Consider the following 57,671-nt stretch of genomic DNA (forward strand, 5'->3'; position numbering starts at 1 on the left):
CGCGTCGGCCACCGCGAGTTCGTCGCCGGCACGCTCTACGACGTGCTCACCGGCACGATCACCCCGCCGTCCGACCGACCGGTGGTCTTCTCCCCGTTCGGCCTCGGCGTGCTCGACATGGCCGTCGCCAAGCACGTCTACGACCGCGTCCTCGCGGCCGGGCAGCTGCACACCGTCCCGGACTTCTTCCACGAGCTCAAGCGCTACGGCTGAGCCCTCCCCACCGTGCCCCAGAGGCCCGCCCGCGCTCCCGGCGCCGGCGGGCCTCCGGCCTTTCCCGCCGCCCCGCCCCCTCCGCTGACGGCCAACTGACGGCACGCTGACCGAACGGCCCCACGGCCCCCCGACGCCTTGTCCGCGCCATGGACGGCCGCCCAGAATCACCCGCATGAGATCCTTTGCCAACCTGGCCGAATTCACCGGGGCGACCGGGGAGCACCTCGGCTACAGCGAATGGCTCGACGTCACCCAGCACAGCGTCGACCAGTTCGCCGACGCCACCGGCGACCTCCAGTGGATCCACGTGGACCCGGAGCGCGCCGCCACCGGCCCGTTCGGCGGGACCATCGTCCACGGCTACATGACGCTCGGCCTGCTGCCCGCGATGATGCGCGCGATCTTCGAGATCCACAACGTCAAACTGGGCGTCAACTTCGGCCTGGACAAGGTCCGCTTCCCCCGCCCGATCCCGGTCGGCGCCCGGGTCCGAGGCGGCGCCAAGGTCACCAGCGTCCGCGAGACCCCGATGGGCCACCTGGCCGCGGTCCGGATGACGGTGGAGGTCGAGGGCCAGCAGCACGCGGCCTGCGTGGCGGACACCCTGTCCCTCTTCGTCGCCGCCCCCGACACCGCCGAGGGCGGCTCGGACGGCTTCTGAGCCCGCCCGCCGACGTCACCGCCGCCGCCAGGTAGAAGAACCTCCCCCTCCGGTCGTGCAAGAGGGGGGTTATTACTACCGATTCCGGCACGCCGTCCCCGCCAGAATGGTCACACGGCCACCACGGCCGGGGCACAGCGAACGGCACAGAGAGGAGCGGGTCATGGACCGCACGATGAAGCTCGGGGGAAGCCCCTCGGCGGTCGAGATCAGGGGATTCTCCGTCCCCGCCGGATTCACCGGGCTGCGGCGGGCACTGGCCCTCTGCTGGATGTCCGTCGCGGCCTTCGGGCGCTCGCTCGGGGTCACCGGCGCGATCTCCCTCGTCGGCCCCGGCCTCGGCCTGGTGCCGCGGGCCATGGAGCGCGTCCGGGCGCTGGCCGCCCGCCAGCGCGGCCTGTCCGAACGCTGGTCCGGCGTGCAGATCCCCGGCCCGCCCAGCGGCCTGCCGGCCGCCCCCGAGGGCGCCTCGGGGGCCGTCGCCCGCTACCGCTGGATCATGAGCGACCCGCAGACCAAGCGGGAGTTCACCTGGGTGCTCACCGACCCGATCGCCGGCGGCTTCCTCGCCTTCATGCCGATCGCCGTCCTGCTCAGCGGCTTCTGGGGCATCTTCCTGGCCTTCTTCGGCGTCCCGCTGTCGACCCAGTGGGACGGCCTCTGGTACCAGTTCATCCCGATCGACGGCCAGGCCACCGCGGTGCTGGCCGGCGTCCTCGGCGTCCTGCAACTGCCGCTGGCCCTGTGGATGGCCCCCCGCGCCGTCCGCAAGCACGCCCTGTACACCCACTCCATGCTCGCCCCCAGCGAGCAGGAACTGATGGCCAGCCGGATCCAGCACCTCACCACCACCCGCAGCACCGCCGTCGACACCCAGATGGCCGAGATCCGGCGGATCGAACGCGACCTGCACGACGGCGCCCAGGCCCGCCTGGTCGCGATGGGCATGACCCTGGACGCCGCCGAACACCTGCTGGAGACCAACCCCGAGGCCGTCCGGGCCCTGCTCATCGAGGCCCGCCAGTCCTCCTCCAAGGCCCTGGAGGAGATCCGCAACCTGGTCCGCGGCATCCACCCGCCGGTCCTCGCCGACCGCGGACTCGCCGACGCGGTACGGGCGCTGGCCATGGTCTGCCCGGTCCCCACCGAGGTCGTCGTGGACCTCCCCGGCCGCCCCGAGATGCCCGTCGAGTCCGCCGCCTACTTCGCGATCTCGGAGATCCTCACCAACGTCGCCAAGCACTCCGGCGCCGACCGGGCCTGGATCGACATCCGTTACGATCACGGCATGCTGCGCATCACCGTGACCGACAGCGGCCGCGGCGGCGCCGACGCCACCCGGGGCACCGGCCTGCGCGGCATCGAGCGACGACTCAGCACGTTCGACGGGGTCCTGGCCGTGAACAGCCCCGTCAACGGCCCGACCATGGTGACGATGGAGCTTCCGTGCGTATTGTCCTCGCCGAAGACCACTTCCTCCTGAGGGACGGCCTGATCCGCCTCCTCCAGGCCTACGGACACGAGGTGGTGGCCGCCGTCGACAACGGCGCCGACCTCCTCGCAGCCCTCACCGAGCAGCAGCCGGACGTCGCGGTCGTCGACGTCCGGCTTCCGCCGAACTTCACCGACGAGGGCCTGCGCGCCGTCCTCACCGCCCGCCGCACCATGCCCGACCTCCCGGTCCTGCTCCTCTCCCAGTACGTCGAACCGCTCTACGCCCGCGAACTCCTCGCCAGCGGCGGCCGCGGCGTCGGCTACATGCTCAAGGACCGCGTCACCAACGGCTCCCAGTTCCTCGACTCGATCCGCCGCGTCGCCGACGGCGGCACCGCGATGGACCCCGACGTCATCTCCCAGCTCCTCGTCCGCAAGGAACGCGACGAGAACGTCGGCAGCCTCACCGACCGCGAACGCGAAGTCCTCGAATGGCTCGCCCAGGGCCGCTCCAACGCCGGCATCGCCCAGGGCCTCTTCATCACCGAGAAGGCCGTCGCCAAGCACATCAGCAACATCTTCACCAAGCTCGGCCTCCTCCCCACCGACGGCGACAACCGCCGCGTCCTCGCCGTCCTCGCCTACCTCGACCAGTAACCCGCCCCACCCCGCCCACGCAAAAGCCCCAGGTCACGGCGAGTGAGTCCTGGGGCTTCTACAGAGCCGCCTGCGGGATTCGAACCCGCGACCTACGCATTACGAGATCATCGGCGGTCGTGATGCGCGGTGCCGAGCCATGCCGTCTCGTGATGTTTCAGCTGATCAGAGCGCGTACGGCAGGTTGGCCCGTGCCGCCCGGTGCCGCGCCGTCCATAGGCGTCCGTCCACCGACCGTCCACCAGGGACAGCCGTGAGCGGCTCGACGGCGGTTTGAACCGCCTTGTCTCTTCTTTACAAGAGCCCACGCTGTGACACCCGCTGGCGCCCACAGCCGGAGCTTCCCTGCCGCACAGCGCTCACCAGCACGGCGCTGCGTCGGAGCGGCCCAGCTAGGCTCAGTCGGACTCGGCGTTACCGTCCTGCAGAGCAAAGGCCAGCGCTGCCAGAGTGGCGCCCTCCGACGTCTGCCAGCGGGCCGTCCCCTGGTTGGAGACCGGCCGCTCTTCCCACCTCGCCTGCCCCCACATCAGCGTGACCAGCCCGGAAGGCGAGTACCGCCGACCGTCTGCCTCCCAGAGCAGCGGCTTCGTCCGGTCGTTGACCCAAGTGACCCGGGAACGCCGATCATCCTCCGCCAACCAGTCGGCCAGGGCCTCCTGCTCGATGGAGTTCATCGACACGAAGCGCAGCGGTGTCCCTTCCTTGATCGCCTGGTGATCGACCAACGTGGGCACGGCATTGGGCCGTCGCCGCTTACGCGCCTGAGTCTGCTTGCCGTATCGGTCGACCAGTCCGGCCGTATCCCCGCCCGTAGCCCCGAGTCCGGCAACCTTCGCGGCGAGCTCGCGGCACTTGTCGGGATCGCTGAGGAGTCCCTGCACCCGGGACGTGTAACCCTTTTCGAGGACGTCGACCAGTGCGGCGAGCTGCGCTCCGACGGTCGCCGGCACCTGGGGCAGAAAGTCGCCCTCCCAATCGAGGTCCGGGTCGTCAATCCGATCCGTCCCCAACTGGCGGAACACCAAGTGGCACATCAGGTACGTGCCGTGCTCGAGGACGGCGGCCGGGAGCTTCTCGTACGTGGGCCGCAGCCGGTGCAGCTCATTACGGATCAGCCGCATCGTCACGACAGAGCGCCATACTTGGAAGGCGCTCGGCTGCGGGCGGAAGAGGATGTCGTAGGTCTCCTTGCTGCCCCGCTCCCACAGCGTGCTCGGTGAACTGGCCGCCCTGCCCGCGTACTCGGCGTTCGGGTGGGCGCAGGCGAGAGCGGTGGCTGCCTCATCCAACGAGCATCCCGTCTCGGGTGAAGGACTCAGTTCGCCGCGCTTCACCGAGTACGACTTGCCCAGTTCGGCCCGGAGATCGGCGCGAATCTCCGCCTGAACCGGGTCCAGGGCCGCGAAGTCACGTGGCCCCACCTGGTTCTGCCGGTTGGTGGCCCGGGTGGTGCGCGAGGAGAAATCAGTCGCACCACCGGTCGCGATCACCCGGACACCTACGCGCGCTGTCGCCGGATCATCGGAGGACTCGAGCGCTCGTTGGACCGCCCTGACCGTCTGAGCACCGTTGACGACGCTCGCCCCGGTGAGCCGAAGAACCACCGGTCCGCCGTGGGGATTTCGCATCGAGTCGTACAGCGGATCCACCGTGTCACAGAGCACGGTGATTCCGTTGTTGAAGTACCAGAACAGCGAGGGTTCGTCCGTCAGTGTGGCGACCAACTCCTCATTCGCGAGCGTGCCATCCAATGGGTTCCGGATATTGAGTTCGAAGAGTCGGGTGCCGTGGGTGTCCAGCCAACCGGCAACCTGCTCCGCTTTGACTACTCCCTGGAACGCCTGGTGAGGTACGTCGAGGGAGAACCACGGGTCCATCTTCCCCGACATGGCCACGGGCGCCGGTGCGGCGTCCGCGCGAGCCCAGTTCCACACATCCGAAGCATGCAGGAAGCGATGGTCGACCCTGTCGCCATGGGTGTTGAACTCGCGCTCTCCGTTGACCAGTTCGTTGAGAACTTCTCTGGACGGCGGCTCGGCGCCCATCAGAACGGTGACCAGCGTGACCCCGACCGCCTGCTCGCTCATCGCCTCCTTGGCCTGCTCGGCCAACAGCTGACCGCGCGGGTTGAACTGGCTGCTCTCTTCCCCATCGATCAGCCTCAGCCCGGCGAACATCTTGAGGATGGCATCGGTTCGAGCTGTCGCCCGCCCCTGGTCGCTCCACTTCGCCTGCACCAGGTAGACATGCGGAGGGCTACTCGTGACGGCGATGGCGTCGATGCCCTGGTCATCCCGCCCGTCAATGACCGCTTCCGCTGCGTCCGTGTTCTGCCAGCCGGTGACCATGCGCACGGCCAGGGCGGCCAGCGCTCGGGACCGGAATGCCTTCTTGCGCTGCTCCTCGGAATTGCTTTCGAAGTCGGACATGTCGATACGACCGTCGAACGCCGCATCCAGCATGCGACCGACCTGTCGAACTGCCGTGAGGTCGCCGTTGTTCGTCCTGGCCATGCCCACCCCAATGCGCCTATCCCGGTCCGTTCCGCTCGACGGTAGCGCAGACGCCGGCATCATCGTGGTCGAGCTGAAGGACCCGGCACCGCCACCGAGCATCCCCTGCTAAACCACGTCCCCCATCCACATGCGCCGCCCCAGTTCATCGAGCTCCCCGCGACGGGACTCACATTCGGGCAGAGCCGACCTCAGCAGCCGCCAGTAGTCGGCACCATGTCCAGGGACCCGCACATGTGCAAGCTCGTGGGCGATGACGTAGTCCACCAGGTGCATCGGCAGCTGGAAGAGCGGCCAGCCGAGGCTCATGCGGCCCGGCCCGTGCCCCTTCGGGTCGGGCCGGTACACGCCCCAACGCGTGTCAAGATCACGTACATCCACCACCGGCCGGGTCACGGACATCCGAGCCGCCCATGGCTGCAGTCTCCCTGCCGCCCAGGCGTGGCCGGCCCGGCAGTACCAGTCGACCAGCACCGCCCGCCCACGGATCGGATCCTCGGCCTGTTCCCTGCCCATGGTCAACCGCCCAGCGATCAGGCGGACGCTGCCATCGGCAGGTGGGTCCGCCACGATCGCCAGCCGGTACGTCCGTCCCAGGTAGCGGAAGACCTCGCCCTCGATCAGCCGCTTCGCAGGATTCAGCGGTCGGGTTCGCTCCCGTACGCCGACCTTGGCCATCAGCCAGGCACGGTGCTCGCGGACGAACCGCTCTGCGTCCCCTGCCTGACGGCCCTCCGGCGCGTGCAGCGTCAGCCCGGCGTCCGCCTCCACCGTCAGCGCGAACCGCTTGCGGCGGGCGCTGACCCGCACCCGCAGCACCAGGCCGTCCACGGTGAGCCTGTCCCCTTCGGCAAGGGCCAGGGGGACGCGGTTGTCGGCGAGGGCGGTCACCCCGCCTATTCTCCCCGCAACCTGCCCAGGAACTGCCGCCGGTTGCCCGCCGCATACACCGCGAGTCTCTGCGCGATGCCCTGCAGGGGTGCCCAATCCTTACCTGCCGGCCGTAGACCGCCCTCGAACAGCTGATTCTGGATACCGTCAGCCAGGGTGTCGAGGTCCTGGTGCTGCCCCTGGTACGACGCCTTGACCATGATCTGTGCGGCCGTGTCGCACACCGCGTCGACGAGTAGCCGGGTGGCCCCACCCCTCCGCACGACTCCCGGGTTCTCCGCGATCAGCCGCTCCAGCAGCCGGTACACCCGCTGTTCCACCGGGCTGAGCCCCGCGAGCTCCGGGTCTTCCTCGTCCTCTCGCCGGGCCTGCTCGATCAACGGACCGAACGCCTCGACCTGCTCGTCGAAGCGTCCTGCCAGCTCCCGCAGGATCTCCTCCACCCGCTCGGAGAGCCGGTCGTACTTCTCCGGGTCCTCCCGCTTGACCCGCTCCTCCAGGTGGAAGCGGAGCGCGTGCCCCATCTCGGCCGCGGCCTCGCGCGGCGGCAGCGCGCGGACGCTGTCGTCGAAGACGGGCGAGGCGAGCGAAACCGGCGCGATGACCTGCTCGATCTCCGGCCCCTCCAGGTGATCGGCGATCATCGCGCGAACCTTTCGGCCGTAGCGCCGCAGGCTGAACGAACCGCCCGGCGCATCCCGGTAGAGCCTGCGGATGCGCTTCTGGAGCATCCCCCAGCGCCGGGCGTCGGCGATGTAGTCCAGGCCGTGCTCGTGCGGCAGAACGCGTTCCAGCACGGCGAGGAACCGGTGCAGCACCTCGTCGTACCCGAACCTCGCGGTCTCGTCCTCGAAGGCCAGCGCCGCGGAGCCCAACCGCCCGAGGTCGGCGAGGTCCGCCTCTGTCACCCCGTGCGCACGGAGGTAGGCGCGCACCGCCTCAGCCGCCGGCCCGAGGCCGTCGATCTCCTCCGACAGGCTGCGCATCGTGTCGTCGACGTCGGCCTGCTGGTAGGCGGCCAGCGCGCCGGACAGGTGCTCGAAGACGCCGTGGTAGTCGACGACATAGCCGACGTCCTTGCCCGGCATCGGCCGGTTGACCCGGGCGACGGCCTGGAGGAGTTCGGCGTCGCGGATCGGCCGGTCCAGGTAGAGCACCTGCTCGCGCGGGGCGTCGAAGCCCGTGAGCAGCATGGACTTCACGATGAGGAAGGCGATCGGACTCTCGGGGTGCACGGGGTCGGGTCCGGCCGTCGGCCGACTCCCCGGCTGCTCGACGGTCTCCTGCGACCACGGGTTGTCCCCCACCGTGCTCGCCTCCGGCACCTCGGGCACCGGTACGTGGAAGGGCGTGGTGGCGACCCACTCGGGCTCGGGCGGCAGGTGCGGGAAGGCCTGGTGGAAACGCTCGATGTAAGCCCTCTGCCGGTCCTTGTCCGTCCAGTGCAGCCACTGGCGGCGCTTGCGCTCCGCGCCAGGGGAGATGATCGGCACGAAGTCGATGCGGCGTAGCAGGGAACGGTACTGGTAGGCCTGGTGCAGGTAGCGCAGTCGGCGGGGCAGCTTCTCCGGGGGAATGCCGGCCACCGACTCCGGGTCGAACACGGCGAGTTCGGCCAGGAGGGTATCGCGTGCCAGTCGCAGTGCGTGGTGGTACTCGACGGCCGCCTTCCGGCTGACCGCCGCGACCTGGGCCTTGAAGCCGCCGCCGGGCAGCACCCAGGTCACCCAGTGCTCCAGCATGTCCTCGGCCTTCGCGCGGATCATGGGCTGGGTTTCGGCGACGTCACGTGCGGTGGGCGAGCGCCGCAGCGCGCTGCGCTCGTCGTCCGTGAGGTCGCGGACCAGATCCGCGAAGTTCCGGTCGAGGCCGTCCTTGTCGAAGACCTTGCCCTCACCGGTGCGGCCCTCGTAGCGGATGCGGACGACGACCCCGTCGTGCTCGGCCTCCGCCATCCGGTAGGTGTCGAGGAAGCCGCCGAAGATCCGGCGGGTGTCCTCCAGCCGGCCCGTCATGATCGGCGTGCCCGTGAAACCGATCTTCGCCGCCCTGGGGATGGCCTTGCGCAGAGCGGCGTGCAGCGTGTTGGTGTGCGAGCGGTGGGCCTCGTCGACCAGGACCAGGATGCCGGACGAGGTATTGCACTCGGGGAAGTTCACTACGGGCGGCTGGGTGTCGGGCTGCCGGCCCGCGCCGGCTCGCTCGGCCTCCTGGTATTCCTCCGCCAGGTCCCGGTCGTCCTCGTCGCCCGTCGCCTCGGCGGCGAAGGTGAACCCGGTCCCGTACTTCTGGATCATCGCGAAGACGACCCGCCGACCACCGTCCCGCAGCAGCCCCTCCATCTGGGTGCGGGTCGCGGCGGTCTCGACGTCGGATTCGCTCAGCTTCAAAGTCTTGGAGAGCTGGTCCTGCAACTGGGTGCGGTCGGTGACGACCACGACCATGAACTCGCTGAGCCGGTGGTGCAGATGGATCCGGCGCACGAGGAACGTCATGGTCAGGCTCTTGCCGGAGCCCTGGGTGTGCCAGATGATCCCGCCGCGCTCGTCGTCGGCCACGGAGCCGCCGCGCGTCCTGCCGGTGAGCAGCCTGTGCACGGACTTCTCTGCCGCGCGGTACTGCTGGTGCCGGGCGACGGCCTTGACCGTCCGGGTGCCCCCGGATTCGGTCTCCACCGGGAGCGGGATGACGTAGTGGCGTACGACGTTGAGGAGCGCGGCGGGGCGCAGGACGACCCCGACGAGCTTGTGCCGCTCGTTCAGCTTGCCGGTGTGGTCCGGCAGCTCCGCCCTCAGCGTCGCCTCGCTCTGCGGCTCGATGCTCCGCCAGGGGTGGAAGTGGTCGGGCGTGGAGGTGACGGTGCCCAGATAGGCACTCCCCTCGGTCGCGGCGACCAGCAGCTGCACGGTCCGGAAGAGCTCCGGGACCCCTGCGGGCGTGAACAGGGCGGGGTCGTCGCGTTCGTCGTCGGCAACGGGGTCGCCGGCGTAGTGCCGCAGATCGAGCACAGCACTGTGGATCGGGTCGGCGAGGTCGGGACTCTTGCACTCCACGGCGACGAGCGGGATCCCGTTCACGAACAGGACGATGTCGAGGACCGACAGCTCCCCGGACCGGTTCCGGACGCTGAGCTGGTCGACGACGGTGAAGTCGTTGAGCGCGGCCCGGTCCTCGTGCCATTCGATGTACTGCACGGTGGCCGATGCACCGCCGTGCGCGGCAGACGGGCCGGAGAGGACGAGTCCGCTGAGCAGCAGGTCGGTAGTGTCGAAGTTGGCCTGCGCGACGCCCTTCCCGAGAGAGACGGACGCCAGCTCCGCGATGGACCGCTTGACGTCGGTCCCGTTCATCCACGGCTCGTGGTCCGACGCCCGGACGTTGATCCGGCGCAGGGCTGCATCCAGCTCGTCCACGAGCAGCGGCGTCTCGACATCGAGCGTGTCGACCTCCGTACCGGGCACGTGCCGCCACCCCATCGCCTGGAGCTGCGCGACGATGGGTCGCTCCACCTCGTCCCGCTCGGTCTGCACTGCCATGCCCGCGCCTTCCCCCGCCGATCACCGCCCAGGTGATCCATTCTGCGCCATGGGTGGGGTGCGGCGGGAGTGTTCGAGCGAACGGGAGTACGGCGGCTCAGGCCTCCAGCGCAGGCGGGTCGCTCCCCTCGGGGTCGTCGTAGGCGGGTACCGGAAGGCGGGCACCTCTGCTCTCCGCAATCCGGTGCACGTCGCGCAGCGACTCCGCCAGGCTGGCGGCGAGGAAGCGGAGCTGCACTGCGGTGGCCCGGCGGTCAGCGAGCATCTCGGTGGCGTGGCCGAGCAGTTCAACCGCCATGCCGAGCTGCACGCGCTCGACCCTGTCGGCGGTCCGGGAGACGCGGCCGGTCCCACCGCCGACGAGGTAGCAGGGCTTGCCTTCCGGGGTGGTCCACGGGAGCAGTCGCCGCCCGCTCTGCTGGCCGATCACGCGACCACCTCCGTGCAGCACACGGCGCACAACCGCGCACGCCGCCGGCGCGGCAGAGTGGCGGGGAGCGCGTCCACAGACGGTGCGCCGGTCGAGCGGTGGCGGCCCGGGGCGGGCCACAGGAGCCGCGGCAGCGGCTCGAAAATGCGGGCGGTACAGTGCAACACGTCATCAACTCCGGTTAGTTGAAGGCCACGCCCCCGGGCCGTCGCAAGCGGTCGCGGGGGTCTTCGGTCTGCGGCCGGCCATTCCCGGCCGGGCATCGCTGCGTAGCGATCCACTCACAGAGTGAGACGGGCGGGGTTAGGCTCGCCAGTGGTTGGCAGGTGACACGGCGTCCGTCACGCGGGGGTTGACGATGGGAAGCATTTACGGGGACTGGCTCAAGGCGCAGCGCGAAGCGGCGGGGATGACCCAGCAGGAGCTGGCCGACGCGGCGTTCATGACGCGCTCGCACATCGCCCACATCGAGGCCGGCCGCCGCATCCCGTCCAGGGACGACGCGCGGCGCCTGGATAAGGCTCTGGGCACGGGAGACGTGCTGACCAGCTTCCTGCCGCAGGACGACGCGGCGGTCGCCGATCACTTCGCCACTGCGCGACACCTTGAACAGCAGGCCACGACGATCCATGAGTTCGCGTTGACCTTCGTCCCCGGCATCCTCCAGACCGAATCGTACGCACGCACGGTTCTGGGCAGCGGCTTCCCCCTTGAGAACGAAGAGGAATGTGACAGGGCGGTTGTCACACGCCTCAAGCGATCCGAGATCCTCACTCGCCCCGCGACGCCGGTAGTCTGGGCCCTGCTGGACGAGATGGTTCTGCGGCGTGCCATCGGCGGCCCCGATGTCATGGCAGAACAGATCACGCACATGATCCGACTGGTTGAGGCTAAGCGTGTACGCGTACACGTACTGCCACTTGATCTAGGGTTTCATCCGCTCCTGCACAGCATGCTGACGCTGATGTGGTTCGAGGATCAACCGCCGGTTGCCTACACCGAAGGCTTGCACGTGGGCAAGGTGCACGACAGCCCGGCTATGGTCGAACGGCTCCAGCGCGCCTACGCTCTTGCCCTGAGCGACGCAATGCCGCTGAAGGAGTCACTTGCCTTCCTGAAGGCAAGAGCGAAGGACTACGGGCACCATGACTGATCACGCGATCCCGGATGCCAGCTCACTGAGCGGCTGGCGGAAGTCGTCCTACAGCGGACCTGATGCTGGCAGCTGCGTCGAGGTGCTGGACGGCCACGCGTCGGGCATCCCCGTCCGCGACTCCAAGAACCCGCACGGCCCTGCCCTGCTCTTCGCAACGGATGCCTGGTCATCGTTCGTCGCAGCCGTCAAGGACGGGCGATTCCCCGTCTAAGCGGTCAGGCACTCCCAGCCAATAGGTCGTCGACAAGGCCCAGCCTGAGCGTGCGCACCTTGTTCAGCTCCGCTTGCTCACCTTGGATCTGTTCGTCACATGAGGAGAGCAAGTCAATGATCCGACGCTGCTCAACCAGATCGACCGGCATATCGATTTCCAGTTCACGCAGTCGGGTTGGATTGACGTTCACCTGCTGAACCGCGACGGTAGAGATCGACTGAACCCGTTGGCGGATCAGCGGGTGCATCAACCACTCGACCAGGTATTCAGGAATCAAGCGAGTCTTATCCGGATTGATGCGCACCAGATACGAGGCGAATGTAGCCCGGGGAATTTCCGCACGCCACATAGCAGACTTTCCGATATGTTCAATACTGTTCGTCCGATTGAACAATACATCCCCACGTCGAAGCTCAAGCCTTCCCGGCACTGACACCGGACTGTATCTCAAGTCCGATAGCTCCGGCCTACCGTCGCGGAGATTATTCATCCGGAGAACAGGGATGCCTCGGGGGTCCTGATCGAGAGCGTTAGAGATGCCGTACTCAGCCTCGGGCACCACGTCCTTGAGTGGCATCCGAGCCCACCCTCGCGGGAGCTCCCCACCTCCGACTGAGGTCATGGAGGCTAGCAGAGTGCCCTGCCGTACGCTGCGCATCTTCGCAATCGACGCCTCGATGGCGTATTCCTGTGCCGACATGGCATCGACCACATCGACAATCCGCCGCTGCTCCGCGAGCGGAGGCCATCGCAGGGCAAGGCCCTCAATAGCGCCTTGGCTGATGTTCTGCATGCTCAGGCTGCTACCCGAAGACGAATTAATAATCTGCTGACGAAGTTGATGACTGGACAGAGAGAGACAGACGTACCGGACATCGGCAAGAGCAGGATTGACAACTAGACGCAAGGTCTTGTCCGACAGCAGGAGGCGCTCACGAGAAGCTGTAGCAATGCAAGCAGAACCAACTAGATCAGGCGTATTCGCGCGAGAGAAAAGGAGGTCCCCCGGGCGCACCTCGTAGCGAGATTCAATTGGACTTGAATCGTTCAGGGCTTTGTTCTCGCTCGGGCGGTAGCCATTCGCATGAACTGCACTGACCTTGAGAACGCCCCAATTTCCCGGCGCAGCAGGAATGTCCGGCAAGTGTGGGCTTTTCCCTGCCTCGATCCGCAGCAGATACTCGCCTAGCGGGGCCGACCGCCAAGCTTGAGCGTCAGTTCGCATAGCCCAGCCCCTTCAGGAATCCATCCAGCTTCGCCGCCGCCTTCTCCCGCTCGGCCCGAATCTCCCGCAGCGACACCGCGTACTTGTCCTCCCACACCCGGTACGTCTCCGCCAACTCCCGCCGCCGGCGCACCACATGCCCGTCCAGCTTCCCCACCAGGTCGTCCCGCAGCAGGTCCAGCACCACGCGCCGCTCCCCTACCGGGTCCAGCTCCGCCCGTGCCCGGAACAGCCTCGGCGGCTCCTCGCCCAGCGTGGGCGGGTCGCTCGGCCACGGGAACCAGAACTCCGTCTCCAGGCGCTTGATCACAGCACCCGCCTTCGTACGTTCCTTCTTCACCCACGCCAGCTCCGCCAACTGCTCGGCGCTCAGCGCGACTTCCTCCCGCGTGGGAGCGTCGCCGTCCTCCTCGTCCCCGCCCTCGCCGTCCTCCGACGAATCCGGCTCTGCGTTGAGTTCCTTCCACCGCGCGTCCAGCTCCGCCTTCCGCGCGTCCGCCGCCGCCAGCTCCTCCAGAAAGTCCGGAAGGATCGCCGCGACCACCTTGTGGTCGTACGCCTGGCGCCGCTCAGCGGCCGTGCGCTTGCGCAGCTTGCGGGTCTTCGGGTCCTGCTCAGGGGCGAGCAGCGTCTCGACGTTCTCGACCCAGCCGTCCAGGACGCCCGCGAACCCGTTCTCGGAGAGCGTGAGCAGGTCGTACTTGGCTTCGTACCACCAGCCAGCGACGGCGCCCGCGAGGGCGTACGGGTCCAGCAGCCCGACCCGGCCCAGACGTTCAACGAACGACTCGATCAGATCGCCGCGCACGGCCATCAGCGCAGCCTTGCGCTCCGAGGGGGTCAGGTCCGCAAGCCGCTCGGGAGTTGCGGCCACCGCCTCCAGGCGTTGAACCTCCGCCTGCCACCACTCCTCGAACACGCCCCGCAGCGCATCCTCCCGAGGGCGGGCTAGCTCCGCCAGCCGGGCCGCGTCCGGGTGCTGTCCCTCCGGCAGGAAGTCCACGTACTCGGGGTCCACCGGGTCGCGCTCGGCGAAGAGATCGGCGAGGCCCACCCCGTACGCATCGAGCAGTTCCTTCTTCGTCTCGATCTCCGCGCGCGGCACCCCGCCCACCAGGTGGGCCCGCACGTCCTGCGGCTCCGGCGGCGGCGTGTTGTCCACGTAGCGGCGGATGTTGAGGTTGTCGCCGTTGTCGCGCAGCTCCTCACGGCTCACCAGTCGCGAGAATCCCGGCACCTCCGCATACCCATGGAAGGTGGAGGTGATCTTCTCGGCATGCTCGGGCAGCAGGACGTTCTGCGCCGACTCCTTGCGGTACTCCCGGTCCGCATTGATGAACAGCACCTTGTTCGCCAGCTTGGGGTCCTTCTTGCCCGGTGGGCGCAGGATCAGGATGCAGGCGGGGATGCCGGTGCCGTAGAACAGGTTCGGGGCGAGGCCGATGACGGCCTCGATCGCGTCCTCGTCGAGGAGCTTCGTGCGGATCTCCTGCTCGCCGCCGCCACGGAACAGCACCCCGTGCGGCATGACCGTGATGACCATCCCGCCGCTCCCCTCCCGCTTGGTCATCCAGAGCATGTGCTGGAGGAACATCAGGTCGGCCTTGCCGCGCTCGCTGGTGGCCCCGAAGGCCGCACGCTGCGTGGCGAACTTGAGGCCGCTGAGCGTGTAGTCCATAGAGAACGGTGGGTTACTGAGGACCCCGTCGTAGCGGTCCGCGTCGGACTCCGGTACCTCCGCCGGCTCGGCGAGGGTATCGCCGGTGTACAGGTCGAAGCGGCGCACGCCGTGCAGCACCATGTTCATCGTCGACATGATCCAGGCGCCGCTGTTGGCGTCCTGGCCGGCGAAGTACATGTCCGTGGTGTCGCCGCCGTGCTCCTCCACGTACTCCTTGGCGTGGATGAGCATGCCGCCGGAGCCGACGCACGGGTCGTAGATGCGCATCCCCTGCCGGGGGCGGAGCAGTTCGACCATCATGCGGACGACGGCACGCGGGGTGTAGAACTCCCCGCCCTTGCGCCCGGCCGAGTCCGCGAACTCCTTGATCAGGTACTCGTACGCGGCGCCGATCAGGTCGGGGAACTCGAAGTCGTCCGTCCGCAGCCGGATGCGCCCGAAGTGGGCGATCAGCAGCTTCAGCCGCTGGTCGGCGAGCTTGGCCGCGCCCGCCGCCGCGCCGGAGCCACCGATGCGGTTGAAGTCGAGATGGTCGAACAGGCCCTTGAGCTTGTCGTTCTGCGCCTCCAGCGCTTGGAGGGCGGGGCGCAGTCGTTCCTCGGTGATGTTGTGGGTAGCCGAGGAGATCTGCTCCCAGCGGGCCTCCGGTGGGACGAACAGCACGTCGCGCTTGCTGTACGTGGACTTCTGCTCCAGGTAGCCGTCCAGCAGATCCCCGGTGAGGCGCAGCTCCTCGGCCGCGGACTCCCTGATCCGGTCGCGGGCGGCCTCGAACTCGTCGTTGGCCCGCTTCAGGAACAGCAGACCGAAGATGTAGTCCTTGTACTCGGAGGCGTCCATCGTGCCGCGGAGGATGTCCGCGGCGGCGAACAGATGCCGCTCCAACTGCGCGAGCGTGAGCTTGGCCAACGTACGACTCCCTACGACCGGTCTGACGTAGGAACCCTACGGGGGCAGGGCGACCGAGCGGAAACCGTTCATCCGAACCGGTGGGCTTCCGCTCAGTACGACGCGATGCCGAGCCCCTTCTCGACGAAGTCGTACACGTCGGTGTACGGGTCGCGCTGGGTCAACGGCATGTGCTTGCCGTGCTCACCGTTCATCTTCTCGGCCCGAGCCTTCGCCTTGATGAATCCGCCCTTGATCTGCGTCGGCAGCACCACCTTGATGTTCCCGGGCTCCTTGACGAACGGCAACCTGGCTTCCGCCTCCCCACACACGCCACCGAAGGTGCCGGTCACCGGCTTGTGATGGAGCAGCCGCCACACCTCGAAGCACGGGTGCGAAAAAGCGACCTGGACATCACCTTCGCGGGCCTGCTTGAGCGCCGTATCGATCGATTCGTGGTCGTCCCGGTCGAACAGGCACCAGACCTGCGGCCACAGTTCCTTCTTCACTCCGCTGCGCTTCGCACTGCGGGCTTCGTCCCGCATGAGCCGCACCGCCGCCTCGACCAGCTTGATCGGCTTGCGCTGGGAGCCCGGGGCGCTCGCGTTGGCGATCCGGACTTCGACCCCCTGGTCGTGCAGGAGGACCAGGCCGGAGACCGCCTCGATGTAGGTGGGTTCGGTGACCTTCCCCTCGGTGAAGACATGGACCACTCGACGGCGCCGGCCGCGCTGCTGCTTCGCCGGCCCCAGCGATTCGTTCCCCTTCGTGCGCGCCATCAGCTCCGCCCCGCCCCTTCCTCGCGCTCCTGCTCGCCCACAGCCAGCAGCCGCCGGGCGATCTGCCCCTCCAGGAGTGAGGGAACCCCCCCGAACGCACCGACCAGGTAGGACCTCATCAGGTCCTCGTCCTCACCCGGCGCCGCGGCGGTCAGCGGATACAGCTCGGTGGCCCCGTCCTCATCCTTCTCGGTCAGCCACACCTGGTCCGGTTCCAGTAGGCGGCCACCGCTCGGAGTGGCGAGAACCGACGGGTCGTGCGAGGTGAAGAGGAGCTGCGCTCCCCTGGGGTTGGACTGGGGGTCGTGGAAGAGTCGGACGACCTCGGCGGCGAAGCGCGGGTGCAGGCTGGCGTCCAGCTCGTCGACGAGCAACACCGCACCCTCGTCGAGCGCCAACAGGAGGGGGCCGAGCAGTGCGAACCAGGAACGGGTGCCAAGCGACTCGTCACGCCAGTCAAAGGCCACGTCACCGCCGGTCGACCGATGGGTGAGCCTCACCCTGGCTCCGCCCTTCTCCTCTTGGACGATCTCCGCTCCGGTGATCCCCAGGTCGGCGACCCGCAGCAGTTCATTGATCCGGCGGGCCTGGCTGCCGGAGAGGGCGCGTGTCGTGAACTGTTCCCGTTGCTCCCGTTCGTCCTCCGGGTTGATGATCCAGAGATTCCGGCGGAACCAGTGGAAGAGCGCGGAGAGCTGAGGGTGGTTGTCCGTGCCCGCCGTGGACAGGAGAAGGGCATTGGGTCGGGTACGCCGCGCCAACTGCGCGCGGTCCTTGACCCGGCCGCCCGGCCACTCGTACACCTCAGGCCGCGAGGCATCTCGATCGAGCCAAACCTGGCGATGACCACGCGGGTAGCTGTGGATCCACTCGGCTTCAACGCGCTTCGGCCCCAGCTCGAACCCGTACGTCCAGCGCACCTCGTCGATGACGACATCGACTTCGAAGAAGCTGGGCTCGTTCTCGTCCGTGGCCTTCAAGGCGAAGGGCCTGCGCGGGACCCCCTCGTACGAAGCCCAACGAGCGTATGAGTTGAGGACGGCCGACCTCATGTCGGTCAGGGCAGCCAGCACGTTCGACTTGCCCGAAGCGTTGGCGCCGAAGATTCCGATCAGAGGGAGCACGGATACCGAACGGTCACCGCCGGTTCGAAGCTCACGCGACGCAATCTCCGGCTCACCCTCGGGAAGGACGAAGGACAGCTCCTGTTCGTCCCGTAGTGATCGCACATTCGCGACACGGAAACGGAGCAGCATCCCGTCCCCCTCTCTCGTCGATGCGATCAGAGTAGCGGCGAAGACCTCACCGAACTGCTTGAACGATGATCTTTGGCTCAGCCTCAGAAGCGATTCCCGCGCCGGCCCAGCGTTCCGCTTTCGGCCCCTTCTGTCGGAACGCCACAACCAGAGCAACCTGCAGGCGCTCCTCCAACGACCAGCGCGGCTGCTCCTGGCGCTGAATCACGCACGGCTGTCCACCGACTGTCCACCGAGGCCACCCAGCAAGAACTGCCCCAACCCATCGCACTCGACGAAGCCGCAGGTCACAGGCGCCACCTTGTGAATCGATGACGCTAACGAACCGATGACCTACGCATTGCGATGCACAGGCTCCAGATGCCCGATTTGCCTGACTCACATGGTCATCAAAACCAGAAAACCCCAGGTCAGAGACTTGACCTGGGGTTCTCCTTGGAGCCGCCTGCGGGATTCGAACCCGCGACCTACGCATTACGAGTGCGTTGCTCTGGCCAGCTGAGCTAAGGCGGCACCGTTGTCACGCGTGGTGGCAACGCGGGCCAGTCTACACAGGTTTCGCGGGTGATCCACACCCGGTTGGCGGGGGTGCGGGTCAGGCGGAGGAGACGGCGAGTTTGGCGGCGAAGCCGGCGAAGAGGACGGCGACGCCGCTGGTGAGGGTGGCGGAGAGGCGCCTGCGGCGGCGGAAGGTGGCGGCGAGGGTGGTGCCGGCGAAGATCAGCAGGGAGAGGTAGAGCACGCTGAAGGTCTGGAGGATGCCGCCGAGCAGGCCGAAGGAGAGGGCCGGCTGACCGTAGGCCGGGTCGACGAACTGGGTGAAGAAGGAGAGCAGGAAGAGGATCGCCTTCGGGTTCAGCAGGCTGATCACCAGGGCGCGGCGGAACGGGCGCTCGACGGGTTCGGCGGCCGGTTCGGCGGTGGCGGCGGGGTTGTCGGGGTTGTCGGCGGTCCGGCGTTCGCGCCAGAGCTGGCGGGCGGCGCGGAGCATGCCGTAGCCGATCCAGAGCAGGTAGGCGGCGCCGCCGAGCTTGACCACGGCGAAGACGGCCGGGTTGGCCTTGAGGAGGGAGGCGGCGCCCAGCGAGGTGAGGCTGATCAGGGTGAGGTCGCCGACGAAGACGCCGGCGGCGGCCTGGTAGCCGGTCCGGATGCCCTTGCGGGCGGCGACGGACAGCACGTACAGGGAGTTGGGGCCGGGCAGTAGGACGATGACGAGGGCGCCGAGGACGTACGTCGCCAGGTCGTTGACTCCGAGCACGGTGCGCTCCGGGGAGGGGATGAGGACGGGGGGCGCTCATCGTAACGTCGCACCGGCGGTCGGTTGAAGCGGAAACCATCCCTCCTACCGGGCGCAGCGCTTGCCCGGCTCCGGTGCCTCACCCGCCAGCAGGTAGCGGTTGACCACGCCGTCCACGCACGCGTCGTGGTGCCCGTACGCGGTGTGGCCGTCCCCGTCGTAGGTGAGCAGGCGTCCGGACTCCAGTTGCCCGGCCAGCGCCTGGGCCCACGCGTACGGGGTGGCCGGGTCGCGGGTGGTGCCGACGACGACGATGGGGGCGGCGCCGGCGGCCCGGATGGTGTGCGCCGTGCCGGTGGCCCGGACCGGCCAGTAGGTGCAGGCCAGCGCCATCCACGCCATGTCGCGGCCGAAGTGCGGCGAGGCCTGTTCGAAGTCCGGCACGGCCCGCTCGACGTCCTCCGGCCCGGCGAACGGGGCGGGCAGGTCGAGGCAGTTCACCGCCGTGTTGGCGAACATCAGGTTGGGGTACGAGCCGTCCGCCTCGCGCCCGTAGTAGGAGTCGGAGAGCCTCAGCAGGCTGGTGCCGTCGCCGGCCTTGGCATCGGTGAGCGCGGTGCGCAGCTTGGGCCAGAGGAAGTCGGCGTACATGGCCTGGATGACGCCGGTGGTCGCCTGGGCCGCGGTGAGTCGGCGGCCGTGGTCGGTGCTGGGCAGCGGGTGGGCCTGGACGGTGGCGAGCAGGGCGGTGAGCTGATCGCCGATCTGCTGTTCGGTGCGGCCGAGCGGGCAGTCCTCGTGCTTGGCGCAGTCCTTGGCGAAGGCGGCCCAGGCGGTCTCGAAGCCGCCGGCCTGGGTGCGGTTGCCGGTGACCGAGTCGAGCGACGGGTCCACCGCGCCGTCCAGCACCAGCCGCCCGACCCGGCCGGGGAAGAGCCCCGCGTAGGTGGCGCCGAGGAAGGTGCCGTAGGACTTGCCGACGTAGTTCAGCCGCTCGTCGCCGAGCAGGGCGCGCAGCACGTCCATGTCGCGGGCGGCCTCGACGGTGCCGAGGTGGCCGAGCGCCGCCCCGGCACGCTGCCGGCAGCCCTCCGCGAACTCCTTGTCTGCGGCGATCAGCGCGTCGATTCCGTGCTGGTCGCCGGGGGTGAGGTCGACGGCGGTGTAGGCGTCCATCCGGTCGCCGCTCAGGCAGGTGACCGGGTTGCTGCGGCCGACTCCGCGCGGGTCGAGGCCGACCAGGTCGTACCGGGCGCGCACGCCGCTGTCGTACGTCCGGGCGGCGGCCTCCAGGTACTCGACCGCCGAGCCGCCGGGCCCGCCGGGGTTGAGCAGCAGCGAGCCGAGCCGGCCGCCCCCGGCCCCCTCCTCGGAACCCGAGCCCGAGCCCGCTGGGACGGCGGTGGCGCGGGCCGCCACCAGGGTGAGGTCGCCGTCGCCGGGCCGGTCGTAGTCCAGCGGCACCCGGAAGGCGGTGCACTCGAACCCGCCGTCGCACGGCTGCCAGTCGAGCCGCTGCGCGTAGTACGGGGCCAGCCCGGCCGGGACGGCGGCGGGCAGCGGCTCCAGCGGCGTGACCCCGGGCGGGGCCGGGGTGGACGGCTCCACGGCCCCGGCCGCGTTCGACGAGGCCGCCCCGGCGGGACCGGACGGCCCGCCGCCCCCCACCCCGGACGAACCCGATGAACCCGATGAACCCGACGAACCCGACGAACCCGCACCGCACCCGCCCGCCAGCAGCCCGACGGCGAGCGCCGCGGCCAGTACCCGCCCGGTGGCCCTCATCCGACCCCTCGCGATCATCCGAGCCCTCTCGATCGTCACCCAGGGTCGTCGCCCGGCGACCCGCCTCGCATTGCACCACAGCGCGCCGCCCGGCACCCGTCACGGGCACCGGGCGGCGACGCCCCGTCCACACCGGGTCAGGACGCCTTGGCCAGCGCGTCGGCCAGGTACTGCGCCGCCTGCCGGACGAGCCGCATCCGCTCCCGGTCGGGGGTGTAGTCCTGCACGTTGTCGGAGATCTTCACCTCGGCCTTGGCCGCCGGTCCGGCCCCGGCCTGGAGCGCGGCCTGGAGCTTGCGGGCCGTGTCCAGCCCGGCCGTGTCGGCCTTGGCGGCGGCCAGCAGGAGCTTCGCCGCGCTGCCGGCCGGGGCCTCGGCGCCGGCCTGGGTGAGCGCGGCGGCGTCGTAGCGGCCGGACACCGCGGCGGCCGCGCCGTACAGATCGGGGCGGGACAGCCCGGCGGCGGCCGCGCACGGCGCACCGCCCTCGACGCCGAGGGTGCCCCAGGAGGCCGGGCCGGGCGCCAGGATGCGGAACGAGGCGGCGATGGCGGCGCGCAGCGTCTCGTCGTCGGCGACGGCGGCCGGCGCGGCGGCGACCAGGTCGCAGGGGTGCGCGGTGCCGTTCGGCGCCTCGGGGGCGACCAGGATGAAGGGGCGGGCGCGGCCGGTCTGCAGGGCCGCGGTGAGGCCCTCGAAGACGTCCGGGACCTCGGCGTCGGCGGTCTTGCGCGGGGTGGCCGCCTGCATCACGACGACCGGGAAGCGCGCGTTCGGCTCCTTGGCGTACTGCGGCGGCAGCCAGACCCGGACGGTGCGCGGCTGCCCGTCCGGGCCGGGCACGGCGGACTGCAGCAGTTCACCGCCGCCCGGCTGGCCGACGCCGTCGAAGTGGCTCACGGCGGCCGACGGGGCGCCGGAGGCCGCGGCCGGCTCCGCCACGACGGGCGGCGCCGGCTGCTGCCGGACCGCCGGCCCCCCGCCCGGGCCCGCACCCGCCGCGCCGACCATCGACTCGGCCCGGTCCGATTCCTGGCCGCGGGGGGTCAGGCCGCCGAACGCCCCGAGCGCCGTGAGCAGCGTCAACGCGGTGACGCAGACCCCGCAGATCATCGCTCCGGCCGCCCGCACCAGCATCGGCCAGCGTTCACCGGCCAGTTCGTAGGTCGCGGCGGCGCGCAGGTCGCGCCAGCGCTGGAGCGCGCCGCGGGCCAGCCAGATCCCGCCCAGCGCGGCCATCAGCAGGGGGATGACGAGGAGCGAACGAACCATGGGACGCACCGCCTCGGGAGGAGGGCCGGCGCCGGACGGGACCCGGTGCCGTACGGGGGCGACGGCCCCGGCACCGGGGCACAGTCGGCCCCCAGCGTGCACAACGGGCGGACGGTCGCACGCGGGTGTGCCCGGCGCGTATCGATCGTTCACTCGAAGGTGGGACAACGGGACGGCTCCGGGAGGCCTACGCCGGACACCCGGCCCCACGGTCCCACCCCGAACGGCCCAGCGGCCCAGCGGCCCGACGGCCCGACGGCCCGGCAACGCAGCTCAGCCCGCGCGCAGCGCCACCGTCATCGCCTCGACGGCGAGCAGCGGGTCCACGTTGCGGTCCAGCGCCCGCCGGCAGGCGAGCACCGCCTCGATCCGGCGCAGCGTGCCCTCCGGCGGGCCGTCCTGCGCGACCCGGTTCAGGGCCTGCCGCTGGTCCTCGTTGGCGAGGGTGCCGCTGGAGCCGAGCTGGAGCGCGAGCACGTCCCGGTAGAAGCCGAGCAGGTCGAGCAGCGCGACGCCGAGGGTCTCCCGGCGGGTGCGGGTGGCCCGGCTCTTCTGCCGCTTCTCCAGCTCCTTGACCGCCCCGGCCATGCCGCGCGGCGCCTTGCTGCCCTCGGCGGCGCCGTAGGCGGCCTTCAGGTCGTCGGTCTCCTTGGCGTCCTGGGTCTCGGCGAGCGCCTCGGCGTCGGCCTTGGCGGTGTCGACGAGACGCTGGGCGGCGGCCAGGCAGCCGCCGATGTCGCCGACCTCCAGCGGGATCCGCAGCACCTCGGCGCGGCGGGTGCGGGCCTGGTCGTCGACGGCGAGGCGGCGCGCGCGCTCGACGTCGCCCTGCCCGGCGAGTGCGGCCAGCCGGGCCGTCTCCGGGTCGACGCCGTCGCGGCGGACCAGCATGTCGGCGACGGCCTCGGCGGCGGGCGTGCGCAGGACGAGCAGGCGGCAGCGCGAGCGGATGGTCGGCAGCACGTCCTGGACGGAGGGGGCGCAGAGCAGCCAGACGGTGCGCGGGGAGGGCTCCTCCACGCCCTTGAGCAGCGCGTTCGCGGCGGCCTCGGTGAGCCGGTGGGCGGCGTCGACCAGGATCACCGACCAGCGGCCGCCGGTCGGGTAGCTGGAGGCGCGCAGCACGAGCTCGCGCATGTCGCCGACGCCGATGGACAGGCCGTCGGTCCGGACGTACTTGACGTCGGCGTGGCTGCCGGCCAGCACGGTGTGGCAGCCGTCGCAGAACCCGCAGCCGGGCGTACCGCCGAGCGCGAGGTCCGGGCTGGTGCACTGGAGGGCCGCGGCGAACGCGCGCGCGGCGGTGACCTGCCCGGCCCCGGGCGGGCCGGTGAACAGCCAGGCGTGCGTCATCAGGGAGGCGTTCCCGCCCGGCTGCGGGCCGGCTCCGCGGCCGGCCGCGATCGTCGCCCCGGCCGACCGGGCGGCGGCGGTCAGCTGCTCGACCACCCGCTCCTGGCCCACCAGGTCGTCCCAGACGGCCACTGCTGCTCCCAAGCTCCGTACGGCAGCGCTCCCGGCGCCTCTTCCCCGCCGTCGAGCATACGTGTCCGCTCCGACAGCCACGGCGCCCTCCGGGGCGCCCACCACCGAAAGGAGGCGCCCCACCGCCGAAGGCGACGGGCGGCGCCGCCGGGGCTCTCCACCCCGACGACGCCGCCCGTCGTCCGTACCGCTGTCCTACCGTCGTCCGTACCGCCTTACGCCCGAGGCCGGCCCCGGCCGCCCCTCAGCCCCGACGGCCCCAGCGACGGCCCTTGCCCTTGCCGCCGCCCTCGCCGCCCTCGCCGACCCCGCCCTGGTCGCCCCCGGGGGCGGGCCGGTCCTGGCCGCCACGCGGGTCCTGCGGGGCCGGGCCTCCGTGATTCCAGCGCGCCCACTCGTCACGCGAGCCGAGCAGGGTGTCGGTGAGGCTCGGCAGGTCGTCCATCGGCGTCTCCTCGGCCCACTCCGGCCGGGGTCGCTCGGCGGTGGCCTGCGACTCGTCGGCGGGCTGCGGCTCGTCGCCGACCACCGGCAGCTCGCGGGTGCTGTCCACCGGCTCCTCGCGCCACAGCCCCGGCGGCACCCGGTCCTCGGTACGGCCCGCCTCGGTACGACCCGCCCCCGCACGGCCCGGCTCCACCCGGCCCGGTGCCGGACGCTCCGACAGAGAACGCCCCGGCGCCGGACGCCCCGGCTCGATCCGCGGCAGCACCGCGGTCCGGTCCGCCTCCTCCGTGACCTTCGGCAACACGGCCGTCTCGTCCACGGCGGTCGGCGGGACGACCGGCAGCTGGGCGGTCGCGTCGGCGGCCTCCGCCGCCCGGACGGCCGCCTGGCTGTCCCGCAGCGACAGCTCCCGCGTCGCCTCGTCGGTGCCGCCGGGCCCGGGAGTGCCCACGGGCCCCGCCCCCGGGACGTCCCGGACGGCCCGCAGCTCGGTGGTCACGGCATCCCCGGGAACCGAACCAGCGGCCGGACCGGCAGCCTGACCAGCAGCCGAGCCCGAGGCCGAACCCGCCGAGCCCGCCGCCGCCCGATCCGCCGCCGCAGCCGCGGCCGCAGCCGCGAGCGCGGCGGCCTGCGCCAGCCGGGCCTCCTCGGCCCGCTGCAGCGCCTCCTCCGCCCGGCGGCGCTGCTCCTCGCGCTGGAGCTCCCGCTGCCGCTGCAGCTCCGCCTGGGCGGCCGCCTCGTCGGCGAGGCGCTTGCGCTCGGCGGCCTCCGCGGCCAGCCGGGCGTCCTCCTCGGCCTTCCGCTTGGCCTCCTCCTCGGCGCGGCGGCGGGCTTCCTCCTCCGCCCGACGGCGGGCCTCCTCCTCGGCCTTGCGCCGGGCCTCGGCGGCGGCCCGTTCGGCCTCCTCCTTGGCCAGCCGCTCCTGCTCGGCCTGTTCGGCCCGCAGCTGCGCCAGCACTTCCTGCCGCTTGCGCTCGGCGGCCTCGGCCTCGGCCTTCTTGCGGGCCTCCTCGGCGGCGCGGCGCTCGGCCTCTTCGCGGGCGAGCCGCTCCTGCTCGGCGCGGGCGTCCTTCTCCTGCTCGGAGAGCGGCAGCTCGCGGTCGAGCCGGTGCCGGATGGCGGTGGTGACGAAGCCGGGGGCCTGGCTGCCGTCGACGACCAGGTAGCGCGCCGGGTCGGCGGCCGCGAGGGCGAGGAAGCCGGCCCGGACCCGCTGGTGGAACTCGGTGGGCTCGGACTCCAGCCGGTCGAGCGCCTCGGTGAAGCGCTCCCGGGCCCTGGTCGGGTCGACGTCCAGGACGACGGTCAGGTCGGGGAGCAGCCCGCCGGTCGCCCAGCGGGAGATCCGGGCGACCTCGGTGGCGGCCAGGTCGCGTCCGGCGCCCTGGTAGGCGATGGAGGAGTCCATGTACCGGTCGGTGATCACCACGGCGCCGCGGGCGAGGGCCGGCCGGATGACGTTCTCGACGTGCTCGGCCCGGTCGGCGGCGTAGATCAGCGCCTCGGCGCGGTGCGACAGGCCGGTGTTGCCGACGTCCAGGACGAGGCCGCGCAGCCGCTGGCCGACCGGGCTGCCGCCGGGCTCGCGGGTGAGCACGACCTCGTGGCCCTTGCCGCGGATCCACTCGGCGAGCGCCTGGGCCTGGGTGGACTTGCCGGCGCCGTCGCCGCCCTCCAGGGCGATGAAGAAGCCGGTGCCGGCGCCCTGGCGCGGGGCCGGGCCGACGGCGCCGCGCACCGCGTCGACCAGGTCCCGGCCGAAGGGCGCGGTGCCGCGCCGGTCGTCGGTCCGCAGCAGGACGACGGCGGCGAGAACCAGCGTGAGCAGCCCCGAGGTGGCGACGGCCAGGGCCGCGCCGCCGTGGATGAAGGTGAACGAGCCGGGCTCGACCGTGCCGTACTCGACGTCCCCGTACGCCGCGGCGATCAGCGGGACGACGACCAGCGCGGCGCCGACCACGACCCGCAGCACCGCGTACAGGTGCTCGGTGACCTTCGGCAGCCGGGCCTCCTCGACCTCCTGGCCGAGCAGGGTGCGCCCGGCGGAGACGACGATCCCGGCGGTGAGGCCGGCCAGCACGATGAGGGCCAGGACGAGGACGAAGTCCAGCACCAGCCCGGCCAGGATCAGCGCCACACCCTCGGTGAGCAGCGCCAGCGCGAGCAGGCGGCGGCGGGAGAGCGCGGGCAGCGTGGCCCGGGTGAGCCGGGAGCCGAGGGCGGGCGCCGCAGTGGCGGCGAGGACCAGCAGGCCGTAGCCGATCGGCCCGGCCCGGTGTTCGGCGGCGGTGAGCAGCGCGAGCGCGGCGACGCCGGCCATCGAGGCGTACCCGGCGGCGACGGCGAAGGTGAAGTACGGGGCGCTGCCGGTGCGGCCCTTGCTCAGCGCGGGGCCGGGCGTGGCGTCGGTGGGGGCGCGCAGGCCCTGCAGCGGCGAGTGCGGGGCGACGGCCACCGGGCCGACAGGCAGCTGCTGGAGGTAGTCGCGAGCAGCCGAGGCGGCGAACAGGCCGGCCGCGCCGAGCGCGGCGAAGGTGACCTGGTGGGCCCGGAGCCAGTCCGAGCCGAGAGCGGCGCCGATGTTGTTCAGCAGGGTGAGGGCGACCAGGCCGGCGGCCGCGAGCGGCAGGGTGGCCCAGCCGGTGAAGCGGTCGATGCTCCGGACGGTGTCCAGGTGGGCGGCGGCGGGCCGCTGCTCGGCGGCGGGGGCGTACGGATCGGCGGGCGGCAGCAGGCCGGGGACGGCGGCGTCCTTGGCGATCCCCCGGACCCGCTCGGCGGCACCGGTGACGAACACGGTGGCGAGCAGGACGTAGGCGGCGGCGCCGGAGGGCTTCGGGCCGGAGCCCAGCCAGACGGTCCACCAGGGGGCGAGGCCGATCAGCAGGGCGCACAGCGCGTCGGCGCCGAACAGCGTCCAGCGCCGGTCCAGCCGGCCGGCGACCAGTCGGTGCACCGGTCCGAGCAGCGCGACGCCGACCAGCCCGGTGGCCGCCAGCCGGACGGCGAGGACCGCCGTGACGGCGAAGGCGAGGCTGCGCGGCAAGGCGCCGAACTGGCCGCCGAGGGCGACGGCGATCACGGTGAGCGCGAGCAGCACCAGCAGGCCGAGCCGGTCGGCGGTGCCACCGATCAGCTGGGTGGTCCACAGGCGCCGGTAGGGGCGCGTCCGCAGCAGCGCGCGAGCCCGGTCGACCGGGGTCCCGGCTGGCGCGACCTCGGGCAGCCCGGACGTGGCGTCGCGGGCGGCCGGGGCGGCGCTGGGGGTGGGCTGCTCCTCGCTCGTCATACGGTCAGCGTAGCGGGCTGGGGTTGACCGGAATGAGATGAACGGGGTTCCGGATCCCGCTCATCACCGGGTTGTGACGTTCCGCGCACACCGTCCGACCGGCCTCGGGCCCGCGTCCCCGGGGTGGGGTCGCGGGCCCGTAAGCACTGGCGGGGCACTGGCGAAGGTGCCGGCGAAGGCACTGGCAGCGGCACCGACGGAGCCCCTGCCGGAGGATCCGGAGGAGATCAGCCCTCGTCGGTGGCCGCGGCCTTCCCGACGGCGGTCTTCTTGGCCGCCGTCTTCTTCGCCGCGGTCGCCTTCGTCGCCGTCGTCTTCGTCGCGGTCTTCTTGGCGGCGGTCTTCTTCGCGGCCGCGGTCTTGGTGGCCGTGGTCTTGGTCGCCGTCGCCTTCTTGGCGGTCGCCTTCTTGGCCGGGGCCTTCTTCGCCGTCTTCTTCACCGGCCCGCGCGCCCGCTTCTCGGCGAGCAGCTCGTAGCCGCGCTCCGGCGTGATGGTCTCGACCTCGTCGTCCTTGCGGAGCGTGGCGTTGGTCTCGCCGTCGGTCACGTACGGTCCGAAGCGGCCGTCCTTGACCACGACGGGACGCTCGCTGACCGGGTCGGTGCCCAGCTCCTTGAGCGGCGGGGCGGCGGCGGCCCGGCCGCGCTGCTTGGGCTGGGCGTAGATGGCCAGGGCCTCCTCCAGGGTGACCGTGAACATCTGCTCCTCGTCGGTGAGCGAGCGGGAGTCGGTGCCGCGCTTGAGGTACGGGCCGTAGCGGCCGTTCTGCGCGGTGATCTCCACGCCCTCGGCGTCGGCGCCGACCACGCGCGGCAGCGAGAGCAGCCGCAGCGCGTCCTCCAGGGTGACGGCGTCCAGCGACATCGTCTTCAGCAGCGAGGCGGTGCGCGGCTTGACCGCGTTCTTGCCGGTCTTGGGCGTGCCCTCGGGCAGGATCTCGGTCACGTAGGGGCCGTAGCGGCCGTCCTTGGCGACCAGCATGTTGCCGCTGACCGGGTCCGGGCCGAGCTCGAAGTCGCCGCTGGGCTTGGCCAGCAGTTCCTCGGCCAGCTCGACGGTGAGCTCGTCCGGCGGCAGCTCGTCGGGGATGTCGGCGCGCTGGCCGGGCTCGCCCTCGACGTCGGAGGCGCGCTCGACGTACGGGCCGTAGCGGCCGACCCGCAGGGTGATGTCGTCGCTGATCCGGAACGAGCTGATCTCCCTGGCGTCGATCGCGCCGAGGTCGGTGACCAGTTCCTTCAGGCCGCCCAGGTGGTCGCCGTCGCCGTTGCCGGCCTCGGCGGCGCCGCCGGTCGCGTGGCCGTCGCCCTCGCCGAAGTAGAAGCGCTTCAGCCACGGCACGGACTTGGCCTCGCCGGCCGCGATCCGGTCGAGGTCGTCCTCCATCTTGGCGGTGAAGTCGTAGTCGACCAGCCGGCCGAAGTGCTTCTCCAGGAGGTTGACCACGGCGAAGGAGAGGAAGGACGGGACGAGCGCCGTCCCCTTCTTGAACACGTACCGGCGCTGGATGATCGTGTCGATGATCGACGCGTAGGTGGAGGGGCGACCGATCTCCCGGTCCTCCAGCTCCTTGACCAGCGAGGCCTCGGTGTAGCGGGCCGGCGGCTTGGTGGCGTGGCCCTCGGGGGTGAGCTGCTCGGCGGCCAGCGGGTCGCCCTCGACGACCTGCGGCAGCCGGCGCTCGCGGTCGTCCAGCTCGGCGTTCGGGTCGTCCGCGCCCTCGACGTAGGCCTTGAGGAAGCCGTGGAAGGTGATGATCTTGCCGGAGGCGGAGAACTCGACGTCACGGCCGTCCGCGGACGCGCCGCCGACCTTGACGGTCACCGACTGGCCGACCGCGTCCTTCATCTGGGAGGCGACGGTGCGCATCCAGATCAGCTCGTAGAGCCGGAAGTCGTCACCGGTCAGGCCGGTCTCGGCGGGGGTGCGGAAGCGGTCGCCGGAGGGGCGGACGGCCTCGTGCGCCTCCTGTGCGTTCTTGACCTTGCTGGCGTAGGTGCGCGGGGCGTCCGGCAGGTAGTCGGCCCCGTACAGCTGGGTGACCTGCGCGCGGGCGGCGGAGATCGCGGTCTCCGACAGCGTGGTGGAGTCGGTGCGCATATAGGTGATGAAGCCGTTCTCGTACAGCTTCTGGGCCACCTGCATGGTCCGCTTGGCGCCGAAGCCCAGCTTGCGGCTGGCCTCCTGCTGGAGCGTGGTGGTGCGGAACGGCGCGTACGGCGAGCGGCGGTAGGGCTTGGACTCGACGCTGCGGACGCTGAACGCGGTCTGCTCCAGGGCGGCGGCCAGCTGCCGGGCGGCCTGCTCGTCCAGGTGCAGCGTGTTGGCGCTGCCGGCCTTCAGTCGGCCGTCCGAGCCGAAGTCGCGGCCGGTGGCGATCCGCTTGCCGTCCACCGAGGACAGGCGGGCGCCGAGGGTCTCCGGGTTGGCCGCGTCGGCCGGGGTGCGGCCGGTACCGAAGGTGCCGACCAGGTCCCAGTACGAGGCGGTGCGGAAGGCGATCCGCTCGCGCTCGCGCTCGACCACCAGCCGGGTCGCGACGGACTGCACCCGGCCCGCCGAGAGCTTCGGCATGACCTTCTTCCACAGCACCGGCGAGACCTCGAAGCCGTAGAGGCGGTCGAGGATGCGGCGGGTCTCCTGGGCGTCGACCAGGCGCTGGTTGAGCTCGCGCGGGTTGGCCACCGCCTCCTGGATCGCCGTCTTGGTGATCTCGTGGAAGACCATCCGGTGCACCGGCACCTTGGGCTTGAGCACCTGCTGGAGGTGCCACGCGATGGCCTCGCCCTCGCGGTCCTCATCGGTGGCGAGGAAGAGCTCGTCGGACTCCGCGAGCAGCGACTTCAACTTGCTGACCTGGGACTTCTTGTCCGCGTTGACCACGTAGATGGGGGCGAAGTCGTGGTCGACGTCCACCCCGAGGCGGCGCACCTCGCCGGTGTACTTGTCCGGGACCTCCGCCGCGGTACTGGGGAGGTCGCGGATGTGCCCGACGCTCGCCTCGACGATGTAGCCGGGGCCCAGGTAGCCCTTGATCGTCTTCGCCTTGGCCGGCGACTCGACAATGACGAGTCGCTGTCCGTGCGCGGTCTCGCTGCTCGGGGACACCTTCGCTCTTCTCTCCCGGTCCTTATGTGGGCTGGTCGGCGCCGGCAGCACGGGCTGCGCTCCGCCCGACCCCTCCACCGCCCCGGGGCTGCCGCTGTACGACGACCCCACCAGCGGAGTGTGACCGTACCCCGGCCACTCTTGTCAAACGGAAGGATCCCGCGTTTTCACTTTGCCGGGCTCACCGACGCCACTCGAACGGTAACCCGATGACGGAGGTTCGCGCCCCGTGGAGGGGGGCTTCGGCGGGTTCCGGAGGATGGAATGACGGATTTCAAAATCTGTCAACGGAATATCGACGGCCCCACGGAGGGCCGCAGCGAGGCCTCCGCAGGGCGCCGGCCACCGGTTCCCGGCGAGCCCGACCGGGGTCGGCCGACCGCCCCGGATTCAGCCGTTGACCGCCACGAGCAGCCCGGCACCCGCCGCCAGACAACCCATGCCGAGCACGCTCCACAGCAGGTCGGCGACGGCTGCCCGGCGGACCTCCCCGGCCGCCAGCACCACCCGGCTCGGGCGGCGCGGGTCGTAGCAGATCCGCACCGGGGCGCCCGGAGTGAAGCGGTCCGGACGGCGCAGCGGGGTGTGTCCGCGCGGACGGGTGAGCACCAGCTCGGCGATCCGGCCAGCTCCGGCCCCTTCGGCCGGGGGCAGGACGGAGAAGGAGAGCAGCGGGGCGCTGTCGAGCTGGCCGTGCGCCTCGTCCTCGGCCACGACCGTGGCCACCGCCGACGCCCCCGAGCGGCGCATCCGGTGGCGCAGGCGCACCTCGGCGGCGCACCAGAGCAGCAGCACGCCACCGAAGAGGGCGAGCACCAGCCCGCCCACCGTCGCCGTCGTCGTGTCCACCCCTGGCCCCCGGCTCCCCAGCTCTGTCCACAGCCTGTGGACAGAGCCTCACAGCAGGGGGCCAACGCGCGGCGGCCGACCGGAGACCGCCGGACGAACCGGGGAGTACGGGAAGGTGAACCGGCGCCGACCGCCCCCGCCAGGGGCGCCGCACCGAGGGCGCCGCGCCCGGGTGCATCACCCCGAGGACGCCGCGCCGGGTGCGCCGGGTGCGCCGCGGGTCAGGCGCGCCGCGCCAGGTGAACCGGGTCAGCCTGCCGGGCGGATGAACCCCTGCTCGGTCAGCAGCCGCAGCGACTCGGGCACCCGGTCCCGCAGCACCACCCGGTCCTCGCCGAGCAACTGCGCGATGGCGTCCACGATCTCGCCCGCCGACAGCGAACCGTCACAGACCCCGACGAAACCGGCACCCACCGTGTCCACCTTGGTGGCCCGCCGCATGCCCCGGTTGTGACGCAGGATCACGTGCTCCGGGTCCTCCGCGCCCGGCTCGCCGACCTGCTCCTGGACCACCTCGTCGGCCAGCACGTAACGGGTCGCGAGCAGGCCCGCGTCGTCGTGCGAACGCAGGAAGTCCTGCCGGTCGAACCACTCCTCGATGTGCGGGCCCAGCGGCTGCTCCACCGGGTGCGGCCACTCCTCCACCCGGACGGTCGGGCGCTCCGCGCCGCTCGCCCGCAGGGTGATCCAGCCCATGCCGATACCCTCGACCCGGCCCGCCTCGAAGGCGTCCAGCCACTCGCCGTACCGGGCCTGGTAGTCGCCGCCCGGACCGCGGTGATCGCCGCCGTCCCGCAGCCACAACTCGGCGTACTGGGCGACGTCCTGGACCTCCCGCTGGACGATCCAGGCGTCCAGCCCGGTGCCCGCCACCCAGCCGGCCAGCCGCTCGTGCCAGTCCTCGCCCTTGACGTGCTGCCAGTTGGCGAGCAACTGGCAGTAGCCGCCCGGCTCCAGGTGGTCGGCGGCCGAGCGGACCAGGCTGCGGCACAGGTCGTCGCCGGCCATGCCGCCGTCGCGGTAGGTGAACCGGCCGGTCGGCGAGATCACGAACGGCGGGTTGGAGACGATCAGGTCGAACCGGCGCTCCCCGACCGGCTCGAAGAGGCTGCCGGTGAGTGCCTCCCGCCGCTCGAAACCGGACAGCGCCAGGGTCAGCTCGGAGAAGCGCAGCGCGCGGGGGTTCAGGTCGGTGGTGGTCACCTGCCCGGCGTGCCGGGCCGCGTGCAGCGCCTGCACACCGGAACCCGAACCGAGGTCCAGCGCGGACCGGACCGGACGGCGCACGGTGATGTTGGCCAGCGTCGTCGACGCGCCGCCGACCCCGAGCACCAGGTCCTTGCGGGCCACCCCGTGCGCGGTCTCGCCGGATCCGATACCGCCCGCGCCACCCACCGCGCAGCCCAGGTCGGACACCACCCAGGCGTCCGAACTGTCCATCCCGGCCACCTCGTTGGCATACGGCCGGACGTCCACCGTCGCCCGCACCAGCTCACCGTCGGAGCGCAGCCAGCCGTCGGCCAGGCAGTCCTCGACCGGCAGCGCGGCCGCGGCCACCCGGTACGGCACCGGCTGCTGGAGCAGGAACAGCCGGACCAGCGTCTCCAGCGGGCTGCCGCCCCTGGTCGCCCGCAGCGCCGGCACGGCCTCGCTACGGGCCAACGCCGCATAGCCGGTGGGCCCGAGCAGGTCGAGGCAGCCATCGGCGGTGAACGAGGCGGCGAGCAGCGCCTCACGCAACTTAGCGAGGCGGGTCTGGTCGAGAACGGGGCTACTGATCACCCCGCCATTGTCCCCCGCCCCGGACCGGGCGGCCGCCGGGTCCGGGGCGGGTCGGGGGCCGTCTTCGGGGCCGCCTTCGGGGGCAGGGTCGGGCACCCTCCGGACCGGCGCCGGACCGGCGCCGGGGCGGCCGGCCCGACGGCCCCGGGCTCAGCTCGCGCTGGGCACGGGGGTGGTCGGGGTGGTCGGCGGGGCGGCGGGCGGGCTCGCCGGGGTGGTGTCGGTGCCCGCGGAGGGGGTGGTCGACGGGCTCGCGCCATCCGTCGCGCCGGGCGCGGGCGTCCCACCGGGCGCCCCGGCGCTCGGGGTGGCGGACGCGCCGCCCGGGGCCGCGGCGGCGGGCTTGCAGCCGTCCTGCTTGGCCATGGCCGCGCCGAGGTCGCCGCGCTGCAGCTTGCCCTGCGCCTGCGTGGACAGCGAGGCCAACTGCTGGATCTGGTCCGAGATGCTGCGCAGGCCGTCCGCGAACTTCGACTGGTCGGTGTTGGTCACGGCGTCCAGCTTCTTCTGGATGTCCTGATAGCCGTCGGCCGCCTTGGTCAACTCGGCGACGGCGTCCTTCTGCAGGTTCGCGCCGTCCTTCACCTTGGGCACCCCGGCTGCGGTGATGGCCGCCGCGATGTCCTGGTTGGTCTTGGCCAGCCGCCCGATGTCCGTCGAGAGCCGCTTCTGCAGCTCGGTCGGGGTCTCGCCGGTCTTCACCTGGGCGGTGTCGGCGAGCGCGGCCTGCGCCTGGACGATCGGGTCCTTGGCCGAGCCGCAGACGTTCGACGCCCAGGACTCCAGCTGCTTGCCGTTGTCGTCGCCGCCGCAGCCGACGGCGCCGAACGCGAGCAGCGCGCCGAGGACGGGTACGGCCAGCAGTCGCTTGTTCACCGGGAGGAGCCTTTCGGTTTCGGTCGTCTTCGGTCGTCGAACCTACACGGCCGATGTCCGCCGCCTGGCGACCGGTTCCCGGGCCCCGGGTTGCCCCCACCGGGTGCCCGGCCCCGCTCGGGCGCGCTCGACGCGGATCGGGCGGATCGGATCGCCGGGCCGGACGGCGCGCGGCACGCCGACCGGCGTGCCGAAGCGGACCTCTTCGCTCCCGGTGCTCACCGAGGAGCTGGTCGGCAGCTCGGCCCGGAGCGCCTCGGTGGTGGGTGCGGCCTTCAGCGTGGCGGCGGCCTGTCCGGCCTGCCTGGCCTGTCGACCGGCCGCAGAATGCGAATCCGCAGGGGCTTCCTTGTCGCGACGGGTCCGATCACCGATCGGACCCGGTCGTGCCGGAAGCAGCGAACCGCCAGATTCAACAACGTTTCAACGCATCCCAGAGGACCGGGCCGACGCCCGGACCACCCCGGGCACGCGAGGCACGCCGAAGGCCGGGCCCTCAGACCACCACGGACTCGACCGAGACCGGCCAGCTCATCCGGATCAGGCCGCCGTCCGTGCCGTTGGTGACCTCCAGGTCCTCGACCAGGCCGGTGATCACGGCGAGGCCGAGGGTGTCCTCGTCCGGGTCCGCCCCCTCGGCGGCACCGGGGGCCGGGACGGCGGCGGGGCCGGCCTCGTCCTCGACCTCGATGAGGAAACGCTTCTCCTGGTCGGTCAACGCGACCCGGACCGTGCCACCGATGCCGCCGCGCTGGTGCAGGCCGACCGCACGGGAGCAGGCCTCACCGACCGCGAGCCGTACCTCGTCGAGCACCGACTCGTCGACCCCGGCCCGTCTCGCGACGGCCGCGGCGACCAGCCGGGCCGTTCGCACGTGCTCCGGAAGCGCACTGAATCGAAGTTCGACGGTTGCCATCTCTCCCCTTCGGGGTGCTCCGACCAGGGCCGACGATGCGGCCCCTGCGGGCCGGCGGAACCGGCCCCGGGGCGGCCGGGAAGCACCGGGGCCCGCAGGCCCCGGCACCCCGGACGCTTGGAACGAACGGGCCGGCCTCCACGGGCACGGGCCGGCCCGGCCGCGTCAGTCGGTCGCGTTGACCGCGTCGTCCACCGAGGTGTGGATCGGGAAGACCTTGGTCAGGCCGGTGATGCGGAAAATCTTCAGGATGCGCTCCTGGTTGCAGACCAGGCGCAGCGAGCCCTCGTGGGCACGCACCCGCTTCAGACCGCCCACCAGCACACCGAGACCGGTCGAGTCGAGGAAGTCAACGCCTTCCATGTCGACGACGAGGTGGTACTTGCCGTCGTTGACGAGCTCGACCAGCTGCTCCCGCAGCTTCGGGGCGGTGTACACATCGATCTCGCCGCCAACCTCGACGACCGTACGATCGCCGACTGAACGGGTCGACAGGGACAGGTCCACGGAACCTCCAGCACCTTGCCTTGCTACGTCATGTGCGATCCTCGGCCGGCCGGCCGCCACCGCATGGTCGCGAGCCCGGGCGCGCCCAGCCACACGTGGCAAGCCTCGGCGCTGCGACCCACGGCCATCCGGCCGTCACGGCCACATTCAACCACCTGCGACCATGCCCGCACGATGGCTTACGACGATTCTCCGTCACGCCGGTGACACACTGGGTCCTCATGCCGCCCCGACACAGCCTGCCCGAGGCACTGCTCACGACCCTGTCCACCAGCCGGGGGCGGTCCGACCGGCTCACCCATACGGAGCACCTTCCCGCCCGACCTGCGCGTTATGCGCCGTGGCCCGAGTCGATCCGGCCCGAGATCGTGGCCGCCGCCCTCGCCGTCGGCGTGGAGCAGCCCTGGGCGCACCAGGCAGAAGCGATGAATCTGGCCAAAAGCGGTCAGACTGTGGTGATCGCCACAGGCACCGCCTCGGGCAAGTCGCTCGGCTACCTGGCCCCGGTCCTCAGCGACCTGCTGGACGGCACCGAGGCCCGCAACGGCCGCGGCGCCACCGCGCTCTACCTCGCCCCGACCAAGGCGCTCGCCGCCGACCAGCGCCGCCGGGCCGCCGAACTCGCCCCGCCCCGGGTCCGACCCGCCCTCTACGACGGCGACACCCCGCCCGAGGAACGCGAGTGGGTCCGCCAGTACGCCTCGTACGTGCTCACCAACCCGGACATGCTGCACCGCGGCATCCTGCCCGCCCACGCCCGCTGGGCCTCCTTCCTCAAGGTGCTGCGCTACGTGGTCGTCGACGAGTGCCACAGCTACCGGGGCGTGTTCGGCTCGCACGTCGCCCAGGTGCTCCGACGGCTGCGCCGCATCTGCGCCCGATACGGTTCGTCACCCACCTTCCTGCTCGCCTCCGCCACCACCGCCGACCCGGCCGCCACCGCCGAGCGCCTGACCGGCCTGCCCGCCCGGGCGGTCACCGAGGACGCCTCGCCGCGCGGACCGATGGTCTTCGGCCTCTGGGAGCCGCCGCTGACCGAGAACGTCGGCGAACACGGCGCGCCCGTCCGCCGCACGGCCACCGCCGAGGCCGCGCACCTGCTGACCGACCTGGTCGAGCGCCAGACCCGCACCGTCGTCTTCGTCCGCTCCCGCCGGGCCGCCGAACTCGTCGCCCTCCAGACCCAGGACCAGCTCGGCCGACCGCTCGCCGACCGGGTGGCCGCCTACCGCGGCGGCTACCTCGCCGACGAACGCCGGGCCCTGGAACGCGCGCTGCACAGCGGCCGGCTGCTCGGACTCGCCTCCACCTCCGCTCTCGAACTCGGCGTCGACGTCTCCGGCCTCGACGCCGTCCTGATGGCCGGCTACCCCGGCACCCGGGCCTCGCTCTGGCAGCAGGCCGGGCGGGCGGGCCGCGAGGCCCAGGGCGCGCTGGCCGTCCTGATCGCCCGGGACGACCCGCTGGACACCTACCTGGTGCACCACCCGGAGGCGCTGTTCGCGGCGCCCGTCGAAGCCACCGTGCTCGACCCGGACAACCCCCACGTCCTCGCGCCGCACCTGTGCGCGGCAGCCGCCGAACTCCCGCTCACCGACGCCGACCTGGAGCTGTTCGGCCCTTCCACCGCACCGCTGCTGCCCGTCCTGGAACGGCGCGGCCTGCTGCGCCGGCGCAGCGACGGCTCCTGGTACTGGACCCGCCGCGAACGCGCGGCCGACGCCGTCGACCTGCGCGGCAGCGGCGGCAGCCCGGTGCAGATCGTCGAGGCCGACACCGGCCGCCTGCTCGGCACGGTGGACGCCGCGGCCGCCCACACCACCGTCCACACCGGGGCCGTCCACCTGCACCAGGGCCGCACCTTCCTGGTCCGGGAACTCGACCTGGAGAACTCGGTCGCCCTGGTCGAGCCGGCCGACCCGCCGTACACCACGGCCGCCCGCGACATCACCTCCATCTCCGTGCTCGACACCGACACCACCGTTCCCTGGGGCGAGGGCCGGCTCAGCTTCGGTTCGGTGGAGGTGGTCAACCAGGTGGTCGGCTACCTCCGGAAGCGGATCTCCACCGGGGAGATCATGGGCGAGAGCAAGCTCGACCTGCCGCCCCGCACGCTGCGCACCCGCGCGGTCTGGTGGTCCGTCACCGAGGGCCAGCTGCTGGACGCGGACCTTCCGCTCGACCAGCTGCCCGGCGCCGCCCACGCCGCCGAGCACGCCTCGATCGGCCTGCTGCCGCTGTTCGCCACCTGCGACCGCTGGGACATCGGCGGGGTCTCCGTCCCGCTGCACCCCGACACCGAACTGCCCACCGTGTTCGTCTACGACGGCCACCCGGGCGGGGCCGGCTTCGCCGAACGCGGCTTCCAGCGGGCCGTCGAGTGGCTGACGGCCACGCGCGAGGCGATCGCCTCCTGCGAGTGCGAGCGCGGCTGCCCGTCCTGCGTCCAGTCACCCAAGTGCGGCAACGGGAACGAGCCGCTGGACAAGGCCGCAGCCGTCCAACTGCTGGATGTCCTGCTGGCCGGCGCCCCCACGACGGCAGGCGCCCGGACGGCAGGCTCCAGGACGGCGGACCCCTCAGTGGACCCTGGAGCGGCGACTCCCTCAGCAGACTCCTCAACAGGCCCTTCAGCGGACCCCTCAGCGAACCCCTCAGCGAGCTCCGAAACGGACCACGAGACGGACCCCGAGAAGGACTCCGGGGCGAAGCCCGAGCCGAGCGCGGACGGTGGGCCGCCGACCGGCTCATGAGCCCGCCGCCGAGCCGCCGGTCGGCCCGCCGAGGCCGTCCTCGGCGGCGGTGACCGCGGCCCGCACCGGCCCGGCCCGCGCCCTCGCCCGCGCCGGGCCGACCGGCAGACGCGCCGGCAGCCCACCGACCGTCACCTCGGCCACCACCTCGACGGCGTCCCCCGTCCGGTCCACCGTGCAGGACACCAGACCGGCGCCCTGCGCGGCGGCGATCCCCTCGGCCCGCCCGCACCCGCCGTCCGGGTCCAGCAGCAGCCGGTCCGCGGCCGCGAGCGCCGCCAGGTCGGCGGCCGACTCGGCCCGGTGCCGCGCGGCGACCACCGCTCCGACCGCGATCGTCCCGGCGAAGACCGCCGTGCCGAGCATCGCCAGGGCGAGCAGCCAGACCGTCGCCGAACCGGCATCCGGCCCGCGCCCGCCGACGGCGGCCGCCCGGGCGGTACGAGTCCTCGCCCACCGCCGCACCCCTGCCCGCACCCCGGTCAGGCCGGCCATGAACCACCACCTCCCGCGATTCCCGCACCTCCCGTGACCCCCACGAGGGTGTCCTCCCGCGCCGCCACCGCGGTCGCGCCCAGCCGTACCGCGAGCAGCCCGCCGAGCCTGCCCGGCGCCCCGCACGGCGCGTCCACCTCCACCCGAACCACCTCCGCCGCCATCGCCACCCGCACCTGAGCCCCCGGCGGCGCGGCCGCACGGGCGAGTTCGGCGGCGTCCGCCTCCCCGCGTGCGGCCGCCCTGGCCCCGACCCGGGCCGCGTCCACACAGCGGATCTGCGCGGCCGCCGCCAGTACGCCCCAGATCAGCATCGCCGCGAGCAGGACGAGCGCCGGCAGGGCCACCGCGGTCTCCGCCGTGACGAAGCCCGCATCTCCACGACGGCCCGGCCGCAGCGACCACGCCCGCCCGCCACCACATGCCGCCCCCAGGCCAGGGCGAGCCTTCGGCCTCCCGCCATCCACCCGGAGGCGGTGCGCGGCGGCGTCGGGGTGCGCGCACCGAACGGCAGCGGAGGGGCCCGACCCGGAGGGGGCACCTCCCGGCCGAAGGCCGGGGGACGCCTGCCGGCCGACGGCAACGCGACGAGACGCGTCCCCCAACGCCGCCGCGCAGGCGGGAGTTCGCGGACGGTCGCTAGGTCGCATGAAGCGCCCGTTCCAGTGAATCGGTCAGCGCCCCCATGATGGTCGCGCTGGTCACCACCTTGTACAGCCCGGCCGCGAGGGCACACGCGGCCAAGGTGCCGACGGCGTATTCCGCCGTGGTCATCCCGGCGTCCGACCGGCCCCGGCTCCGGGCCATCCCGCGCATCCGGCGGGCCGCCCAGCGGCTCCTGCGCCGCCACACCCCGGGCGCCTGACGGAGCGCGCGCCCGCTGCCGGGCCTCGTTGCGATCACTGCGGTCATGAATCTCTCCTGTCTCCGAAATTCCGAAATACCGATGCCCCGCCATACCGATGTCCCCGATGCCTCCTACGCGGCTGCCGCCGACGCCGCTGCCCACGGCTCCGCCGCCGATCCGCTTGGCGCGGCCCCGCGTTCACCCGCCCTGGGCGAAGCGGGTGGTGAGGCCGATGACGACCGGCACCACGCCGATCAGGACGAAGGCCGGGAGGAAGCAGAGCCCGAGCGGAGCGGTGGCGAGCACCCCCGCCCGGCGGACCCGGGCTTGGGCCGCCCGGGCCGCCGCCGTCCGCCGCCCCTGCGCGAGCCCGATCAAGGGCCCGGCCGCCGGAGCCCCGCCGAGGCTCGTCCGGACCAGGCAGCGGGCCAGCGGGGCCAGCGACGGGTGCTGCTCGCCCAAACGGCTCCAGCACAGTTCCGGCGGCGCACCCAGGGCCAGTTCGGCACCGATCGCGATCAGCCGGGGCCCCATCGGTGCCCCCACGCTCCGGCCGACCGCCGACACCGCTGCCGAGGGTGAGGCCGCCGAACCGAGGCAGGCCGCCAACAGCTCGGCACTCAGAGGGAGTTGTCTGGTCAGCAGCTCCTCCTCCAGGACCGCCCGCCGCTCCGTCGGGGACCGCACCCGGGCCGACCACCGGTGCACGCCCGCCGCCAGCAGCGCCCCGACGACCACCCCGACGGCGCCGCCGAGCAACACCGTCGCGCCGGCCCCGGCGCCCACAGCCAGAGCCACAGGCCGCCAACGCCCGCCACCACGACCGCCGCCACCACCAGATGCCGGCGGCACTCGCACCAACACCCGCCCGAACAACCGCCGTTGTCGCGCCCACCCGCGCACCAGCACCACACCGGCCACCACCACCGGACCCCCGGCGATCACCCACCCGACTCCCCGGATCACCCCGACACCACCTCCGCCCGCGCCCGTACCCGTGAGAGCCCGCAGCTCCCGCCGCCACCAGCGCCCCGCTCCCCGGCAGCCCGCCGGGGAGCCTCCAGGGCGCCCTGAGCGCCCTGAGTCGCCGCCCGGACGATGCAGGCCGTCCAGAACACGCCCAGGCCCTCCAGTGCCGCCCCCGCCGCGAGGCACCCCAGCCCGGCCGGCGTGTGCAGCAGGATGCCCACCGGCCCGGCCCCGAGCGCCGCCCCCAGCAGCAGCCCGGCGGCCGGCAGGGCGGCCAGGACGGCGATCGTGGTCCGCGGCCCCGCCAGTTCCCCGGCAATCTCCTCCGCCAGCGCCCGCTCGCCGCGCAGCGCCTCCGCCACCCGGTCCAGCGCGACGGCCAGCCCCGACCCGCCGTCGGAGGCGACCCGCCAGCAGGCCGCGATCGCCGACGCCCCGCTCCCACCCGGCAGTTCGGCGAGCAGGTGCAGCGCGGCGGGCACGTCCCCGCCGTACCGGCCCGCCGCGAGCCGCGCCACCGGTTCCTCGCCGAGTCGGCGCAGCCCGTCCGGGTCGGCCGCGAGGCGGGCCGTGACCAGGTGCAACGCCTGCTCCGGCGTCGCCCCGCCACGCAACTCCCCTGCCAGCCCTGTGCAGAGCTCCACCACGGCGGCCGCTCGCCGCCCGGCCTCCACCGTCACGCGCCGTCGCAGCCGCCACCGCCGCAGCGGCAGTACGGCCAGCCCGGCGGCGAGCACCGGCAGCGGCGAGGAGGTCGCCTGCCCGGCCGCCAACCCCACCGGCAGGAGCAACAGTTCGGGCGCCGGCCAGTCGGACGTCCGCGGCCGGGCGCGCCCCGCGGTCACCGGCGGCGGGCCCGGCACCGGAACGGGCGGGGGCCCGCTGCCCGCCAGCACCAGCCTGTACCGCCGCCCGCCCGGCAGCTGTTCCTGCACCGCACGCCATGCGGCGACGGCCAGCAGGCACAGCACCAATGCCCAGCAGAAAGAACTCTGATCACTCATCACGTCAGGACCCTCCCGGTCGTCGGTCTTTCCTGTTCCACGCCCCGAGCAGCGTCAGGGCGCCCGCCACGCACCCGCCCAGCAGCAGGACGAACGCGAGTTCCGCCGCCCGCACGGCCGCACTCGCCAACCCGGCCGCACCCACCAACCCGGCTGCACCTGCCAACCCGGCCACCGCCGCCGTCACGTCGGCCCCGCAGCGAGCGACACCCCGCGCACCGCCAGCAGCCCGACCAGTCGCTCCCAACCCGCCCCGGGGACCAGACCGCCCGCCACCGGGAACTCCACCGCCGGGGTGGTGACGGCCAGGCCGTCACGGCCGGCGGCCAACGTGTGGATCTCCGCCACCCGTCGGCGCCCCGAGCCCGGCTCCCTGACCAGGTGCACCACCAAGTCGAGCGCGGCCCGGAGTTGGCTGTGCAGCGCGGGCCGGTCGAGCCCGGCGAGCGAGCCCAGCGCCTCCAGCCGGACCGGCACGTCCGCCGCCGTGTTGGCGTGCACCGTGCCGCAGCCGCCTTCGTGCCCGGTGTTCAGCGCGGCCAGCAGGTCCGATACCTCGGCCCCGCGGACCTCTCCGATCACCAGCCGGTCCGGACGCATCCGCAGTGCCTGCCGGACGAGGTCCCGCAGCGTGAGCTCACCCAGCCCCTCCTGGTTGGGCGGTCTGCTCTGCAACCGGACGACGTGCGGATGGGCCGGCCGCAGTTCGGCGGAGTCCTCCGCGATGACGATCCGCTCCTCCGGCCCGACCAGGCCGAGCAAGGCCGCGAGCAGCGTGGTCTTGCCCGTGCCCGTCCCGCCGGACACCAGCAGCGACAGCCTGGCCCGCAGGATGCCGGCCAGCAGGCCGGCGCCCTCCGGCGGCAGCGCCCCGCCCGCCACCAGTTCGTCGAGCGTGAACGGCTGGGGCCGGCAGACCCGCAGCGAGATGTGCGTGCAGCCGGCCGCGATCGGCGGCAGCACGGCGTGCAGGCGGGTGCCGTCCGGCAGCCGGGCGTCCACCCAGGGCCGCGCGTCGTCCAGCCGCCGTCCGGCCGCGGTGGCCAGCCGGTGGGCCAGCCGCCGTACCGCCTCGGCGTCGGCGAACCGGATTCCGGTGGCCCGGTGCAGGCCGCCGCCACGGTCGACCCACACCTCGTCCGGACCGTTCACCAGGACGTCCGTGACGTCGGGCGCCGCCAGCAGCCGCTCCAGCGGGCCCGCACCCACCAGTTCGGCGCGCAGCGAGCGCACGGTGTCCAGGACTTCGTCCCCGCCGAGCGGCGGCCGGGTGGCCCGCAGCACGGCCGCGACCGACCCCGCCGTCGGGGCGGCACCCGACTCGGCCAGCCGCAACCGGACCGCGTCCACCAGCTCCGCCGTCCGCTCCTCCCGGGCGGTGCGCCCGTACGGGCAGGGGTGGCGCGGCGCCTCGGGTGGCCCGCCGGGCGGCGGCACGATCCTGAGCGGCCGGTGCTCCCGCGCACCGTCGCCCCGGCTCTTCGGACCGCCCCCCGCCCGCACGGTGGGGCCTGTTCTGCGCAGACGGACCATCAGTACACACCTCCTCCGACCGCCGGCACCGGCGGCAACACCTCGTCCAGGAAGGTCTCGCAGAAGCGCGCGAGCGGGCCGCCGTCCCGGATGCCGGGCGGGACGCCCTTCTCGACGTCCTCCGCCAGGCCGGGCTCCGGCTCCAACTCCCCCGCGAGCTCCAGCCGCAGCCCGCGGGCGATGCGGTGGGCCGGGAGTCCGAAGGTGCGCGGTGACCGCACCACCGCCCGGACGTCCCCGAGCCGCATCCGGGCGGCCGCCGCGACCCGGTCGGCGGCGGCCACCGCGCGCAGTTCGGCCGGCACCACCAGCAGCGCCAGGTCGGATTGCTCCAGCGCCTGCCCGGCGGCCGCGTCGAGATGGCGCGGCACGTCGACGACGACCAGCCCGCCGCGCCGCCGGGAGGCGGCCAGCACGCTGCGCATGGCCTCCGGCGGCACGGTCAGGGTGTCGCCGCGGTCCCAGGACAGGCAGGAGAGCGCGGAGATCCGTTTGAGCACCGGTAGCGCCCTGGCCAGTTCGACCCCGCTGACCCGCCCGCGCGAACCGGCCAGATCGGGCCAGCGCAGCCCGCGGGCCGCCTCGCCGCCGAGCAGGATGTCGAGGCCGCCGCCCAGCGGATCTCCGTCGATGAGCATCGTCCGCCGCCCCGCCCGCGCGGCCGTGACCGCGAGGGCGCAGGCCAGGGTCGAGGCCCCGGCCCCGCCCCGGCCGCCGAGCACGGCGACGGTGAGCGCCGGGGAGCCGGCGCCCTCGGCCGCGTCGGCGATCCGGTCGAGCAGCCAGGCTTCGGCGTCGGGGAGGAACAGCACGTGCTCGGCGCCGAGTTGGACGGCTCTGACCCACACCCCGGCGTCGTCGAGGTCCAGCCCGAGCAGCAGCACCCCGCCGCGCCGGCCGAGCCCGGCGCACCGGGCGGCCTGGTCGTCCCCGATGAGCACCAGTGAGGCGCCCTCCCAGAGCTCGCGCGGCGGTGGTGCGCCCCGGATCAGCCTCGGTTCGGTGCCGGCGGCCGCGCAGAGCCGCAGCAGGTGCTCGGCCAGGCCCTCGTCCTCGGTGACGACGAGCGGACCGGTGGCCCCGGGCCCTTCGGTGGTGGCGTGGTCGGCGATCGGCGTCGACATGGCGGGCTCCCCTCTGCGCCGACGGCCGCCAGGGGCGGTCCGGGGCGCACGTCGGACGGTTCCGGCGAACGGCCGCCCGGCAGACCTCGTGGGAGAGAGGGAGGTGAGATCCGCCCGGCGACCGCCGCCGACCATCACGGTGGGGGGAGATCGGGATTCCGTCATCCACGATGCGAATCCCTGTGGATAACTCGTGGGCTGTGGAGGAAAACGTTCACCCGGGCGGGGGATTAATCGTCAAAGAATTGACGATCGGGGATCACGGAGACGAACCGGAAGCCCGTCGCGCCCCCCGCCGGCCACCCGGCAGACCCTCCCGGAGGCCGCTCGGACACCCCGCCGCAGCAGCCCGGCCCACCGATCGGAACCAGCCGAAGAGCCATGGGCAGCCATGAGCAAATGGCGACACAGAGTGACGAAAGGTGGTCAGTGGACCAGGGTGTCGACACCCCCTGTACACCGTCGGCGGGGCGGCCGCGGCGCTCGCCGCGAAGGGCCTTCAGGCCCTGAAAATGGCCCCGGACGTGCGACGACCCCCGCCGGGGGGGAGAGCGGGGGTCGTCTATCCACAGCCCGACTCGGGGGGGAGGAGCCGGACCGGGTTAGCACGGTCGCGAACGATCCGTGACTTCCATGGTGTACCCGAGCGGCCAGAAACACAAACCCGCACGCCCACGAGTACACCGAATGGCGGCCTGTTTTGCGGCTCCCTCTATCCTCGGTTCCCGTGGACACCACCGAGAACGCCGACGACCACGCCGACGAGTCCCCGGGCGAGGCCACCGGGCCCGCGCAGACCCGCTCAGCCGTTCGCCCCAGGCCGGGCGGGCCGCGCACGGCGGCCTTCTTCGACCTGGACAAGACCATCATCGCCAAGTCGAGCGCGCTGGCCTTCAGCCGCCCGTTCTACCAGGGCGGTCTGATCAACCGTCGGGCCGTACTGCGCAGCGCGTACGCCCAGTTCGTCTTCCTGGTCGGTGGCGCGGACCACGACCAGATGGAGAAGATGCGCGAGTACCTCTCCTCGCTCACCCGGGGCTGGAACGTCCAGCAGGTCCGCGAGATCGTCGCGGAGACGCTGCACAACCTGATCGACCCGATCATCTACGACGAGGCCGCCTCACTGATCGAGCAGCACCACGCGGCCGGTCGGGACGTGGTGATCGTCAGCAGTTCGGGCTCCGAGGTGGTCGAGCCGATCGGCGCGCTGCTCGGCGCGGACCACGTGATCGCCACCCGGCTCAAGGTCGAGGACGGCTGCTACACCGGCGAGATCGAGTACTACGCCTACGCCGAGAACAAGGCCGCCGCCATCCGGGAGTTGGCCGAGTCCGAGGGCTACGACCTGGCCGCTTCCTACGCCTACAGCGACTCCTCCACCGACCTGCCGCTGCTGGAGGCCGTCGGCCACCCGTCGGCGGTCAATCCCGACCGCGCGCTGCGGAAGGAGGCCCAGGCCCGGGAGTGGCCGGTGCTGGTCTTCGACCGGCCGGTGGAACTGCGGCGGCGGCTCCCGGAGTTCTCCGCGCCGAGCGGCTCGGTGCTGACGGCCGTGGCGATCGGGACGGCGGCCGTGACCGCCGGGGTCATCTGGTACCTGGCCCACCGGCGCCGTCCGGAGGCCTGAGCCGCCCGCCGCGGGCCCGCAACACAGGCAAACGCGGGCCACCCACCGCAGGCCTCGCAACGCAGGCAAATCAGACAATCAGCGCAGAGTTCACTTTTCGGGTTCCCCTTTCGCCCGAAACGCGATACAAATGAAGCACGGCCCGCGAGACCCGGTCAGGACCCGAAGAGGTCAAACCGACAACGCAGTTAAGGCCCCACGGACCGCGTGTACAGATGACCGAGCACCCACATGCAGCCGACCCGCTGTCGGGCCGCTGGACCAGACGAACGGGCAGGATCCCCGTCTGATCAGCACTTCCGGTGCATGCATGGTCACCCGGTATCTGCACCAGCGGCGGCACCAGGCAGGATCAGGTGCCGCCGCATCTTCGTGTCAGAAGCGCCAGAAGCTCCGGCAAGAGCCCGCGCCCCCGCCCGCGCCCCTCCCGCGCCCGCTCAGACCATCCCGCGCTGCATCGCCTCGCAGACCGCCGTGCTCTCCCGCACCCCGAGCCGCAGCGCCCGCCCGCAGTGCGCGATCCAGGCCGCCATCCCCTCGGGCGTGCCCGCCAGGTAGCCGGCCAGGGCCCGCCGGTAGGCGTCGGTGCCGAGTTCCGCCAGCCCGACCTCGGCCGGGCAGATCGACTTCGGGTCGAGCCCCTCGGCGAGCAGCACGATCCGCTGGGCGGCCCGCGCGATCACGCCGTTGTACGCGCCGAACGGCCGCAGCGCGAGCAGTTCGCCGTGCACCACGGAGGCGACCACCAGGGCCGGCGTCCCCACGCCCTGGCCCTCGGCGCGCGCCACCAGCAGCCGGGAGAGCTGGTCGAGCCGGGCCGCGACCTCCTCGGCACCCGGGGCGGGCGGCAGCACCGGCAGCGGCTCGTCCACCTGGGCGACCTCGACGCTCTCCACCGGCTTGAGCCCCAGCGGGAACAGCTCCTCGACGCCCTCGCCCGCGCGGCGGGGCCGCCCGGCGGACGGCTCGCCGTCGCCGACGGCGAGCAGGTGCAGCCGGGCCAGCACCTGGAGCGGCGAGTGCCGCCAGATGCTGAGCAGCTGGCCGGCCTCGGCGGCGATCCGCAGGGCCGCGCCGACCGTCCGGGCCTCGGGGTCCGCGCTGAAGTCGCTGCGGCGCCGGACCTCCTCCAGCGGCCAGTCGGCCCCGGCCAGCGCCGCCGACGCGCGGGCGCCGCGCAGCGCGGACTCGGAGGTGACCTCGGCCGCGCGGCGGCGCATCACCCGGTGGCCGTAGAGCCGGTCGACGGCCTTGCGTACCTCGGCCACGGCGTCGGGCACCCCGGGGAGCTGGGCCAGCGGGGCGAGGGGATCTGTTCCAGTGCTCACCTACCCGAGAGTAATGAACAGCCGGCCCCTCCCGGAACAGCAACCCCGGATCACCCGTTAGAGGCAATCCTCACTTCCCTCCGCCGAGGAGGCCCAAACCCCGGCTAGCATGGCCACTATCGGAGACGATAACTATTTCCACTTAGGGGCCTCGGCATGTGCGACCCCTGAGCAGGTGGCCCCCGAGCGCGGGCCCAGAGCGAGAGCCGGAGTCCCAGATGAAGATCGCCTTCGTCGGCAAGGGCGGCAGCGGGAAGACCACGCTGTCCGCACTGTTCATCCGCCATCTGGCCGCCGTGGGCCGGCCGGTCATCGCCGTCGACGCCGACATCAACCAGCACCTGGGCCCGGCCCTGGGTCTGACGGATGCCCAGGCCGCGGAGCTGCCCTCGCTCGGCGCGCACCTGCCGGAGATCAAGGAGTACCTGCGCGGCAGCAATCCGCTGATCCGCTCGGCCGACGAGATGATCAAGACCACGCCGCCCGGCCGGGGTTCGCGCCTGCTGCGGATCGTCGAGGAGAACCCGGTCTACGCCGCCTGCGCCCGCCCGATCGCCCTGGACGAGGGCTCGGTCCGGCTGCTGGCGACCGGCGCCTTCACCGAGGAGGACCTCGGGGTGGCCTGCTACCACTCCAAGGTCGGCGCGGTGGAACTGCTGCTCAACCACCTGCTGGACGGCCCCGACGAGTACCTGGTCACCGACATGACGGCGGGCTCGGACTCCTTCGCCTCCGGCCTGTTCACCCGCTTCGACCTGACCTTCCTGGTGGCCGAGCCGACCCGCAAGGGCGTCTCCGTCTACCGCCAGTACAAGGACTACGCCCGCGACTTCGGCGTCCGGCTGCGGGTGATCGGCAACAAGGTGCAGGGCCCGGACGACCTGGCGTTCCTGCGCCGGGAGGTCGGCGACGACCTGCTCACCACCTTCGGGCACTCGGACTGGGTGCGCCGTCTGGAGCAGGGCGCCGAGCCGCCGCTGAAGTCGCTGGAGCCGGCCAACCGGGCCGTCCTGGAGGAACTGCGGGCCGAGGCCGAGGCCGCGTACGGGCAGCGGGACGTGCGGCGCTACACCGAGCAGGCCGTGCTCTTCCACGTGCGCAACGCGCAGAGTTGGGCCAACGCCAAGGTCGGCGTCGACCTCGCGACCCAGGTGGACGAGACCTTCGTGCTGGGCGGGCTCGGGGTCGGCGGCGAGCGGCCCGCCCCGGCGGGTGCGCACGCCTGACGCCGCTCCGCCCGAACGGGCCGTGGCCCTCCCCCCTTCCCCGGGGAGGGCCACGGCCCGTTCCGCATGTCCGGACCGCCCGGCGCCGCCAGCAGATCCCCAGCGGTTCGAACACCACCCAATGGGGTGAATCAGGGGGTTTTCCCCTTCCCTCCCGGAATGACGCTGTGCAAAGCTTTCATTACCCTCGGTTTACCGAGTCTTGATGGTCCGTCCCGACGGCCCTCGGCGAGACGTCCCGCACCTCGCCCAGGCCCCTGGCGGGCCCTGATGGTCAAGGTCCGGCCGGTGACACCCGCACTCCCCGCCGCGCCCACGCCATCCCGCCACACCGTCGCGACCCACGACAGCCGATCCGCCCCGGAGCCCCACCCACCGCCGGACCTGACTGCGTTCGTTCCCCCGGACAGACGGGAAGACAATGACCCTCGACATCTCCAGCGCCCCCATCGCCTCCGACACCACCGACCACGCACCACCGGGCCCCGGCACCAAGGCCCGCTGGGCCCAGGACCTCTCCGCCTCCCTGGTGGTCTTCCTGATCGCCGTGCCGTTCTCCCTCGGCATCGCGCTCGCCACCGGTGCCCCGCTCACCGCCGGCCTCGCCGCCGCGGCCGTCGGTGGCATCGTCGTCGGACTGTTCGGCGGCACCCCGCTCCAGGTCAGCGGCCCCTCGGCCGCGCTGACCGTGATCACCGCCGGACTGATCGTCCAGTACGGGTGGCGAGCCACCTGCGCCATCACCCTGGCCGCCGGGCTGCTCCAACTCCTGCTCGGCCTGCGCCGGGTGGCCCGGACCGCGCTCGCCGTCTCGCCCGCCATCGTGCACGGCATGCTGGCCGGGGTCGGGCTCACCATCGCCATCGCGCAGCTGCACGTCGTCCTCGGCGGCTCCCCGCAGAGCTCCGCGATCGCCAACCTCCTCGCGCTGCCAGGCCAGTTGGCCGGGCCGCACCCGCCCGCGCTGCTGGCCGGCTCGGTGACCGTGGCCGTCCTGCTGGGCTGGCCCCGCCTCGGCCGGCTCCCCGGCCGCGCAGGCGAGTTCGGCGCCAGGCTGGCCAAGGTGCCGGGCCCGCTGGCCGCCGTCGCCACCGCGACCGCGCTCGCCCTGGCCCTGGACCTGCGGCTCGCCCACATCGGGCTGCCCGCCTGGCAGCCGCACGCCCTCGTGCCGGCACTGCCGCACGGCCCGCCGGCCGGGGTGCTGGCCGCCGTCCTGACCGTCACCGCCGTCGCCGGCGTGGAGTCGCTGCTGTCCGCCGTCGCGGTCGACCGGATGTCCCGCCGTACCGGCGACCTCGACCGCGAACTGCGCGGCCAGGGCCTGGCCAACATCGTCAGCGGGCTGGTCGGCGGGCTTCCCGTCGCCGGCGGCGCCGTCCGCAGCACCGCCAACGTGCGGGCCGGCGGCCAGACCAGGTGGTCCTCGGTGCTGCACGGCGTCTGGGTGCTCGCCGCCGCACTGGCGCTGACCGGCGGGCTGCGCCGGATCCCGCTGGCCGCGCTGGCCGCGCTGGTGCTGGTGGTCGGGCTGCAGATGGTGAGCTTCGCGCACATCCGCAACGTGCACCGGCACCGCGAGTTCCCGGTCTACCTGACCACCGTGCTCGGCGTGGTGGCGCTCGGCGTGCTGTGGGGCGTCGCGCTCGGCGCCGGCACCGCCGTGCTGCTCGCGCTCTACCGGCTGACCCGCGCCCACGTGGACGTGCTGGCCGGCCCGGCCGGCGCGGTCACCGTCCAGACGCACGGGCCGCTCACCTTCACCGCCGTGCCCCGGCTGAGCCGGGCGCTGGCCGGGATCCCCTCCGGCGCCGAGGTCACCGTGGTCCACGACGGCTCCTTCCTGGACCACGCCGCGTACGAGACGCTGCACAGCTGGCGGACGGGCCACCAGGCCGCGGGCGGACGGGTCTCGATGGTGACGCGCCGCAGGGACGACGAGGTGCTCGACCCCGACGGCACCGTCCGGGCGGGCAGTTCACCCGGCCCGCACCGCTGCCGGGCCTGGACGCCCTGGGTCGGCCACCACTGCATCGAGCAGCAGGAGGATCCGCACGGCCGGCTGCTGGACGGCGTCCGGGTGTTCCAGCAGCACACCGCCCCGCTGATCCGGCCCGAACTCGCCCGGCTGGCCCGGGAGGGGCAGACGCCCTCCCAGCTCTTCCTGACCTGCGCGGACTCCCGGATGGTCACCAGCATGATCACCAACAGCGGCCCGGGGGACCTGTTCACCGTCCGCAACGTCGGCAACCTGGTACCGGCCCCGTACGAGCCCGGCGCGGCCGACGACTCGGTGGCGGCCGCGGTGCAGTACGCGGTCGAGGTCCTGGAGGTCGGCTCGATCACGGTCTGCGGCCACTCCGGCTGCGGCGCGATGAAGGCCCTGCTGGACGGCGTGCACGAGCGCCCCGGGCCGCCCACCCCGCTGGCCCGCTGGCTGCGCAACGGCCGCGGCTCGCTGGACCGGCTCCGCCGGGTCCCCGCCGAGTTCGACGCGCGGCCGGTGGTGGACCTGGTGGAGCAGCTCTGCATCACCAACGTGGTCCAGCAGCTGGACCAGCTGCTTGCCAACCCGGCCGTGGAGCGCCGGGTGGAGGAGGGCACCCTGCGGCTGGTCGGGATGTACTTCGACTTCGCGACCGCCCAGGCCTACGTGCTCGACCGGGCCGAGGGGACGTTCAGTCCGATCGAGGCGCGCATCGGGACGGCAGCGGCCGCAACCGCGGCCGGCCCGGCAGCGCCGAGGACACCGCCGGCCGGGCCGGTGGCGGGCGACACGCCCGAACGGGTGAATGAGGACGGCCGGGTTCCCACCGGCGGCACCGAGGACGGCCCCTGGCTGGCCGCCTGAGAGCCGGGCCCGTGTCCCCGCCGGGCGGGCCGGGGCACGGGCCCTCCGGCCGTCGTACCGCGCACCGCCCCGAGGCGGTGCGCCGTACGATGGTCCGTTCGACTGTCGGTCAAAGGTCTACACCAATTACCCGGAGGCTCTTGTCAAGTGCCCCATTCGCCTGGTGAGCTGTGCGCTGGGACACACGGGACAATCCCCACGCACGGGATCGTCTCCGATCATGACTCGATGAGGAGTGCGCGTTGAGCAACGAGAGCCTGGCCAACCTGCTCAAGGAGGAGCGGCGATTCGCCCCGCCGGCAGAGCTCGCCGCCGCCGCCAACGTCACCGCGGCCGCGTACGCGCAGGCCTCCGAGGACCGCCTGGGCTTCTGGGCCGAGCAGGCCCGCCGCCTCAGCTGGGCCGTCGAGCCGACCGAGACGCTGGACTGGTCCAACCCGCCCTTCGCCAAGTGGTTCGCCGACGGCAAGCTCAACGTGGCCTACAACTGCGTCGACCGCCACGTCGAGGCCGGTCTCGGCGACCGGGTCGCGATCCACTTCGAGGGCGAGCCCGGCGACAGCCGCTCGATCACCTACGCCCAGCTCAAGGACGAGGTCTCGCAGGCCGCCAACGCGCTGCTGGAGCTCGGCGTCCGCAAGGGCGACCGGGTCGCGGTCTACCTGCCGATGATCGCCGAGGCGGTCGTCGCGATGCTCGCCTGCGCCCGGATCGGCGCCACCCACTCGGTGGTCTTCGGCGGCTTCTCCGCCGACGCCGTCGCCTCCCGCATCGAGGACGCCCAGGCCAAGCTCGTCATCACCGCCGACGGCGGCTACCGCCGCGGCAAGCCGTCCGCGCTCAAGCCGGCCATCGACGAGGCGCTCACCAAGGTCGACGGCGTCGAGCACGTCCTGGTGATCCGCCGCACCGGGCAGGAGATCTCCTGGACCGAGGGCCGTGACGTCTGGTGGCACGAGATCACCGCGCGCCAGTCCACCGAGCACGCCCCCGAGGCGCACGACGCCGAGCACCCGCTGTTCATCCTCTACACCTCGGGCACCACCGGTAAGCCCAAGGGCATCCTGCACACCTCGGGCGGCTACCTCACCCAGGCCAGCTACACCCACCACGCGGTCTTCGACCTCAAGCCGGAGACCGACGTCTACTGGTGCACCGCCGACATCGGCTGGGTCACCGGCCACTCGTACATCGTCTACGGCCCGCTCTCCAACGGCGCCACCCAGGTCATCTACGAGGGCACCCCGGACACCCCGCACCAGGGCCGGTTCTGGGAGATCGTCCAGAAGTACGGCGTGACGATCCTCTACACCGCGCCGACCGCGATCCGCACCTTCATGAAGTGGGGCGACGACATCCCCGCGAAGTTCGACCTGTCCTCGCTGCGGGTGCTGGGCAGCGTCGGCGAGCCGATCAACCCCGAGGCCTGGATCTGGTACCGCGAGCACATCGGCGCCGGCAAGACCCCGATCGTGGACACCTGGTGGCAGACCGAGACCGGCGCCATGATGATCAGCCCGCTGCCGGGCGTCACCGAGACCAAGCCGGGCTCGGCCCAGCGCGCCCTGCCGGGCATCGCGGCCACCGTGGTCGACGACGAGGCCAACGAGGTCCCGAACGGCTCCGGCGGCTACCTGGTGCTCACCGAGCCGTGGCCGTCCATGCTGCGCACCATCTGGGGCGACGACCAGCGCTACATCGACACCTACTGGTCGCGCTTCGCGGGCCGCTACTTCGCCGGTGACGGCGCCAAGAAGGACGAGGACGGCGACATCTGGCTGCTCGGCCGGGTCGACGACGTCATGCTCGTCTCGGGCCACAACATCTCCACCACCGAGGTCGAGTCGGCCCTGGTCGGCCACCCGTCGGTGGCCGAGTCCGCCGTGGTCGGCGCCACGGACGCCACCACCGGCCAGGCCATCGTCGCCTTCGTGATCCTGCGCGGCGGCGCCACCGAGAGCCCGGAGCTGGTCGAGGAGCTGCGCGCGCACGTCGGCCGCACGCTCGGCCCGATCGCCAAGCCGAAGCAGGTCAAGGTGGTCGGCGAGCTGCCGAAGACCCGCTCCGGCAAGATCATGCGCCGTCTGCTGCGCGACATCGCCGAGGGCCGCGAGGTCGGTGACACCACCACCCTCGCCGACAGCACGGTGATGAGCCAGATCCAGGCCCAGCTGCCGCCGGCGGGTGGCAACGGCTGAGCCGGCCGACACGGTGAAGCGTGCCCCGGGCGGTGGTCACCGCCCGGGGCACAGCCATGCCGCGGGTCTGAAGCCCCCTTCCGGTCGGCCGCCGGGGTGTACAGCGGGGCGGCCGGGAGCGGGCGGTGCCCCGCGACCGACGGTGACGCGTTCACCCGTCTGCGAGCGGCCTGGGCCATTCGGGTGCCGTGCCGCTGCTCCTCCGGAGTGCAGAACCCACCCGTAGGGCTTAAGTCCTTGAATAGGACAATCCGGATGTCACCCGAACGATCCCCTAGACTGTTAACGACGCATCAAGATCCCTGAACGGGAGTCCGAGCGTCACAGGGCGCGCCGGGAAGTCTGGTCGGCAACTGCACCACACGTGCATCCGTTGCCGCTCCCAGCCCCTCAGGAGGTCCTCGTGACCGACCAGCCGCCCGTCCACGAGCCGACGACCCGCCGCCGGCAGCTGCTCGGCCGACTGTCCCTGCCCGAGCGGACGTTCATCACCGACGCCCTGCGCACCGAGACGGTCGGCGGCGTGCTGCTGCTGCTCGCCGCCGTGGCCGCGCTGGTCTGGGCCAACGTCTGGCCGCACGCCTACGAGAGCGTCCTCGACTACACCGTCGGGCCCTCCGCCCCGCTGCACCTCGACCTCACCCTCGGCAACTGGGCCAAGGACGGCCTGCTGACGATCTTCTTCTTCGTGGCCGGGATCGAGCTCAAGCGCGAGTTCGTCGCGGGCGAGCTGCGCACCCCGAGCGCCGCGCTGCTCCCGGTGGTGGCCGCCGTCTGCGGCGTCGCGCTGCCGGCGATCCTCTTCGCGCTCGTCAACTCGGGCAGCGGCGGTCACCCCAGCGGTTGGGCCATCCCGACCGCCACCGACATCGCCTTCGCGCTCGGCGTGCTGGCCGTGGTCGGCAGCCACCTGCCGTCCGCCCTGCGCGCCTTCCTGCTCACCCTCGCCGTGGTGGACGACCTGATCGCGATCCTGATCATCGCGGTCTTCTACAGCTCCGGCATCAGGTTCTGGGCGCTCGGCCTGGCCTTCGCCGGCCTGGTGCTGTTCTGGTTCCTGCACCGGCGCGGGGTGCACGGCTGGTACCTGTTCGTACCGCTGGCCGTCGTGAACTGGGCGCTGATGCACGAGAGCGGCATCCACGCCACGGTCGCGGGCGTCGCGATGGGCCTGATGCTGCGCTGCCACCGGGAGGGCGACGAGCAGCACTCCCCCGGCGAGCACATCGAGCACCTGGTCCGCCCGCTCTCGGCCGGCCTGGCCGTCCCGGTGTTCGCACTGTTCGCCGCCGGGGTGACGATCTCCGGCCCGTCGCTGCGCGAGGTGTTCACCCAGGCCACGCCGCTCGGCATCGTCATCGGCCTGCTGGTCGGCAAGACGGTGGGCATATTCGGCGGCACCTGGCTGGCCGCCCGGTTCACCCGGGCCGAGCTGAACCCGAAGCTCAGGTGGGCCGACATGTTCGCGGTCTCGGTGCTCGCGGGCATCGGCTTCACCGTCTCGCTGCTGATCAGCGAACTGGCGTTCCGCGACGACCTGGCCCTCGCCGACCTCTCCAAGACGGCCGTCCTGGTCGGCTCGCTGCTCTGCGCGACGGTGGCCACCGTGCTGCTCAAGCTCCGCAACCGGCACTACCGCGAGCTGTGCGAGGAGGAGGACCGGGACGTGGACGGCGACGGCGTCCCGGACGTCTACCAGGAGGACGACCCGGCCTGGCGGGCCCGGGCCGCCGGGCTCGCCCCGCGACCCGACGGCGAGGGGCCGGAGAAGCCCCGCTGAGGCCCGCCGGCGGCCCGGCAGAGCCCGGACACGTCCCCCCGGCGGGGCCCCGGAGTGGTGTGCGACTGACCGGTAGGGGCATGATTCTGAGCTGTCGACAGTCCACTGACGCCTCCGGGCCCCTCCGGCCCCCCGAACCGCACCACGCGGCGGCGTCACGCCGCACAGCCGCAGAGGAGAACCGCTGATGCCCGCAGGAGCCGCAGACCCGTCCAGCAACGGCCGGGCGCCCTACGAGGGCGAGCGTTCGGTGGGGCAGCTGTTCGCGGCGGCCACCGCCGACCTGTCCGCACTCGTCCACGACGAGATCGCGCTCGCCAAGGCCGAGATCCGGGCGGACGTCAAGCGCGGCGTCTCCGGGGGCGTCTCGCTGGGCGTCGCCGCCGTGGTGGCGCTGGCCGCCGTCCCGATGCTGAGCGCCGCGGCGGCCTTCGGCATCCACGCGCTGGGCCTGTCGCTCGGCTGGTCGTTCCTCATCGTGGCCGGCGCCTACCTGCTGCTCGCGGTGCTGCTCGGGCTGATGGCCTGGCGCTCGTTCAAGCGGATCGAGAAGCCGCACCGCACCATCGAGGGCGCCCAGAAGACCGCCGACGTGCTGAAGAACGCCCGGCCGCGCCCGGCCACCAAGGAGGAGATCGACCGGGCCCTGGGCCGCATCCCGTAACCGTCCGTCCGGTGGCGGTGCACGCCGCCCGCCCGGACCCGCCGGGAGCGAGCGCCGGGCGCCGTCCGGCGCACGGATGTGACACGCTCTCGGTATGCCGCTTGACCAGAAGCCCGTATCCGCGCAGCCGTCCGCCGACTCCGGACCCGACCTGGCACCCGGGGGGGAGCCCGCCGATGAGGCCCCCGGCACCACCCCCGACGGCGGCGCCGAGGCCTGGAGCGTCCGGCAGAGCGGCCCGTGGACGCACCGCGACCTCGCGGCCAACGGCGCCCGGTTCCACATCGCCGAACTGGGCTCGGGCCCGCTGGTGCTGCTGGTGCACGGCTGGCCCGAGTACTGGTGGGCCTGGCGCCACCAGCTGACCGCGCTCGCCGAGGCCGGCTACCGGGCGGTGGCGCTCGACCTGCGGGGTGTCGGCGGCAGCGACCGCACTCCGCGCGGGTACGACCCGGGCAACCTCGCCCTGGACATCACCGGGGTGATCCGCTCGCTCGGCGAGCGCCGGGCGCACCTGGTCGGGCACGCCGCCGGCGGCACGCTGGCCTGGGTGGCGGCGGTGATGCGCCCGTCGGTGATCCAGAGCCTCACCGTGGTCTCCGCCGCGCACCCCCGGGACCTGCGCCGGGCCCTGCTGACCGACCGCCGCCAGGCGGCCGCCTTCGAGCACGTGCTGGGCTTCCAGCGGCCGTGGATACCGGAACGCCGTCTGGTGGCCGACGACGCCGCGCTGGTCGGCCGCTACCTGGACGCCTGGGCCGGTCCGAACCGGCTGGACGAGGAGGCGGTGCACGCGTACCGGCAGGCCATCCAGATCCCCAGCACGGCGCACTGCTCGATCGAGCCGTACCGCTGGCTGCTGCGCTCGATGGCGCGCCCGGACGGCATCCAGTTCGCCCGGCGGATGAAGAAGCCGATCACGGCGCCGACCCTGCACGTCCAGGGCGCGGCGGACCCGGTGCTGCTGTCGCACACCGCGCTGGGCGGCGGCGAGTACGTGGCGGCGCCGTACCGCTGGCGGCTGATGCCGGGGGTCGGGCACTTCCCGCACGAGGAGGCCCCGGAGCAGTTCACCGCGGAGCTGCTGGACTGGGTCGGCCGTCACAAGGAGTGATGGCGCAGGAGCGGCGAAGGGGCCGGGAGGGAAGGGCCCTTGGTCCCAACTCCCTTGATCTGACGCACATATGACAACCGCATAGGCCATTTTCGACGCGCGCCCGGCGGTTACCCCCACCGGCCCAGGGGCATCCATTCCGGTATGACCTGGATGCCCGATCGCGGCGGCGCCCCGCGCGCCCGACGCCACAACAGCTCCCAGCGCTCCGCCCACCGCCCCGACTGGGCGGACGACCTCGGCTACGACGGCCCCGACCGCCGTCCACGCCCGGCGCAGCGGCAGCTCGGCATCCCCCGCATCCTCGGCCGGCGCGCCCGCTGGGTCGGCGCACGACTGCGGCGCGAGACCTGAGGCCTCGCGCCGCGTCGTCCGGCCGGTCCGGCGGACCGGTTCCGGCCGACCAATCGGTTCGGCCGGTCGGTCCCGCCGGTCGGGTCGGCTGGCCGGCCAGTCCCGCCGGTCAGTTCACGAGCGTCGGCGACACCGCGGTGAACCAGAGCAGGACGAAGGTCGCCACCGACATGATCGGCACCAGCACCTTGGTCTCGACGTTGTTGCCGCTGCGCTTGATCAGCACCACCTCGTAGCGCTCCTTGTGCGGCCAGAGCAGCGGCGCGCCCTTCTTGGTCAGGCAGTCGCCCAGCAGGTGCGCCAGGGTGCCCAGCGCCACCGCGTACGGCAGCCAGCCCGGCGAGTTCGGCATCCAGGTGTTCATCCCGAAGGTGCCGAGCGCGGACAGCCCGATGACGGTGATCCAGCTCTCCGGGCCGTCCCCCGGCGGGCAGAGCCGCAGCGCCCGGATCGCGAGCGCGATCAGGAAGAACGTCAGCACCAGGGTGAAGTTGCGGCCCAGGTAGGTGACGCCCGCCCAGGTGCCGGCGCCCATCAGCGCGACGAACAGCAGCGAGTGGGTGGCGTGCCGGTGCCCGCCGGAGGCCCAGGCCACGAAGCGGCAGAGCGCCTTGGAGATCGGCCCCAGGAAGTTGGCGATCGAGCCGTCGTGGTGGTCGAGGTCCGGCAGCAGGGCCGCCCCCGCGCACAGCACCGTGCCCATC

The 57,671-nt window shown here is 72.5% G+C and carries 43 protein-coding genes and 1 tRNA gene (2 of these 44 cut by a window edge); 15 read left to right on the forward strand and 29 right to left on the reverse strand.

The window, feature by feature from the left end; all coding sequences use genetic code 11:
- From sbnB to ACFWPI_RS11650, 4 genes are all read left to right on the forward strand, one after another.
- Positions 1-213 carry the 3' end of a 2,3-diaminopropionate biosynthesis protein SbnB gene (gene sbnB / locus ACFWPI_RS11635; RefSeq protein WP_380372982.1) on the forward strand. Its footprint begins 819 nt before the window's first position, so 213 of the gene's 1,032 nt are visible here — the last part of the coding sequence; the start codon falls outside the window, past its left edge; the stop codon is at positions 211-213.
- Positions 214-388: 175 nt separating this feature from the next.
- On the forward strand, positions 389-877 hold the full coding sequence (locus ACFWPI_RS11640) for a MaoC family dehydratase (RefSeq protein ID WP_063348721.1): 489 nt from the start codon (positions 389-391) through the stop codon (positions 875-877).
- A 163-nt stretch (positions 878-1,040) separates the two neighbouring features.
- Entirely contained in the window at positions 1,041-2,360 is a 1,320-nt protein-coding gene (locus tag ACFWPI_RS11645) for a histidine kinase (protein WP_063348720.1), read from the forward strand.
- Positions 2,324-2,968, forward strand: coding sequence for a response regulator transcription factor (locus ACFWPI_RS11650; protein ID WP_063348719.1), 645 nt, complete (start codon positions 2,324-2,326; stop codon positions 2,966-2,968). Before ACFWPI_RS11645 ends, ACFWPI_RS11650 begins: the two co-directional genes overlap by 37 nt.
- Positions 2,969-3,366: 398 nt before the next feature.
- On the opposite strand, the gene ACFWPI_RS11655 is transcribed toward ACFWPI_RS11650, so the two are convergent.
- The 4 genes from ACFWPI_RS11655 to ACFWPI_RS11670 all read right to left on the reverse strand — a co-directional run bounded on the left by ACFWPI_RS11655 (position 3,367) and on the right by ACFWPI_RS11670 (position 10,341).
- Positions 3,367-5,484, reverse strand: a complete 2,118-nt coding sequence (locus ACFWPI_RS11655; RefSeq protein ID WP_380372986.1) for an AIPR family protein — start codon at positions 5,482-5,484, stop codon at positions 3,367-3,369.
- A gap of 108 nt (positions 5,485-5,592) precedes the next feature.
- Positions 5,593-6,375: a M48 family metallopeptidase gene (locus ACFWPI_RS11660; RefSeq protein WP_380372988.1), complete on the reverse strand. Its 783-nt coding sequence runs from the start codon at positions 6,373-6,375 to the stop codon at positions 5,593-5,595.
- A 5-nt stretch (positions 6,376-6,380) separates the two neighbouring features.
- Positions 6,381-9,911: a type I restriction endonuclease subunit R gene (locus ACFWPI_RS11665; protein WP_380372991.1), complete on the reverse strand. Its 3,531-nt coding sequence runs from the start codon at positions 9,909-9,911 to the stop codon at positions 6,381-6,383.
- A 97-nt stretch (positions 9,912-10,008) separates the two neighbouring features.
- A complete protein-coding gene (locus ACFWPI_RS11670; protein ID WP_380372995.1) occupies positions 10,009-10,341 on the reverse strand; it encodes a hypothetical protein in 333 nt (110 codons plus the stop codon).
- 358 nt (positions 10,342-10,699) lie between these two features.
- Here ACFWPI_RS11670 and ACFWPI_RS11675 point away from each other — a divergent pair, with 358 nt between their 5' ends.
- Positions 10,700-11,494, forward strand: a complete 795-nt coding sequence (locus tag ACFWPI_RS11675) for a Scr1 family TA system antitoxin-like transcriptional regulator (protein ID WP_380372997.1) — start codon at positions 10,700-10,702, stop codon at positions 11,492-11,494.
- On the forward strand, positions 11,487-11,708 hold the full coding sequence (locus tag ACFWPI_RS11680) for a DUF397 domain-containing protein (RefSeq protein WP_380372999.1): 222 nt from the start codon (positions 11,487-11,489) through the stop codon (positions 11,706-11,708). The genes ACFWPI_RS11675 and ACFWPI_RS11680 overlap by 8 nt, the downstream gene beginning before the upstream one ends.
- Positions 11,709-11,712: 4 nt before the next feature.
- Here ACFWPI_RS11680 and ACFWPI_RS11685 read toward each other — a convergent pair whose 3' ends face one another.
- The 16 genes from ACFWPI_RS11685 to bldG form a co-directional block, all read right to left on the reverse strand.
- Positions 11,713-12,855, reverse strand: a complete 1,143-nt coding sequence (locus ACFWPI_RS11685) for a restriction endonuclease subunit S (protein ID WP_380373001.1) — start codon at positions 12,853-12,855, stop codon at positions 11,713-11,715.
- A 70-nt stretch (positions 12,856-12,925) separates the two neighbouring features.
- Positions 12,926-15,526, reverse strand: a complete 2,601-nt coding sequence (locus ACFWPI_RS11690) for an N-6 DNA methylase (protein ID WP_380373004.1) — start codon at positions 15,524-15,526, stop codon at positions 12,926-12,928.
- Between the two features lie 92 nt (positions 15,527-15,618).
- Positions 15,619-16,284 carry an RloB family protein gene (locus tag ACFWPI_RS11695; protein WP_380373007.1) on the reverse strand — a complete coding sequence of 222 codons (666 nt, stop codon included), beginning with the start codon at positions 16,282-16,284 and terminating at the stop codon, positions 15,619-15,621.
- The gene (locus tag ACFWPI_RS11700; RefSeq protein ID WP_380373009.1) at positions 16,284-17,540 is read right to left on the reverse strand and encodes an ATP/GTP-binding protein; all 1,257 of its coding nucleotides are present in this window, start codon (positions 17,538-17,540) and stop codon (positions 16,284-16,286) included. Before ACFWPI_RS11700 ends, ACFWPI_RS11695 begins: the two co-directional genes overlap by 1 nt.
- Positions 17,541-17,976: 436 nt before the next feature.
- Positions 17,977-18,053 (reverse strand) — tRNA-Thr (locus tag ACFWPI_RS11705).
- A gap of 82 nt (positions 18,054-18,135) precedes the next feature.
- Complete coding sequence (gene leuE / locus ACFWPI_RS11710) at positions 18,136-18,801, reverse strand: leucine efflux protein LeuE (protein ID WP_063348703.1); 666 nt, start codon at positions 18,799-18,801, stop codon at positions 18,136-18,138.
- An 84-nt stretch (positions 18,802-18,885) separates the two neighbouring features.
- A complete protein-coding gene (locus ACFWPI_RS11715) occupies positions 18,886-20,583 on the reverse strand; it encodes an alpha/beta hydrolase (RefSeq protein ID WP_380373012.1) in 1,698 nt (565 codons plus the stop codon).
- A 119-nt stretch (positions 20,584-20,702) separates the two neighbouring features.
- Complete coding sequence (locus ACFWPI_RS11720) at positions 20,703-21,836, reverse strand: hypothetical protein (RefSeq protein ID WP_063348701.1); 1,134 nt, start codon at positions 21,834-21,836, stop codon at positions 20,703-20,705.
- Positions 21,837-22,109: 273 nt separating this feature from the next.
- Entirely contained in the window at positions 22,110-23,321 is a 1,212-nt protein-coding gene (locus ACFWPI_RS11725; RefSeq protein ID WP_380373045.1) for a DNA polymerase III subunit delta', read from the reverse strand.
- Positions 23,322-23,565: 244 nt separating this feature from the next.
- Positions 23,566-27,060 carry a dTMP kinase gene (gene tmk / locus ACFWPI_RS11730; RefSeq protein ID WP_380373015.1) on the reverse strand — a complete coding sequence of 1,165 codons (3,495 nt, stop codon included), beginning with the start codon at positions 27,058-27,060 and terminating at the stop codon, positions 23,566-23,568.
- A 227-nt stretch (positions 27,061-27,287) separates the two neighbouring features.
- Positions 27,288-30,170, reverse strand: coding sequence for a type I DNA topoisomerase (topA, locus tag ACFWPI_RS11735; RefSeq protein ID WP_380373017.1), 2,883 nt, complete (start codon positions 30,168-30,170; stop codon positions 27,288-27,290).
- Positions 30,171-30,560: 390 nt separating this feature from the next.
- Positions 30,561-31,019 carry a DUF3592 domain-containing protein gene (locus tag ACFWPI_RS11740; protein WP_063348697.1) on the reverse strand — a complete coding sequence of 153 codons (459 nt, stop codon included), beginning with the start codon at positions 31,017-31,019 and terminating at the stop codon, positions 30,561-30,563.
- A gap of 249 nt (positions 31,020-31,268) precedes the next feature.
- Positions 31,269-32,801 (reverse strand): methyltransferase, encoded by a 1,533-nt coding sequence (locus ACFWPI_RS11745; RefSeq protein WP_063348696.1) that lies wholly within the window; start codon positions 32,799-32,801, stop codon positions 31,269-31,271.
- Positions 32,802-32,951: 150 nt separating this feature from the next.
- Positions 32,952-33,677: a hypothetical protein gene (locus ACFWPI_RS11750; protein ID WP_380373022.1), complete on the reverse strand. Its 726-nt coding sequence runs from the start codon at positions 33,675-33,677 to the stop codon at positions 32,952-32,954.
- 496 nt (positions 33,678-34,173) lie between these two features.
- Positions 34,174-34,593, reverse strand: a complete 420-nt coding sequence (locus tag ACFWPI_RS11755) for an ATP-binding protein (protein WP_063348694.1) — start codon at positions 34,591-34,593, stop codon at positions 34,174-34,176.
- 165 nt (positions 34,594-34,758) lie between these two features.
- A complete protein-coding gene (bldG, locus tag ACFWPI_RS11760; protein WP_049659132.1) occupies positions 34,759-35,100 on the reverse strand; it encodes an anti-sigma factor antagonist BldG in 342 nt (113 codons plus the stop codon).
- A gap of 221 nt (positions 35,101-35,321) precedes the next feature.
- Between bldG and ACFWPI_RS11765 the strand changes: the two genes are divergently transcribed.
- On the forward strand, positions 35,322-37,853 hold the full coding sequence (locus ACFWPI_RS11765; protein WP_380373026.1) for a DEAD/DEAH box helicase: 2,532 nt from the start codon (positions 35,322-35,324) through the stop codon (positions 37,851-37,853).
- On the opposite strand, the gene ACFWPI_RS11770 is transcribed toward ACFWPI_RS11765, so the two are convergent.
- The 7 genes from ACFWPI_RS11770 to ssd form a co-directional block, all read right to left on the reverse strand.
- Positions 37,848-38,348 carry an Rv3654c family TadE-like protein gene (locus ACFWPI_RS11770; RefSeq protein ID WP_380373029.1) on the reverse strand — a complete coding sequence of 167 codons (501 nt, stop codon included), beginning with the start codon at positions 38,346-38,348 and terminating at the stop codon, positions 37,848-37,850. The two genes, ACFWPI_RS11765 and ACFWPI_RS11770, sit on opposite strands and share 6 nt — an antisense overlap.
- Positions 38,336-38,695, reverse strand: coding sequence for a TadE family type IV pilus minor pilin (locus tag ACFWPI_RS11775; RefSeq protein WP_380335660.1), 360 nt, complete (start codon positions 38,693-38,695; stop codon positions 38,336-38,338). Before ACFWPI_RS11775 ends, ACFWPI_RS11770 begins: the two co-directional genes overlap by 13 nt.
- A gap of 292 nt (positions 38,696-38,987) precedes the next feature.
- Positions 38,988-39,260 carry a DUF4244 domain-containing protein gene (locus ACFWPI_RS11780; RefSeq protein WP_063348693.1) on the reverse strand — a complete coding sequence of 91 codons (273 nt, stop codon included), beginning with the start codon at positions 39,258-39,260 and terminating at the stop codon, positions 38,988-38,990.
- Positions 39,261-39,393: 133 nt separating this feature from the next.
- Positions 39,394-39,993 carry a type II secretion system F family protein gene (locus tag ACFWPI_RS11785; protein WP_380373033.1) on the reverse strand — a complete coding sequence of 200 codons (600 nt, stop codon included), beginning with the start codon at positions 39,991-39,993 and terminating at the stop codon, positions 39,394-39,396.
- Between the two features lie 164 nt (positions 39,994-40,157).
- Complete coding sequence (locus tag ACFWPI_RS11790; protein ID WP_380373035.1) at positions 40,158-41,168, reverse strand: type II secretion system F family protein; 1,011 nt, start codon at positions 41,166-41,168, stop codon at positions 40,158-40,160.
- A 183-nt stretch (positions 41,169-41,351) separates the two neighbouring features.
- Positions 41,352-42,701, reverse strand: a complete 1,350-nt coding sequence (locus ACFWPI_RS11795; protein WP_380373037.1) for a TadA family conjugal transfer-associated ATPase — start codon at positions 42,699-42,701, stop codon at positions 41,352-41,354.
- Entirely contained in the window at positions 42,701-43,825 is a 1,125-nt protein-coding gene (gene ssd, locus ACFWPI_RS11800; RefSeq protein WP_063348677.1) for a septum site-determining protein Ssd, read from the reverse strand. Before ssd ends, ACFWPI_RS11795 begins: the two co-directional genes overlap by 1 nt.
- Positions 43,826-44,552: 727 nt before the next feature.
- Here ssd and ACFWPI_RS11805 point away from each other — a divergent pair.
- Positions 44,553-45,452, forward strand: coding sequence for an HAD family hydrolase (locus tag ACFWPI_RS11805; RefSeq protein ID WP_380373040.1), 900 nt, complete (start codon positions 44,553-44,555; stop codon positions 45,450-45,452).
- A gap of 437 nt (positions 45,453-45,889) precedes the next feature.
- Here the strand turns inward: ACFWPI_RS11805 and ACFWPI_RS11810 are convergent, their stop codons facing one another.
- Positions 45,890-46,780 (reverse strand): hypothetical protein, encoded by an 891-nt coding sequence (locus tag ACFWPI_RS11810; RefSeq protein WP_063348676.1) that lies wholly within the window; start codon positions 46,778-46,780, stop codon positions 45,890-45,892.
- Between the two features lie 218 nt (positions 46,781-46,998).
- Here ACFWPI_RS11810 and ACFWPI_RS11815 point away from each other — a divergent pair, with 218 nt between their 5' ends.
- The 7 genes from ACFWPI_RS11815 (at position 46,999) to ACFWPI_RS11845 (ending at position 56,967) form a co-directional block, all read left to right on the forward strand.
- Complete coding sequence (locus tag ACFWPI_RS11815) at positions 46,999-48,006, forward strand: ATP-binding protein (protein WP_380373042.1); 1,008 nt, start codon at positions 46,999-47,001, stop codon at positions 48,004-48,006.
- A gap of 421 nt (positions 48,007-48,427) precedes the next feature.
- Positions 48,428-50,857, forward strand: coding sequence for a SulP family inorganic anion transporter (locus ACFWPI_RS11820; RefSeq protein ID WP_380377237.1), 2,430 nt, complete (start codon positions 48,428-48,430; stop codon positions 50,855-50,857).
- Positions 50,858-51,099: 242 nt separating this feature from the next.
- Complete coding sequence (gene acs, locus ACFWPI_RS11825; RefSeq protein ID WP_063348674.1) at positions 51,100-53,055, forward strand: acetate--CoA ligase; 1,956 nt, start codon at positions 51,100-51,102, stop codon at positions 53,053-53,055.
- A gap of 403 nt (positions 53,056-53,458) precedes the next feature.
- Entirely contained in the window at positions 53,459-54,835 is a 1,377-nt protein-coding gene (gene nhaA, locus ACFWPI_RS11830; protein ID WP_079135771.1) for a Na+/H+ antiporter NhaA, read from the forward strand.
- Positions 54,836-55,022: 187 nt separating this feature from the next.
- Positions 55,023-55,499 (forward strand): phage holin family protein, encoded by a 477-nt coding sequence (locus ACFWPI_RS11835; RefSeq protein ID WP_063348673.1) that lies wholly within the window; start codon positions 55,023-55,025, stop codon positions 55,497-55,499.
- 94 nt (positions 55,500-55,593) lie between these two features.
- Positions 55,594-56,613 carry an alpha/beta hydrolase gene (locus ACFWPI_RS11840; RefSeq protein ID WP_363370492.1) on the forward strand — a complete coding sequence of 340 codons (1,020 nt, stop codon included), beginning with the start codon at positions 55,594-55,596 and terminating at the stop codon, positions 56,611-56,613.
- 144 nt (positions 56,614-56,757) lie between these two features.
- On the forward strand, positions 56,758-56,967 hold the full coding sequence (locus tag ACFWPI_RS11845; RefSeq protein ID WP_063348672.1) for a hypothetical protein: 210 nt from the start codon (positions 56,758-56,760) through the stop codon (positions 56,965-56,967).
- A 109-nt stretch (positions 56,968-57,076) separates the two neighbouring features.
- On the opposite strand, the gene ACFWPI_RS11850 is transcribed toward ACFWPI_RS11845, so the two are convergent.
- Positions 57,077-57,671 carry the 3' portion of a metal-dependent hydrolase gene (locus ACFWPI_RS11850; protein ID WP_063348671.1) on the reverse strand. Its footprint extends 107 nt past the window's final position, so the window shows 595 of its 702 coding nt (coding positions 108-702); the start codon falls outside the window, past its right edge — the gene reads right to left on this strand; its stop codon occupies positions 57,077-57,079.

The sequence above is a fragment of the Kitasatospora sp. NPDC058492 genome, assembly GCF_042720685.1.
Lineage (GTDB): Bacteria > Actinomycetota > Actinomycetes > Streptomycetales > Streptomycetaceae > Kitasatospora.

Bases quoted from the DNA above. Each gene is read 5' to 3' on its own strand.
- ACFWPI_RS11815 (WP_380373042.1), top strand. From the start codon at position 46,999: ATGAAGATCGCCTTCGTCGGCAAGGGCGGCAGCGGGAAGACCACGCTG.
- ACFWPI_RS11720 (WP_063348701.1), bottom strand. From the start codon at position 21,836: ATGGTTCGTTCGCTCCTCGTCATCCCCCTGCTGATGGCCGCGCTGGGC.
- ACFWPI_RS11700 (WP_380373009.1), bottom strand. From the start codon at position 17,540: ATGCTGCTCCGTTTCCGTGTCGCGAATGTGCGATCACTACGGGACGAA.
- ACFWPI_RS11665 (WP_380372991.1), bottom strand. From the start codon at position 9,911: ATGGCAGTGCAGACCGAGCGGGACGAGGTGGAGCGACCCATCGTCGCG.
- ACFWPI_RS11770 (WP_380373029.1), bottom strand. From the start codon at position 38,348: ATGGCCGGCCTGACCGGGGTGCGGGCAGGGGTGCGGCGGTGGGCGAGG.
- ACFWPI_RS11840 (WP_363370492.1), top strand. From the start codon at position 55,594: ATGCCGCTTGACCAGAAGCCCGTATCCGCGCAGCCGTCCGCCGACTCC.
- ACFWPI_RS11790 (WP_380373035.1), bottom strand. From the start codon at position 41,168: ATGAGTGATCAGAGTTCTTTCTGCTGGGCATTGGTGCTGTGCCTGCTG.
- ACFWPI_RS11680 (WP_380372999.1), top strand. From the start codon at position 11,487: ATGACTGATCACGCGATCCCGGATGCCAGCTCACTGAGCGGCTGGCGG.
- ACFWPI_RS11835 (WP_063348673.1), top strand. From the start codon at position 55,023: ATGCCCGCAGGAGCCGCAGACCCGTCCAGCAACGGCCGGGCGCCCTAC.
- ACFWPI_RS11640 (WP_063348721.1), top strand. From the start codon at position 389: ATGAGATCCTTTGCCAACCTGGCCGAATTCACCGGGGCGACCGGGGAG.
- ACFWPI_RS11655 (WP_380372986.1), bottom strand. From the start codon at position 5,484: ATGGCCAGGACGAACAACGGCGACCTCACGGCAGTTCGACAGGTCGGT.
- ACFWPI_RS11845 (WP_063348672.1), top strand. From the start codon at position 56,758: ATGACCTGGATGCCCGATCGCGGCGGCGCCCCGCGCGCCCGACGCCAC.
- ACFWPI_RS11755 (WP_063348694.1), bottom strand. From the start codon at position 34,593: ATGGCAACCGTCGAACTTCGATTCAGTGCGCTTCCGGAGCACGTGCGA.
- ACFWPI_RS11795 (WP_380373037.1), bottom strand. From the start codon at position 42,701: ATGGTCCGTCTGCGCAGAACAGGCCCCACCGTGCGGGCGGGGGGCGGT.
- ACFWPI_RS11765 (WP_380373026.1), top strand. From the start codon at position 35,322: ATGCCGCCCCGACACAGCCTGCCCGAGGCACTGCTCACGACCCTGTCC.
- tmk (WP_380373015.1), bottom strand. From the start codon at position 27,060: ATGACGAGCGAGGAGCAGCCCACCCCCAGCGCCGCCCCGGCCGCCCGC.
- ACFWPI_RS11695 (WP_380373007.1), bottom strand. From the start codon at position 16,284: ATGGCGCGCACGAAGGGGAACGAATCGCTGGGGCCGGCGAAGCAGCAG.
- ACFWPI_RS11715 (WP_380373012.1), bottom strand. From the start codon at position 20,583: ATGATCGCGAGGGGTCGGATGAGGGCCACCGGGCGGGTACTGGCCGCG.
- ssd (WP_063348677.1), bottom strand. From the start codon at position 43,825: ATGTCGACGCCGATCGCCGACCACGCCACCACCGAAGGGCCCGGGGCC.
- ACFWPI_RS11645 (WP_063348720.1), top strand. From the start codon at position 1,041: ATGGACCGCACGATGAAGCTCGGGGGAAGCCCCTCGGCGGTCGAGATC.
- ACFWPI_RS11820 (WP_380377237.1), top strand. From the start codon at position 48,428: ATGACCCTCGACATCTCCAGCGCCCCCATCGCCTCCGACACCACCGAC.
- ACFWPI_RS11780 (WP_063348693.1), bottom strand. From the start codon at position 39,260: ATGACCGCAGTGATCGCAACGAGGCCCGGCAGCGGGCGCGCGCTCCGT.
- ACFWPI_RS11675 (WP_380372997.1), top strand. From the start codon at position 10,700: ATGGGAAGCATTTACGGGGACTGGCTCAAGGCGCAGCGCGAAGCGGCG.